This is a genomic window from Psychrobacter sp. Marseille-P5312 (assembly GCF_900291405.1).
In the GTDB taxonomy this organism is placed as follows: domain Bacteria; phylum Pseudomonadota; class Gammaproteobacteria; order Pseudomonadales; family Moraxellaceae; genus Psychrobacter; species Psychrobacter celer.
On record NZ_OLML01000001.1, the window covers coordinates 1,959,069 to 2,016,739 of the forward strand.

General features: G+C 42.5%; 48 protein-coding genes, 2 tRNA genes and 4 pseudogenes (2 of these 54 cut by a window edge). 48 read left to right on the forward strand and 6 right to left on the reverse strand.

Features of this window, described 5'->3' with window-relative positions; genetic code table 11:
• The 24 genes and pseudogenes from C6W44_RS08485 to C6W44_RS08600 form a co-directional block, all read left to right on the forward strand.
• Nucleotides 1-931: the 3' portion of an ABC transporter ATP-binding protein gene (locus tag C6W44_RS08485; protein WP_105244996.1), read on the forward strand. Its footprint begins 869 nt before the window's first position; only the last 931 of its 1,800 coding nucleotides appear in the window; the start codon falls outside the window, past its left edge; it ends in the stop codon at nucleotides 929-931.
• 34 nt (nucleotides 932-965) lie between these two features.
• Nucleotides 966-2,013, forward strand: a pseudogene (rfbB, locus tag C6W44_RS08490) (dTDP-glucose 4,6-dehydratase).
• Nucleotides 2,014-2,892 carry a glucose-1-phosphate thymidylyltransferase RfbA gene (gene rfbA / locus C6W44_RS08495; protein ID WP_105244998.1) on the forward strand — a complete coding sequence of 293 codons (879 nt, stop codon included), beginning with the start codon at nucleotides 2,014-2,016 and terminating at the stop codon, nucleotides 2,890-2,892.
• A 2-nt stretch (nucleotides 2,893-2,894) separates the two neighbouring features.
• The gene (locus C6W44_RS08500; RefSeq protein WP_158676707.1) at nucleotides 2,895-4,415 is read left to right on the forward strand and encodes a GNAT family N-acetyltransferase; all 1,521 of its coding nucleotides are present in this window, start codon (nucleotides 2,895-2,897) and stop codon (nucleotides 4,413-4,415) included.
• Nucleotides 4,412-5,308 (forward strand): 1-aminocyclopropane-1-carboxylate deaminase/D-cysteine desulfhydrase, encoded by an 897-nt coding sequence (locus C6W44_RS08505; RefSeq protein ID WP_105244999.1) that lies wholly within the window; start codon nucleotides 4,412-4,414, stop codon nucleotides 5,306-5,308. The genes C6W44_RS08500 and C6W44_RS08505 overlap by 4 nt, the downstream gene beginning before the upstream one ends.
• The gene (locus tag C6W44_RS08510) at nucleotides 5,305-6,321 is read left to right on the forward strand and encodes an ATP-grasp domain-containing protein (protein ID WP_105245000.1); all 1,017 of its coding nucleotides are present in this window, start codon (nucleotides 5,305-5,307) and stop codon (nucleotides 6,319-6,321) included. The genes C6W44_RS08505 and C6W44_RS08510 overlap by 4 nt, the downstream gene beginning before the upstream one ends.
• Before the next feature lie 61 nt (nucleotides 6,322-6,382).
• Nucleotides 6,383-7,552: a hypothetical protein gene (locus tag C6W44_RS08515; RefSeq protein ID WP_105245001.1), complete on the forward strand. Its 1,170-nt coding sequence runs from the start codon at nucleotides 6,383-6,385 to the stop codon at nucleotides 7,550-7,552.
• Nucleotides 7,553-7,579: 27 nt separating this feature from the next.
• Entirely contained in the window at nucleotides 7,580-8,578 is a 999-nt protein-coding gene (pseB, locus tag C6W44_RS08520; protein WP_105245002.1) for a UDP-N-acetylglucosamine 4,6-dehydratase (inverting), read from the forward strand.
• Nucleotides 8,579-9,736, forward strand: a complete 1,158-nt coding sequence (gene pseC / locus C6W44_RS08525; RefSeq protein WP_105245003.1) for a UDP-4-amino-4,6-dideoxy-N-acetyl-beta-L-altrosamine transaminase — start codon at nucleotides 8,579-8,581, stop codon at nucleotides 9,734-9,736.
• Nucleotides 9,733-10,419: a pseudaminic acid cytidylyltransferase gene (gene pseF / locus C6W44_RS08530; protein WP_105245004.1), complete on the forward strand. Its 687-nt coding sequence runs from the start codon at nucleotides 9,733-9,735 to the stop codon at nucleotides 10,417-10,419. Before pseC ends, pseF begins: the two co-directional genes overlap by 4 nt.
• The gene (gene pseG, locus C6W44_RS08535) at nucleotides 10,416-11,522 is read left to right on the forward strand and encodes a UDP-2,4-diacetamido-2,4,6-trideoxy-beta-L-altropyranose hydrolase (protein WP_105245005.1); all 1,107 of its coding nucleotides are present in this window, start codon (nucleotides 10,416-10,418) and stop codon (nucleotides 11,520-11,522) included. The genes pseF and pseG overlap by 4 nt, the downstream gene beginning before the upstream one ends.
• Complete coding sequence (pseH, locus tag C6W44_RS08540; protein WP_227526395.1) at nucleotides 11,512-12,024, forward strand: UDP-4-amino-4,6-dideoxy-N-acetyl-beta-L-altrosamine N-acetyltransferase; 513 nt, start codon at nucleotides 11,512-11,514, stop codon at nucleotides 12,022-12,024. Before pseG ends, pseH begins: the two co-directional genes overlap by 11 nt.
• A gap of 7 nt (nucleotides 12,025-12,031) precedes the next feature.
• Nucleotides 12,032-13,102 carry a pseudaminic acid synthase gene (gene pseI, locus C6W44_RS08545; protein WP_105245006.1) on the forward strand — a complete coding sequence of 357 codons (1,071 nt, stop codon included), beginning with the start codon at nucleotides 12,032-12,034 and terminating at the stop codon, nucleotides 13,100-13,102.
• A gap of 163 nt (nucleotides 13,103-13,265) precedes the next feature.
• Complete coding sequence (locus tag C6W44_RS08550; RefSeq protein ID WP_105245007.1) at nucleotides 13,266-14,267, forward strand: glycosyltransferase family 52; 1,002 nt, start codon at nucleotides 13,266-13,268, stop codon at nucleotides 14,265-14,267.
• A gap of 55 nt (nucleotides 14,268-14,322) precedes the next feature.
• A complete protein-coding gene (locus C6W44_RS08555; RefSeq protein WP_105245008.1) occupies nucleotides 14,323-15,372 on the forward strand; it encodes a glycosyltransferase in 1,050 nt (349 codons plus the stop codon).
• Entirely contained in the window at nucleotides 15,369-16,475 is a 1,107-nt protein-coding gene (locus C6W44_RS08560; RefSeq protein WP_199774470.1) for a glycosyltransferase, read from the forward strand. The genes C6W44_RS08555 and C6W44_RS08560 overlap by 4 nt, the downstream gene beginning before the upstream one ends.
• A gap of 21 nt (nucleotides 16,476-16,496) precedes the next feature.
• Complete coding sequence (locus C6W44_RS08565) at nucleotides 16,497-17,534, forward strand: EpsG family protein (RefSeq protein WP_105245009.1); 1,038 nt, start codon at nucleotides 16,497-16,499, stop codon at nucleotides 17,532-17,534.
• Nucleotides 17,535-18,416, forward strand: a complete 882-nt coding sequence (locus tag C6W44_RS08570) for a glycosyltransferase family 2 protein (RefSeq protein WP_105245010.1) — start codon at nucleotides 17,535-17,537, stop codon at nucleotides 18,414-18,416.
• A gap of 6 nt (nucleotides 18,417-18,422) precedes the next feature.
• The gene (locus C6W44_RS08575) at nucleotides 18,423-19,799 is read left to right on the forward strand and encodes a phenylacetate--CoA ligase family protein (RefSeq protein WP_105245011.1); all 1,377 of its coding nucleotides are present in this window, start codon (nucleotides 18,423-18,425) and stop codon (nucleotides 19,797-19,799) included.
• 62 nt (nucleotides 19,800-19,861) lie between these two features.
• Nucleotides 19,862-20,968: a glycosyltransferase gene (locus C6W44_RS08580; RefSeq protein WP_105245012.1), complete on the forward strand. Its 1,107-nt coding sequence runs from the start codon at nucleotides 19,862-19,864 to the stop codon at nucleotides 20,966-20,968.
• Between the two features lie 65 nt (nucleotides 20,969-21,033).
• The gene (locus tag C6W44_RS13710; RefSeq protein ID WP_105245013.1) at nucleotides 21,034-22,554 is read left to right on the forward strand and encodes a sugar transferase; all 1,521 of its coding nucleotides are present in this window, start codon (nucleotides 21,034-21,036) and stop codon (nucleotides 22,552-22,554) included.
• Nucleotides 22,555-22,790: 236 nt separating this feature from the next.
• Nucleotides 22,791-24,260 carry a capsule assembly Wzi family protein gene (locus tag C6W44_RS08590; protein WP_105245014.1) on the forward strand — a complete coding sequence of 490 codons (1,470 nt, stop codon included), beginning with the start codon at nucleotides 22,791-22,793 and terminating at the stop codon, nucleotides 24,258-24,260.
• A gap of 271 nt (nucleotides 24,261-24,531) precedes the next feature.
• Nucleotides 24,532-25,428 (forward strand): bifunctional methylenetetrahydrofolate dehydrogenase/methenyltetrahydrofolate cyclohydrolase FolD, encoded by an 897-nt coding sequence (folD, locus tag C6W44_RS08595; protein WP_105245015.1) that lies wholly within the window; start codon nucleotides 24,532-24,534, stop codon nucleotides 25,426-25,428.
• A 95-nt stretch (nucleotides 25,429-25,523) separates the two neighbouring features.
• Nucleotides 25,524-26,042, forward strand: a complete 519-nt coding sequence (locus C6W44_RS08600; RefSeq protein ID WP_105245016.1) for a phosphate-starvation-inducible protein PsiE — start codon at nucleotides 25,524-25,526, stop codon at nucleotides 26,040-26,042.
• 64 nt (nucleotides 26,043-26,106) lie between these two features.
• On the opposite strand, the gene corA is transcribed toward C6W44_RS08600, so the two are convergent.
• Together corA and C6W44_RS08610 are read right to left on the reverse strand one after the other, a co-directional pair.
• Nucleotides 26,107-27,321 carry a magnesium/cobalt transporter CorA gene (corA, locus tag C6W44_RS08605; RefSeq protein WP_105245017.1) on the reverse strand — a complete coding sequence of 405 codons (1,215 nt, stop codon included), beginning with the start codon at nucleotides 27,319-27,321 and terminating at the stop codon, nucleotides 26,107-26,109.
• Nucleotides 27,322-27,376: 55 nt separating this feature from the next.
• A complete protein-coding gene (locus tag C6W44_RS08610; protein ID WP_105245018.1) occupies nucleotides 27,377-27,766 on the reverse strand; it encodes a DUF2237 family protein in 390 nt (129 codons plus the stop codon).
• A gap of 499 nt (nucleotides 27,767-28,265) precedes the next feature.
• Here C6W44_RS08610 and C6W44_RS08615 point away from each other — a divergent pair, with 499 nt between their 5' ends.
• From C6W44_RS08615 to C6W44_RS08670, 12 genes are all read left to right on the forward strand, one after another.
• Nucleotides 28,266-29,573 (forward strand): ATP phosphoribosyltransferase regulatory subunit, encoded by a 1,308-nt coding sequence (locus C6W44_RS08615; protein ID WP_105245019.1) that lies wholly within the window; start codon nucleotides 28,266-28,268, stop codon nucleotides 29,571-29,573.
• 201 nt (nucleotides 29,574-29,774) lie between these two features.
• Entirely contained in the window at nucleotides 29,775-31,064 is a 1,290-nt protein-coding gene (locus C6W44_RS08620) for an adenylosuccinate synthase (RefSeq protein WP_075101505.1), read from the forward strand.
• A gap of 350 nt (nucleotides 31,065-31,414) precedes the next feature.
• A complete protein-coding gene (ndk, locus tag C6W44_RS08625; protein ID WP_100749128.1) occupies nucleotides 31,415-31,846 on the forward strand; it encodes a nucleoside-diphosphate kinase in 432 nt (143 codons plus the stop codon).
• A gap of 372 nt (nucleotides 31,847-32,218) precedes the next feature.
• Entirely contained in the window at nucleotides 32,219-33,454 is a 1,236-nt protein-coding gene (gene rlmN / locus C6W44_RS08630) for a 23S rRNA (adenine(2503)-C(2))-methyltransferase RlmN (RefSeq protein WP_192994768.1), read from the forward strand.
• Nucleotides 33,455-33,611: 157 nt separating this feature from the next.
• Entirely contained in the window at nucleotides 33,612-34,511 is a 900-nt protein-coding gene (pilW, locus tag C6W44_RS08635; RefSeq protein ID WP_413772320.1) for a type IV pilus biogenesis/stability protein PilW, read from the forward strand.
• Nucleotides 34,508-35,317 carry a helix-turn-helix domain-containing protein gene (locus tag C6W44_RS08640; RefSeq protein ID WP_105245021.1) on the forward strand — a complete coding sequence of 270 codons (810 nt, stop codon included), beginning with the start codon at nucleotides 34,508-34,510 and terminating at the stop codon, nucleotides 35,315-35,317. Before pilW ends, C6W44_RS08640 begins: the two co-directional genes overlap by 4 nt.
• A 91-nt stretch (nucleotides 35,318-35,408) precedes the next feature.
• Nucleotides 35,409-36,524, forward strand: coding sequence for a flavodoxin-dependent (E)-4-hydroxy-3-methylbut-2-enyl-diphosphate synthase (ispG, locus tag C6W44_RS08645; protein ID WP_105245022.1), 1,116 nt, complete (start codon nucleotides 35,409-35,411; stop codon nucleotides 36,522-36,524).
• Nucleotides 36,525-36,622: 98 nt separating this feature from the next.
• A complete protein-coding gene (gene hisS / locus C6W44_RS08650; protein WP_105245023.1) occupies nucleotides 36,623-37,912 on the forward strand; it encodes a histidine--tRNA ligase in 1,290 nt (429 codons plus the stop codon).
• 99 nt (nucleotides 37,913-38,011) lie between these two features.
• The gene (locus C6W44_RS08655; RefSeq protein WP_105245024.1) at nucleotides 38,012-38,812 is read left to right on the forward strand and encodes a YfgM family protein; all 801 of its coding nucleotides are present in this window, start codon (nucleotides 38,012-38,014) and stop codon (nucleotides 38,810-38,812) included.
• A 274-nt stretch (nucleotides 38,813-39,086) separates the two neighbouring features.
• Nucleotides 39,087-40,295, forward strand: coding sequence for an outer membrane protein assembly factor BamB (gene bamB, locus C6W44_RS08660; RefSeq protein WP_105246591.1), 1,209 nt, complete (start codon nucleotides 39,087-39,089; stop codon nucleotides 40,293-40,295).
• Nucleotides 40,296-40,713: 418 nt separating this feature from the next.
• A complete protein-coding gene (gene der, locus C6W44_RS08665) occupies nucleotides 40,714-42,135 on the forward strand; it encodes a ribosome biogenesis GTPase Der (RefSeq protein WP_105245025.1) in 1,422 nt (473 codons plus the stop codon).
• Nucleotides 42,136-42,398: 263 nt separating this feature from the next.
• Complete coding sequence (locus C6W44_RS08670) at nucleotides 42,399-44,345, forward strand: sensor histidine kinase (RefSeq protein ID WP_105245026.1); 1,947 nt, start codon at nucleotides 42,399-42,401, stop codon at nucleotides 44,343-44,345.
• 126 nt (nucleotides 44,346-44,471) lie between these two features.
• Here the strand turns inward: C6W44_RS08670 and C6W44_RS08675 are convergent, their stop codons facing one another.
• Nucleotides 44,472-45,638: a D-alanyl-D-alanine carboxypeptidase family protein gene (locus C6W44_RS08675; RefSeq protein WP_105245027.1), complete on the reverse strand. Its 1,167-nt coding sequence runs from the start codon at nucleotides 45,636-45,638 to the stop codon at nucleotides 44,472-44,474.
• Nucleotides 45,639-46,226: 588 nt separating this feature from the next.
• On the opposite strand from C6W44_RS08675, the pseudogene C6W44_RS08680 reads away from it, so the two are divergent.
• Nucleotides 46,227-47,323: pseudogene (locus tag C6W44_RS08680) on the forward strand (RNA-guided endonuclease InsQ/TnpB family protein).
• Between the two features lie 129 nt (nucleotides 47,324-47,452).
• Here the strand turns inward: C6W44_RS08680 and C6W44_RS08685 are convergent.
• A complete protein-coding gene (locus tag C6W44_RS08685; RefSeq protein WP_075101516.1) occupies nucleotides 47,453-47,887 on the reverse strand; it encodes an MCR_0457 family protein in 435 nt (144 codons plus the stop codon).
• A 757-nt stretch (nucleotides 47,888-48,644) separates the two neighbouring features.
• On the opposite strand from C6W44_RS08685, the gene surE reads away from it, so the two are divergent.
• From surE to modB, 10 genes and pseudogenes are all read left to right on the forward strand, one after another.
• Nucleotides 48,645-49,541, forward strand: a complete 897-nt coding sequence (gene surE / locus C6W44_RS08690; RefSeq protein WP_105245029.1) for a 5'/3'-nucleotidase SurE — start codon at nucleotides 48,645-48,647, stop codon at nucleotides 49,539-49,541.
• A gap of 163 nt (nucleotides 49,542-49,704) precedes the next feature.
• Nucleotides 49,705-50,505 (forward strand): M23 family metallopeptidase, encoded by an 801-nt coding sequence (locus C6W44_RS08695; RefSeq protein WP_105245030.1) that lies wholly within the window; start codon nucleotides 49,705-49,707, stop codon nucleotides 50,503-50,505.
• A gap of 204 nt (nucleotides 50,506-50,709) precedes the next feature.
• A complete protein-coding gene (locus C6W44_RS08700) occupies nucleotides 50,710-52,014 on the forward strand; it encodes a lytic murein transglycosylase (RefSeq protein ID WP_105245031.1) in 1,305 nt (434 codons plus the stop codon).
• Between the two features lie 250 nt (nucleotides 52,015-52,264).
• Nucleotides 52,265-53,569: a gephyrin-like molybdotransferase Glp gene (gene glp, locus C6W44_RS08705; protein ID WP_105245032.1), complete on the forward strand. Its 1,305-nt coding sequence runs from the start codon at nucleotides 52,265-52,267 to the stop codon at nucleotides 53,567-53,569.
• 67 nt (nucleotides 53,570-53,636) lie between these two features.
• Nucleotides 53,637-53,765: pseudogene (locus tag C6W44_RS13730) on the forward strand (GTP 3',8-cyclase MoaA); the annotation flags it as partial.
• Between the two features lie 52 nt (nucleotides 53,766-53,817).
• Nucleotides 53,818-54,357 (forward strand): molybdenum cofactor biosynthesis protein B, encoded by a 540-nt coding sequence (gene moaB / locus C6W44_RS08710; protein ID WP_105245033.1) that lies wholly within the window; start codon nucleotides 53,818-53,820, stop codon nucleotides 54,355-54,357.
• On the forward strand, nucleotides 54,350-55,126 hold the full coding sequence (locus tag C6W44_RS08715) for a molybdenum cofactor guanylyltransferase (protein ID WP_105245034.1): 777 nt from the start codon (nucleotides 54,350-54,352) through the stop codon (nucleotides 55,124-55,126). Before moaB ends, C6W44_RS08715 begins: the two co-directional genes overlap by 8 nt.
• 145 nt (nucleotides 55,127-55,271) lie before the next feature.
• A pseudogene (locus C6W44_RS08720) lies at nucleotides 55,272-55,394 on the forward strand (molybdenum cofactor biosynthesis protein MoaE); the annotation flags it as partial.
• Nucleotides 55,387-56,202 (forward strand): molybdate ABC transporter substrate-binding protein, encoded by an 816-nt coding sequence (gene modA, locus C6W44_RS08725; protein ID WP_105245036.1) that lies wholly within the window; start codon nucleotides 55,387-55,389, stop codon nucleotides 56,200-56,202. The pseudogene C6W44_RS08720 and the gene modA, both read left to right, overlap by 8 nt.
• Before the next feature lie 57 nt (nucleotides 56,203-56,259).
• Entirely contained in the window at nucleotides 56,260-56,961 is a 702-nt protein-coding gene (gene modB / locus C6W44_RS08730; protein ID WP_105246594.1) for a molybdate ABC transporter permease subunit, read from the forward strand.
• Between the two features lie 183 nt (nucleotides 56,962-57,144).
• Here modB and C6W44_RS08735 read toward each other — a convergent pair.
• A tRNA-Asp gene (locus C6W44_RS08735) sits at nucleotides 57,145-57,221 on the reverse strand.
• 50 nt (nucleotides 57,222-57,271) lie between these two features.
• A tRNA-Val gene (locus tag C6W44_RS08740) sits at nucleotides 57,272-57,347 on the reverse strand.
• Nucleotides 57,348-57,558: 211 nt separating this feature from the next.
• Between C6W44_RS08740 and C6W44_RS08745 the strand changes: the two genes are divergently transcribed.
• On the forward strand, nucleotides 57,559-57,671 hold the start of the coding sequence (locus C6W44_RS08745) for a cardiolipin synthase (protein WP_227526397.1). The gene runs 1,543 nt beyond the window's last position; 113 of the gene's 1,656 nt are visible here — the first part of the coding sequence; its start codon is at nucleotides 57,559-57,561; its stop codon lies off the right edge, out of view.

Sequence of the window (57,671 nt, forward strand, 5' to 3'; positions counted from 1 at the left end):
TTTAGGGCAGGTGCTTCCGGTATTAGCTATTTATGCATTAGCTTGTTTTAAACTACTGCCTGCTTTACAGCAAATTTACTCTAGTATTACGCAGATTAAAGGGAACTCAGCAGCTTTTGAAGCTGTCAAAGAGGATTTACAGCAATCGAAAATAACTCAGAATAAACTCAATGAAAAAACAGTATCTCCAAAACTAAAGTTTGAGCAGCAAATTAAGCTTGATAATATTACTTTTGCTTATCCCAACAAAGAGAATTACGCTCTCAATAATGTCAGTATCTCTATTCCTATTAATCATGTCATAGGCATCGTGGGCTCTTCCGGCTCAGGTAAATCTACTTTAATCGATATCATTCTGGGTCTGCTGCCCCCTCAATCTGGTCACATTTATATTGATGACACGCTTATCACTGAAGATAATATAAGAGGCTGGCAAAATAACTTAGGTTTTGTGCCCCAAAGTATATTTTTGAGTGAAGGTAGTATTGCTGAAAATATTGCTTTTGGGATATCCGCTAATGAGATTGATTATAATCAAGTGCTGAAGGCTATTGAGCTGGCACATTTAACTGAACTGGTTGAAGAGTTACCTAAAGGACTTCATACCAAAGTGGGTGAGCGTGGAGTACAACTTTCTGGCGGTCAGCGCCAGCGCATTGGTATTGCTCGAGCCCTTTATAATCAAGCAGATGTTTTAATATTTGATGAAGCGACCAGTGCGCTTGATGGTATCACTGAGAAAATAATCATGGATGCTATTCATGATTTTAGTGGCCAAAAAACTATTATTATGATTGCTCATCGCTTAAAAACGGTAGAAAAATGTGACATCATCTATCTTATGGAAAAGGGAAGTATTATTGACCAAGGTACTTATAAAGAGCTTGTAGATAATAGTCCTAAATTTAGAGAGATGGCTAAGCATTCTTAGCTTCCTATAATAGGGCATATATAAAGGTTTAATCATGAAAATACTCGTTACAGGTGGCGCAGGCTTTATCGGCTCTGCTGTTATCCGTCATATTATCCATAATACGGAAGACGAAGTCTTAAATATTGATAAGTTAACCTATGCGGGTAACTTGGAATCCCTTAAAGAGATTGATCAAAATCCAAGATATACGTTTCAACAGATTGATATTTGTGACAAAGAAGCGTTAGAAAAAGCATTTAATAGCTTTAAACCCAATCTTGTGATGCATTTAGCAGCAGAGTCACATGTAGATCGCTCTATCGATGGGCCTGCTGAATTTATTAATACCAATATCGTCGGCACTTATCATTTATTAGAGGTTGCTCGTCAATACTGGCAAAATCTTGACGACCTAGATAAACAACAGTTTAAGTTTCATCATATCTCTACCGATGAGGTTTATGGCGATCTAGAAGGCACGACGGATTTATTTACTGAAACTACCCCTTATGCGCCAAGCTCACCTTACTCTGCGTCTAAAGCAAGTTCTGACCATCTAGTCCGTGCCTGGCATCGTACCTATGGTTTGCCTATTTTAGTCACTAACTGCTCTAACAATTATGGTCCTTATCATTTCCCTGAGAAGCTTATTCCGTTAGTCATTTTAAATGCTCTAGATGGCAAAGCTTTGCCTATTTATGGTAGAGGCAATCAAATACGTGATTGGTTATTTGTAGAAGATCATGCACGTGCGTTATATAAAGTAGTCACTGAAGGCAAGGTTGGCGAAACTTATAATATCGGCGGACATAACGAAAAGCAAAATATTGAAGTAGTCAAAACGATTTGCCATATTTTAGATGAGTTAAAACCACAGGTGAATGGTCAGCTGTACGAATCTTTAATTACCTTTGTAACAGACCGTCCAGGGCATGATTTACGCTATGCTATTGATGCTAGCAAAATTGCCAATGAGTTAAATTGGACGCCGGCAGAGACTTTTGACAGCGGTATCAGAAAAACGGTTGAATAATATGGAATGGTGCAGCCGCGTCCAAGATGGCAGCTATCAACGTGAAAGACTAGGAGCAGGTGAATAAATGAATACTAAAGGTATAGTCTTAGCAGGTGGTTCAGGTACGCGTCTTTATCCAATTACTAAGGGTGTCTCTAAGCAGCTTCTGCCTATCTATGATAAGCCTATGGTTTATTATCCTCTATCAGTGCTAATGCTTGCTGGCATTAAAGACATATTAATTATTAGTACGCCTGATGACATAGATGGCTTTAAACGCCTACTAGATGACGGTAGTCAGCTACTAGGTATCAATATTAGTTATGCGGTACAACCGAGCCCTGATGGTTTAGCACAAGCTTTTATTATCGGTGAAGAATTCATAGGCGATAGCAATGTGTGCTTGGTGCTTGGTGATAATATCTTCTATGGCCCAGGTTTCTCTCCCTTACTACGTAAAGCGGCCAGTCAAGCTTCTGGCGCTACTGTATTCGGCTATCAAGTTAAGGATCCAGAGCGCTTTGGGGTGGTTGAATTTGATAAAAACAAGAAAGCCATTTCAATAGAGGAAAAACCGTCCAAGCCAAAATCTAATTATGTAGTGACTGGACTTTATTTCTATGATAACGATGTCATAGAGATTGCTAAACAAGTTAAACCTTCTGATCGAGGTGAGCTTGAGATTACCACGGTCAATCAAATGTACATGGAGCGTGGTGACTTAAACGTTGAGCTATTAGGCCGTGGATTTGCTTGGTTAGATACAGGTACTCATGAGAGCTTACTAGAAGCTGCGCAGTTTGTTGAGACTATTGAAAAGCGTCAAGGGTATAAAGTTGCCTGCTTAGAAGAAATTGCTTACAACAATGGTTGGCTGAATAATGATGACTTAAAACGTGTTGGTAAAGAATTAAGTAAAAACAGCTATGGCCAATATTTGCTTCATCTAGCGGGAGAGCTTTAATTATGATTCCTGTCACCAAGCCTTACCTTCCGAATAGAGAAAAGCTTAATCAATATATTGATGGCATATACGAGCGTAACTGGCTAACAAATAATGGCCCATTAGTACAAGAATTGACTCAACGCTTAGAGAGCTATTTAGGTGTGGAAAACCTTCTACTGGTTTCCAATGGCACACTTGCTCTTCAGGTAGCTTATCACGCTTTAGGTATAACAGCTGCTGATAAGCCTGAAGCCCTCACTACTCCCTTTACGTTTATTGCCACAGCAAGCTCATTAAAGTGGCAAGGTGTTGAACCTATTTTTGCAGATATTGATGCTGATACTTGGTGTTTAGATCCGGCTAAGATTGAAGACAAAATAACTGTAAATACTAAAGCAATAGTACCGGTACACGTTTTTGGTAATGCTTGCGATGTAGAAGCTATTGATACTATTGCACAGAAATATAACCTAAAAGTTATCTATGATGCAGCACATGCATTTGGTGTTACTTTCAAAGATAAAAGCCTACTCAGCTATGGCGATGCAGCCACTTTAAGCTTTCATGCTACCAAACTCTTTCACTCTATTGAGGGGGGTGCGATTGTATTTAAGCATAAAGAAGACTTAGAACGTGCAAAGAAAGCAATCAACTTTGGTATTGTCGGCCCAGAAGAAATTGACAGCTTAGGTATCAATGCTAAGATGAATGAGTTCCAGGCAGCGATGGGCCTATGTGTCTTAGATGAGCTAGAGAGCAATCTTAATTCTAGATCTAAGGTCTGGAATACTTATGCAGAGGCATTGGGCAGTCACTATCAGTTGCAAAAGCTACATCCTGAAATCCAGTATAACTACGCCTATTTTCCAATTGTTTTTGATACAGATGAAAAAGCGACACAAGTTCTGAATGTGTTAAAAGAAAATGACGTTATTGCAAGGCGATATTTCTTTCCTTCTTTAGATACTATTGAATACTTCCAACTAAGAACCTATCAGCCAATATCTAAAGATATTGCAAGTAGAATTTTATGTTTGCCTATTTACTCAGGGATTAATAAAGAACAATTAAATAAAATTATATATTTGGTTAATAGCTCTACGATTGATGTAAAAACTAATAAGATATCTACAGAGAAATTATATAACTATCTAAATACTATTGATGCTGATTTTTCTCCTAAATTATCATCACGTATTGAGTTATATGAGCTTGCCGAAAAGATAAATAAGCTAGGTCATTATCACTACATCTATGATGACAATAACAACATTTCTGCTTTTCTTTCTTATTATCTAAACGATGAATATGCTTATATTAATATCGTGCATGTAGATCCTATTTCTAGGGGTAAGGGTTTAGGAAATAAAATTTTAGAGTCTATGATTCTATCAACTAAAAACTCGAAGTGTAAGTTAATTAAACTGGAAGTTTCTAAAAGTAATACTGCTGCTCTAAAACTCTATAAATCATTTGGTTTTATAGAATCCGAAATTAAGAACGCCCATAAAACGAAAGTTTACTTGGAAAAACACTTATGATAACTAGTATTTACAATCATATAAAAGTGTTTAGTGACTCAAGCTATCCATATTTGTTCGGTGGTTCTAAAGCAAGAAAGCTTAAATTCATATTAAATAATGCTAAGAGCAAAAATGCTAATGCTGTCGTTTCGGCTGGTTCAGCTAGTTCTAACCACGCTCGTGATTGTGCTCTAGCATGTGCACAGCTTGGATGGCCATGTACCCTTATTATCCATGATAGAGAAGACTATACAAAAGATAATTTGTTCCTGATGAAGCTAAGTGGAGCTCATCTTATATTCTGTGAGTTAAAGGACGTTTCACATTTAATGGATCAAGCCATGCTTGACTATCAAGAACGAGGACTTAATCCATATTATATTTGGGGAGGCGGCCACTCAGTTCATGGCAGCTTAGCTTTGAAAGACGCTGTCAATGATTTTGTTAAATACTCTAATGGTTGGGTGCCTGATTTTGTTGTGGTGGCTAGCGGAACTGGGGGCACACAAGCGGGTCTACATGTCGGCTTCGAGCAGCTTTTTCCAGAAGTACAAGTTATTGGCATCTCAATAGCTCGTGAGAAAGAACGGGGACTTGAGGCAGTAACTAATGCTGTTAACGAATTAACTGATTTTTGCTCATTACCATCAACAAAGAATCATATTGAGTTCATTGATGAGTTTGTTACAGGCGGCTATGCTAAAAGCTCGAAAGATATAAATGAGACTATAAAACAATGTGCTAAAAGAGGGTTATTATTAGACTCGACTTACACTGGCAAAGCCTTTTACGGAATGAAAAAGCTAATTAATACTCAGAAAATCCCTTTAGGATCAAACGTTTTATTCTGGCACACCGGCGGCATATTTAATTTACTAACTAATAAAAATCGACTTTTAGAGGATTTATGAATATTTTACTCACAAGTGTAGGTAGACGAAGCTATTTAGTTGAGTATTTTAAAAAAGCTTTAAATGGCAATGGGTTAGTCATTGGAGCTAACTCTGATATCAATACTTCTGCTATGAAAGTTGTTGATAAAGCATTTGAAGTGCCAAACGTTAATTCTGATAGTTATATACCAACCCTTTTAAATATATGTAAATCAGAAAATATCAGTCTGGTTTTATCGCTATTCGATATTGACCTACCTTATCTGGCAAAGAATAAAGATAAGTTTGATGAGCTTGGTATATGTCTTGTAGTTAGCGATAAAAATGTTATAGATATCGCTAATGACAAATGGTCTACTTATAATTTCCTAGTTAAAAACAACTTACCAACTCCACAAACATACAAATCGTTATTAAGCTTTAAGGATGCCGTAGCTAAAAAAGAGATTGGCTTTCCTGTAATTATAAAGCCTAGATGGGGAATGGGATCTTTATCCGTTTATAAAGCAGATAATATGGAGGATGTTACGTTTTTCATCTCCTATTGCCAACGTGCCATTCAATCAAGCTATTTAAATATTTTAAGCACTCAATTGGATGAGTCTGTTCTTATACAACAATATATTACAGAAAAAGAGTTTGGTGTTGATGTATTTAATGATTTAGATTCAAATAGGTTGGTTACGGTTGCTAAAGAAAAAGTTGCTATGCGTTCTGGTGAGACTGATGCAGCGACTGTTGTAGATAATTCATTAATTCAGGATTTAGCTAATAATTTAGGAAGTAAATTAGGTCATATTGGTAATTTAGATATCGATATTTTATTAGATCACCTAGGAAACCCTTATATTCTAGAGTTCAATGCACGATTTGGAGGTGGCTATCCATTTTCACATTTGGCTGGAGTTAACTTTCCTGCTCTCCTTATCCAAATGGCTAAAGGTGATAAATTAGAACCTAAGTATCTAAAGTATGAAGTTGGAACAAAAGGAATGAAGTTTATTGAGCCAACTAAAGTAAGTAATAGTTAATAATTTTATAAGCTATTACTTCTAGCTCCGATAACTACTTTTCACAAATGAGTTTTTATATATGCACCTGTTTATCTTATCCGCAAAAAACATGCACTCCTATACACTAGTATATAATTTAGTAAATACATATGGCATAGATTCAACTAAGCTAAAGTTTATATTTTATGATGCTCAGTCAGAAAATGATTTAGAGTCAAATCTAGGTAATTTTAATATCTTGTTTGCTGATGATTTAACAAACCCTGATATATATAGGGATATCCAGACTGTCACAATTACCTCATTACACTCTTTTAATGCAAAGGTCATATACGACCTTATTCATTTAAAACTAATTACCTATAATCAACTAATCATTAGAATTACTGATGATGAGGTAGAGCGTTGGCATAATCTTTATCAAGCAAATGGAAGATTAACTGTAGACAATAAGTCACTTGTTGATAAGTACACATTAGATATATTAGCTAAAGTTTCTAAGTTTATATGTCTATACGATCCTTGGGGAAGACTTCTTGAAGAAACCTTAGGCAGAAGACTGACTATCTATAATATTAATATGATAACTAATAAGTACTTAAATAATAATATTCAGGATTGCTTTAAAAATGAAATCAGTACAAGTATATTAAGACAATTGCAACTGCAAAATACTGTTAGGATTTTAGTTTTCACCAAACCAAAGCCTTTCGAGTTGTTTCAAGAAGGCATATTACCTGACTTAAAAAACTTTATACTAAATAATTCAGAATCTTTGAACTCTAGGACTCTGGAGATTGCTTTTTTCGCACCATTAGGTGTACGTGTTATACCTAAACTATTTTCGACTATCTTAGTTTTAAATATGCTAGCAAGGTATAAGAAAGTTAGATTAAAAACAACCCTTTTGAATGATATGCCTAGAGAAGTGTATTTTTCTTATCTATATTCTACTCATATTATTATTGCACAAGATCGGGGAGGCTTAGGGGGTATTTATGAGGCTGCAGTAGGTGGAAGCTTAATAGTCGTCAAAAAGGACTCCCTAAATTCAAATGTGCTTTCTAATTTAGATGGGTTAAAGTATATAGAATACGATAATAAAGTAGGTCCTATAAGTGAGTCAATACAGCTACTTTCAGATAGGAGATTCGAAGACTTGAAAAAAGAACTATCAGAAAAAATGGAAGTCACCTTAAAAGAAAACTTAGGAAAATCAAACGAAACTTTTTCACTAATTTATAGTTAATTGCTCATAGTAATATAGGACAAAATTATGCTAACAAACAAAACAATTTTAATCACAGGTGGTACAGGATCATTCGGCAACACCTTTGTACCAATGACCTTGGCTAAGTATAACCCTAAAAAAGTTATCATTTTTTCTCGAGATGAAATGAAACAATGGGATATGGCAAAGAAGTTTGAAGGCGATGACAGAGTTCGCTTCTTTATCGGTGATGTACGTGATAAAGAACGTCTATATCGTGCTCTAGATGGCGTTGATTATGTCGTGCATGCCGCAGCCACCAAAATTGTGCCTACAGCAGAATACAATCCTTTTGAATGCGTGAAAACTAATATTAATGGTGCAATGAACCTTATTGATGCCTGTATCGATAAAGGCGTTAAAGGCGTGGTTGCGCTATCTACTGACAAAGCCAGTAGCCCTATTAACCTTTATGGTGCTACTAAACTTGCCTCTGATAAGTTGTTTGTAGCAGCTAACTCTTATTCTGGAGAGCATGGTACTAAGTTCTCAGTCGTACGTTATGGAAATGTAATGGGCTCTCGTGGTTCAGTTATTCCATTCTTTATGTCTATTAAAGACAAAGGTGTGTTGCCAATTACAGACGACCGTATGACCCGCTTTATGATTTCTTTAGAAGATGGCGTTGAGTTAGTATGGCATGCCTTTGAAGATATGGTAGGCGGTGAAATTTATGTAAAAAAAATCCCGTCTATGAAGATGACTGATTTGGCTAGAGTGGTTGCTCCTGAAGCGAAGCAAGAAGTCATTGGTATTCGCCCAGGTGAAAAATTACATGAGCAAATGATTAGTGTTGAAGATGCTTATTATACTTACGAGTATCCAGAGCACTTCAAAATTTTACCTACTATCAATAAGTGGGCAACAGATCCAGCACGAATAAAAGACGGCAAACGTGTCCCTGAAGGGTTCGAATATGCCAGTGATAATAATAGCGAATGGATGAGTGATGCTGATTTGCAAGCGTGGATAGACACCAACCGTGAAAATATTGGGAGTATCTAAATGATTCCTTATGGCCGCCAAGATATTAATCAACAAGATATTGATGCTGTTGTTGAAGTCCTTAAATCGGATTTTCTAACTCAAGGACCTAAAGTTCCTGCATTTGAGCAGTCAGTAAAGGATGCTTGTGACGTAAAATATGCCTTGGCAGTCAATAGTGCCACATCTGCACTGCATATTGCTTGTCTTTCATTAGGCTTAAAAGAAGGTGATTGGCTTTGGACGACGCCCAATACTTTTGTTGCTTCAGCAAATTGTGGACTGTACTGCGGTGCGCAGGTTGATTTTGTAGATATTGACCCTAATACCTATAATCTATGTGCGAAAGAGTTAGAGAAGAAACTGATTGATGCCGAAAAATCGGGAAAATTACCCAAAGTAGTGGTTCCGGTACACTTCAGTGGTCAGCCTTGCGATATGGAAGCGATTTATAATTTATCCAAAAAGTACGGCTTCAAAATTATTGAAGATGCTTCGCATGCCATCGGTGGTAAATATAAAGGCGAGCCTATTGGTAATTGTCGATATAGTGATATTACTGTATTTAGCTTCCATCCTGTAAAAATAGTGACTACCGCTGAAGGTGGCATGGCAGTGACTAATAATGCTGAGTTGGCAGAAAAATTAGACCTATTTCGTAGTCATGGTATTACGCGTAACTCTAGCCTCATGACCAAACCTATGGATGGTCCTTGGTATTATGAACAAATAGAGTTAGGTTTTAATTATCGCATGACAGAATTGCAAGCAGCGTTGGGCGTCTCTCAGATGCAGCGCTTAGATGATTTCGTTGCTAAGCGTCATGAGCTAGCTGAACGTTATAATGAATTACTGAAAGACTTACCTGTAACGTTACCTTGGCAGCATGAAGATGGTTATTCAGGTTTACATTTATATGTCATTCGCTTGCAATTAGATAAGATTACTAAAACGCATCTAGAAGTTTTTGAAGGAATGCGTGAAGCGGGTATCTTAGTTAATTTGCATTATATTCCTGTACATTTGCAGCCTTATTATCAAGAAATGGGTTTTGAAAAAGGTCAGTTTCCTCAAGCTGAACAATACTATAAAGAAGCAATGAGTATTCCGATGTTTCCGACAATGACAGAAGAACAGCAGGATAAAATAATTGCCACCCTGAAAGAGTTATTATTATGAAGGTTGCCGTGATTCCGGCTCGTGGTGGTAGTAAACGTATACCGCGCAAGAATATCAAAGAATTTTGTGGTAAACCAATGATTGTTTATTCAATCGAAGCTGCCTTACAATCTGGTTGTTTCGATAAAATCATTGTATCTACAGATGATAGTGAAATTGCCCAAGTTGCTAAAAGTTATGGCGCTGAAGTACCGTTCATACGACCAAAAGAGCTGTCTAATGACTATACTGGTACCATTCCCGTGATACGTCATGCCATTGAGTGGCTTGTAGAGCATGGAGTTGATACCAATCTAGTATGCTGCTTATATGCCACGGCTCCCTTTGTTACCGCCGAATACTTACAGCAAGGCTTGCAGCAACTAGAGGATAATAATGCAGCTTATGCTTTTACAGTGACAAGTTATGCTTTTCCTATTCAAAGAGCTATTAAGCTTAATCCTGAGTTAGGAGTAGAGATGTTCGATGCGAATAACTTTAATACTCGCTCTCAAGATTTAGAAGAAGCTTGGCATGATGCTGGTCAATTCTATTGGGGTAGGGTAGATGCTTGGGTAAATGAAAAAACAATCTTTGGCGCTGAATCTACTCCCGTTATTTTACCAAGACACCGTGTACAAGATATTGATACTCCTGAAGATTGGGAGCGCGCAGAATGGCTATTTAAGGCGTTACAAGGATGAGAGTCGTTTTCCGTTGCGATGCTTCGATACAGATAGGTACTGGTCATGTGATGCGCTGTCTCACATTAGCGGATGCTTTGGCTAAAAAAGGTGCAGAGTGCTGCTTCATTTGCCGTGAGCATGAAGGTCATTTGCTTGAAGTGATCAGAAAGCGTGGTCATCAAGTTTATAGCCTACCATTTAAAGCTGATGTAGAAAAGACTGATAGAAATGGTGCAAAGCTTTCACACGCTAATTGGCTAGGAGCTACACAGCAAGAAGATGCGCAGCAGTGCATTGATATAATTAAACTTATAGAGCCGGATTGGCTAATCGTTGATCATTATGCTATCGATATAGTATGGGAAAAAACGCTGCGACCATATTGTAAAAAACTTATGGTCATAGATGATTTAGCTGATCGTGCTCATGATTGTGATATATTGCTTGATCAAACATTTGGGCGGCATATAAAAGATTATCTTGATTGGATTCCTGATAACTGTCAAGTCTTATGTGGTTCAAAATATGCATTGCTGCGCCCTGAATTTGCTAAGTGGCGAGATTACAGTCTCGAACGTCGAAAAGATGGTATGCTTAAGCATTTGCTTATAAATTTAGGCGGTGTTGACAAAGACAATATAACGTCAAAAATACTCAAAGGCCTTCAAAATAGTTTTTTACCGGAATGTTGTAAAATAACGGTAGTTATGGGTTCAACAGCACCGTGGATTGAAAGTGTAAAAGCTCAGGCAAAAGTACTGCCTTGGAAAACTCAAGTAAAGAGAGGTGTAAACAATATGGCTGAATTAATGGCTAATAGTGATTTAGCCATTGGTGCTGCTGGTTCAACATCGTGGGAACGTTGTTGTTTAGGACTACCTACTATAATGTTCGTTTTGGCTGAAAATCAGCAGCAAATAGCCTTGAATTTACGAAATGCAAATTCAGTATTTGCTATCAGTTTAGAGTCTGACTTAGAGTCTATGATAGTAAAAGCAATAAAATATTTTACCGATACACAAAGCGTGCTTGAAGAAATGAGTGTGAACGCTTCACGAATTCTTGATGGTCGTGGTTCAGCCCTAGTAATAGAGAATATGGAAAACCGATATGATGACTGATTGGAATTGTCAAGTGCGACTAATGGTAGAGTCTGATCTTGAGCAGGTACTGGAATGGCGTAATCATCCTGATATAAGCCGTTATATGTATACTCAACACAAGATAACATTTGCCGAACATGCTAATTGGTATAAAAGAGCTAATAATAACCCAGATCATTACGTGCTTATTTTTGAACTGAGTGGCAAACCTACTGGCTTTGTCAATATCAACAAGCTGACGCATACTAGCATTGCTGATTGGGGTTTTTATATTGCGCCAAACTCAGAGAAGGGCACTGGAAGAAAATTGGGTGTGACGGTATTAAATTATGCTTTTGAAAACCTCAAATTACATAAAATTTGTGGTCAGGCGCTAGCTTATAATATACCCTCAATCAAATTCCATACTAACCTTGGGTTTACTCAAGAAGGAGTATTAAGAGACCAGCACTTTGATGGACAATCTTATAACGATGTAGTGCATTTTGGGCTGCTAGCAAACGAATGGAAAATGGAATAGTAAATCTATGACTAAAAAAAATATTTCAATAGCTGGACGTAATATTGGTGCAGAGTATCCTCCATATATCATTGCTGAGCTATCAGCCAATCATAATGGATCTATAGAAACTGCATTAGAAATCATTAAACAAGCTAAGCGGTGCGGTGCTGATGCTGTAAAACTACAAACCTATAAAGCGGATACCATCACTTTAAATAGCCGAAATGAAGAATTTATGATTCGTGGCGGATTGTGGGATGGTCAGTCTTTATATGAGTTATATGAAAAAGCACATATGCCTTGGGGTTGGCATAAACCTTTATTTGACTATGCACGAGAATTAGATATTACTATTTTTAGTTCACCGTTTGATAATACAGCAGTAGATTTATTAGAGGACTTGAATGCGCCTGCATACAAGATTGCCTCTTTTGAAGCGGTAGATTTGCCCCTTATTAAATATGTGGCAAGTACTGGTAAACCCATGATTATTTCCACTGGTATGGCTGATGCTGAAGAGATTCAAGAAGCAATCGATGCTGCACGTTCAGGAGGCTGTAAAGAACTCGCTATTTTGCATTGTGTCAGCGGTTATCCTGCCCCTAGCGAGGACTACAATCTACTTACGATTCCAGATATGATAAATCGTTTTGGTTTGGTGACAGGCTTATCAGATCATACGCTTGATAATACAACAGCGATCACTAGTGTGGCACTAGGTGCTTCTATTATAGAGAAGCATTTTACACTCGATCGTAATGCTGGTGGTCCTGATGATAGCTTTTCACTAGAGCCTGCAGACTTAACTGCTCTTTGCCGTGATAGTAAGACCGCTTGGGCAGCTCTTGGTAAAGTAGATTATGGTCGTAAGGCTAGTGAACAAGCAAATGTGAAGTTCCGTCGCTCGTTATACTTTGTTAAAGACTTGAAGGCAGGTGATGTCATTACTGAAGATGCTATTCGTAGTGTACGCCCCGGCTTCGGGCTTGCGCCTAAATTTTATGATGAGGTTGTTGGGAAGCAGGTTTCGGTGGATGTGAAGAAACATACCGCTGTTAGCTCAGACTTAATAAGTAATAAATTACAAGCCTTGTAGTTTAGGATTACTAAAAACAAGCTCAGTAACGAAGCAATAAATAGACTTAGAATAGAACATTTAAATGTACTAATTACTAACTTTGTAAATATCTATAAAGGTTAAAATTAATTCAGCTGTATCAACACCATTTGAAATTTTTAAATTAAATAGAACCCAATATATGAATAAAAAAAATAAAAGCTTGTTACTGTGCACAACCCCCCTTCAAATGCTAATTGCTGAAAAAATTATCAAGATTAATTCACATGAGGAATTTGACTTATTAGTAATCAATCCTACACGAAATGACAAATACAATTACTACTTTAATAGGGTTAGTAAACTATGTAATAGTAGTCTGTATTATGAAGGAGATATTGATACTAGTAGAGACTCGTTGTATATAAAAAAATTTCATCATTTAATTTCATTTATGAGATTCAACCAACTGCTTAAATCTCATAACATACACAAACAGTACTCCAAAATATATGTTGCAAGCATCGATGACTTGTACTTTAGATATATTATTTCTAAAAATAAGGATACACAAATATATACATTCGACGATGGAACAGCAAATATTATTGATTCTAGTGTATATTACACAAAAAAAAGACCCAAACTTGCTCAAAGAATAAAGTGGAGAATATTGGGGCTTAAATTTTATGAGCAAGATTTGCGTAAGCTAACTACGCTTCATTATACTATTTATAAAGATGTTCCTAATATTACTACAAAGACGAAATATATAGAGCTATTTAATGAGCCTATGTATAATGCTATAGGTGTTCGTAATACTATTAGAATATTTTTAGGTCAGCCTTTGAAAAAGATATCAGATAAATATAATGGGTCTTATATCGATAAAATAATGAGAGAGTTGAAAGTAGATCTGTATTTTCCTCATCCAAGAGAAACCGACTATCCTAAAGGTAAATACAAAATACTGAATAGCCCTCTAATTTTCGAAGACTATTTAATTCAATATCTAACTGATAACCCAACAACTTATATTTATGTATATAGTTTTGTTAGTGGGAGTCTATTAAATATTGCTCATTTTGATAGAGTTAAGGCTATATATATTCATGATAAAGACTTATACTTTAAATTCAAAGGTTTCTACAAATTTTCACAAGAGAAGCTAAACATTAAAAGCTTATTTATAGAAGAAGAGTAATTAACTTAGTTATAAACTTAGATTTAGATAGTCACTACTAAAGGTCAAGCTATTTATGACACAGAACGTTTGCTTTCTTATATCAGATTTAGAGAAGTCTGGAGGTACTCAACGTATACTAACTTTACTATGTAATTTATTGGCTGATCACTATAATGTATACATAATAATTACTCATGAAGGTGAGCCCTTCTTCACTCTTGATAATAGAGTCAATATTATCAGCCTTCCTTCCATGAGGTTTAGCCATCTCCAAAGAAGTTGGGATATTTATAATATATTAAAAAAATTTAATATAGACGTTTATGTAAATTTAGATTCTAACTCAATACTTTTTTATAGCCTATTACTCCCCAAGAATACTAAACTAGTCTTATGGGAGCACTTTTCTCTCGCTAATAACTCTAACAAACCGCATTTTATTGCCTCACGTCATTATGCTACTTTACGCTGCTCAAGCTTAGTTTTAATATCTAAGTACGAAATTTCTGAATGGAGTAAATACAACCCTTTAGCAGAGAGAAAAAGTAAACTCATATATAACCCACTAAGTATTGATGAAAGCAAGATAGATACTTCAAATAAATATCAGATGAAATCTTTCCTTGCTATCGGTAATAATATTGATGTTAAAGGTTTCGATATTTTAGTGAAAATTTGGCACAGAATTAAAGAACCTAGCTTACTGAGAATTATTGGTCTAGAGGAAGATCAAATCGTTTTTCTACAGAACATAATTGACCAAACTAATATTAAAAATATTGAGCTTTACGGTAGAGTTAAGAATATAAGTAACTACTATAGCACCTCTTCTGTACTTCTATTACCATCCAGAAAAGAAGCGACGCCTCTCGTCTTAATTGAAAGTCAAGCTTATGGTATCCCAGCTATAGTATTTAATCATCTTCCTGGGGTACTAGAGCTTATAAACAAATCAGCTACTATTGTAGACTATGACGAAAGCGGAGAGTCGTTTCTAGATGCTATCAATACTATTAATGAGAATGAAGATTTATATACTACATTACATCTAAACGCTATTGAAAATGCTCAGAGATTTAAAATTAAAGAGTTTCGAGATCAATGGATTAGGGTCTTATCATGAAAAGAGTGCTACATATAGTTGGAAAAATGGACCGAGCTGGTGCTGAAACTATGCTTATGAATCTATATCGTCAAATTAATCGAGATCAGTTTCAGTTTGATTTCATCACCTTTACTAATGATAAAGGTGATTATGATGATGAGATTACTAAGCTAGGGGGTAGAATAATACCAATTATTGCTAAAGACCCTATTAGCCGTACACTGAAGCTAACTAGCTTTTTAAAAAAGAACCCTGAATATAAAATAGTACATGCTCATATGCTATTAAGTAATGCTTTTCACTTATTAGCTGCAAAAAATGCAGGAGTAAGGCATCGTATATCTCACTCACACAATACTAGCAATGGTAAAGGTGGCGTTCTTAATAAAGCATATGAAAGATGGTCTCTATTAATGAACCGTAACCTCGCTACTTTTAGGGTAGCTTGTGGCATAGAAGCCGCAGAGTATTTATTTGGTAATAATAGTAATGTACTTATACTTAAGAATGCTGTTGATGTTGATAATTTAAATCACATCGCAGATAACTCACGTAGCTATATACAAGAGCAAATTAAAGGCTATAAACCAGACTCTTACTTAAATATCCTACAAGTGGGTAGACTGAGTGATGTAAAAAATCATAAATTCTCTTTGGAAGTTATGAAAGAGCTTAAAAGCTTAAGAGTTAAATTTAACTTCTTGATAGCAGGCAAAGGACCTTTAGAATCATACCTAAAGGAACTAGTTTCAGAAATGGGCTTAGATGATTGTGTCAGTTTTTTAGGAGTTCGAACTGATATAACCCAGCTAATGGCTAGTGCCGACTTGATGATTATGCCATCTAAACATGAAGGATTCCCTGTAGTTTTAGTTGAAAGTCAGTGTACTGGACTGAAATCTCTTGTCTCAGATCAGGTTTCTACAGAGGTAGATTTAGGGTTAAACTTAGTAAAGTTCCTTCCAATTAAAGATCCTAAAATATGGGCACAAAATATAATTAAATCGAAGACAATTTCTTCTCCACCTGCATCAATTATTAAAAATAAATTACAACTCGCAGGTTTCGACGTTAAAGCTAATGCTATTAAGTTAGCTCAAACTTACAACAGCTTCCAATGAAAACTAGGCTTATAACTTAAAATGCTTCCATATTTTATCGTCTTAGTGCTCGTAATATTTTGGGTAGCTCTAGAGAACGCATCTTTAAAGAGAAAATCCTTTTGGTTTCCACTCTTAATACTATCGATATTCTCAGGTATAAGAAATTATAGCGTTGGAACAGACTCGCCTGGTTATACAAGGATGTTTAGAGATAACTTTCCTATTAGCGATTACACCTTTTCTGAACATGTAGAACCAGGTTATCAGTTATTAAGATATTTTCTATTATCTTTAACACATAATTACTTTTGGTTGTTTTTTACCACAACTCTAATTATTGTCGGTAGTTATTTATTTACTATAAAACGCTTAAGTACAAACTATACACTTTCCGTCTTTTTTTTTATCACACTTGGAGCCTATACGTTTTCCTTTAATGGGTTAAGGCAGGGAATAGCTGTGGCTATAATGGCACTTGCAGCCCCCTACCTTATTCAAAAAAACTTTAGAGTTTTTTTATTAATAGCTTTAATAGCCTCAGCTTTTCACTCTACGGCATTAATTTTACTACCTTTTTATTTTCTATTGCACTGGAAAATTAAACTGCCTTTTAAAGCTACTGGTATATTCTTAACTACTCTCTTAATAAGTAGTACGGTTATCTCTTATCTAGCAGCAAATAATCCTCGTTATGAAGTTTACACTGAAGAAACTAAAGCTGGGGGACTAGTAGTTTTAAGTTTTAATATTTTTATAGTTATAGCTTTATACTTAGTTAATTATTTATATAAAATAAGAGATAACAACTTTCATCTATTACTTCAATTTTATTCTTTAGGAGTTGTGTTTGTAATACCTTTTGCCATACTGGGTACAAATCCTTCAGGTCCTCAAAGGATGCTTAATTATTTTTCTTGGCTAATAGTAATTTTATTACCTATAGCTCTTAAGAAGGTAAATAATATTATCATCTACTTAATTGCGATTATGCTTAGCTTAGTCTATTTTGGCTTAACTACATCAACGTTTAGTCATTTAACGCCCTACACTCTTAACCCTATATTCGAGATCTTATAAATGAATAATAAAGATTATATTTCAATAGGAATATCTATTTATAATGCTGAGCAATATTTAGGTTACGCTATTTCTTCTGTTTTAGCTCAGACTCATAAATACTGGGAGCTCATACTGGTTGATGACGGCTCTACTGATAGATCATTAGAAATAGCTAAAGATTTCGCAAAGCTTGACGATAGGATTAGAGTCATTTCAGACGGAAACAATCGGAAGCTTCCATATAGATTGAACCAAATTATTGATGAAGCTAAGTATTCTTATATAGCTAGGATGGATGCTGATGATTTAATACATCCGGAACGATTAGAAAGACAACTTAAATTCTTAATAGAAAACCCTAACTATGATTTAGTGTCAACTGGTTTAGTATCCATTGATAATAATAACAAAGTTTATGGATATCGCTCCCCTAGCAGTCTAGATGTCGACTTTAATATTGTTAATTCAACCTACCCAATTAACCATGCGACAATATTGGTAAGAAAAGAATGGTACCAACGTAATAAATATAATGTTGATTTTCCAAGATCTCAGGATTATGAACTATGGTGTAGAACTTCCTCAAATAAGGATTTAGCTGTAGCTATAATACCGGACTTGCTTTACTACTATAGAGAAGAGGGCGTTATTAGCTCAAAAAAATTAATCAAATCATACAAAGCAGGATATGAAGCTTATAGCAAATATTCAGGTAGGAATAATCTCAAGAAGTTTGCCACCATGCGACTAAAGATAGCTACTGTAAAACTACTTGATCGTCTAGGACAATTGCAACTATTAGCTCGTAAGCGAAATCGTTCTGAACTAGACTTATCTATTGTCAAAGAACATCAGAAAGTTATTGATACACTTTTAGAAAATGCTAGCTTAGGAAAATAATATCAAATGTCTATTTTATTTAAAGCTTTTAAGGTTGCACCAATTCAGGTACAAAACCTTGCTATTACAATTGTTTCTACTAACCTTTATCGTGTCCGTCATGGGAGAAAATACAAAAAATATAAAAAATATCATAAAAAATGGGAACAATCTAATGCTTCTCAACTTAAAAAGGAAGTTGATAAACGATTTTACGAGTTTCTAAAGTACTCTCGTAAAAACTCTAAGTGGTTTAATAAAGCACTTACTAGTGATATGGTTGATAATCTTGATATATACTCTCTCCCTATTTTAGAAAAAAGTGACTTAATCAATCATTTTAATGAAATCATAACAGTTAAAAAAAGAAGTAGTATCGTCAACCAAACTAGTGGCACAACAGGCAGTTCTTTAACAACTTATATGACTAAAGAAGATATGCAAGAGCGTTGGGCTATTGTTGACGCGCACAAAGAAATGCATGGCTTTAAATTTGGCAAAAAAACGGCATGGTTTTCAGGAAAAAACCTTATAACTGATCGAGATATATCTAAAGGTATATGCTCTCATTATGACTTCGTTAATAAAATTCGTTATTACTCAACCTTCCATATTAATAGTAAAAACTTCGACGTTTACTGGGAGTCATTGAACTCTTATCAACCTGAATTTATCGTTGGCTTCCCTTCAAGTATTTTTACTATTTGTGAAATTGCTGATTCCAAAGGCTTAAAAATTAATAAGCCTGTCAAGGTGTTTTTCTCAACATCTGAAAACCTAACACCAGAGTATAGAGAAGTAATCAGCAAAGTCTTAGGATGTAGAGTTGCTGACCACTATTCAGCTTCAGAAGGCGCCCCAATCATTATTGAATGTATTGCTGGATCTCTACATTTAAACCCTCTTTCTGGAATTATAGAAGTTTTAGATAGCGACCTTCTTCCTACTACAGAAGGTGAGCTCATCGTTACATCCTTCACCTCTCACGGTACACCACTAATAAGATACAGAGTCGGAGATATAATCCGAGTAGCACCTAAAGACGCGACCTGCACATGTGGCTCTAATTTCCCATTAATTGATAGTATAGAAGGTAGATCTAGTGATTACATTTATTCCCCTGAAAAGGGCAGAATCAATCAAGTTAACATTGGAAACTCTGCAAAGGGAGTTAGTGGCATTATCTGTTTCCAAATTATCCAAAATCAAATTGATTCACTCAAGGTTATGATAGTTAAGAATGATAGTTTTACACCTGACTCAGAGAAAGTCTTTTTACAAGCACTACAACAAAGAGTGGGAAATAAAATGCGTATAGAACTTAGCTATGTAAAGGACATTCCTCGTGATGAAAGTGGAAAGTTTCGAATTATTAAAAACAATCTTAACCACGATGATTTATAGCTTTCTTAAATTATTACTTCAAACTTTTCGTCTACTTCTAATTAATATAAGTGATATCATTTATGCAGAAGCCTAACGTATGTTTTATCCTAACTGACGCTATTTCTTTCCAAATGCTTTGTCGAGGTCAGTTTGAATATTTTAAAGAGAACTCTGATTTCGATATGACCTTTGTCTCAGGGGGGGATGAACACGATTTTGCTAAGTTAATTAAGCGAAAAGTGGGTAACGTTTTTGATGCTAAGTTAGTACGTAAGCCTTCAGTAATTCGAGACTTTAAGTCTTTGATCACTCTTATCTCATACTTTTCAACTAATCGCTTTGATTTAGTCGTTTACTCGACACCAAAAGCACTTTTACTTGGCAGTATAGCGACCTCAATAACACGACATAATAATACAATCGCTATTATTAGGGGGAGAGCTTATGAGAACTATTCTGGAACAAAAAGAAAAATTTATCAATTACTAGATAAAATATCGCTACTAAGCTCAAAAAAGGTCATTTTTATCTCTGATTCTTTACGAGAATCTTATCTAGAAGAAGGTCTTACAAGTCGAAGCAAATCATATTTGCTGGGCTCTGGTTCCTCGAATGGTGTCGATACTACTAGGTTCCAACCTAATAAAGCTACTAAGAACGACTCCTTTACGGTTTTAGTAGCCGGACGTATTTGTATCGATAAAGGCATTCAAGATTTGGTAGAAGTTATTGCGAATATCAAGAGTAAAAATATCACTTTCAAACTTGTAGGTCCAGTTGAGAACCCTACTTCTGAAGCAATACTATCTTCCTTAACATCTAATTATCCTAATATTGTACATGTTCCTTATACTGACAATATTGAACAACACTTTATGGAAGCCGATCTACATTTATTCCTAACTCATAGAGAAGGATTTGGTAATGTCGCCATTGAAGCTGCCAGCTGCGGTATTCCAACTTTTGCTTATGATGTCATTGGCGTCAAAGATAGTGTAAAAGAAGGTATCAGCGGCAAAAAATTTAATTTCAAGGATACAGCCTCTATCGCACAGGCTATCGATGAAGCTTCTACTGATCCTAGTTTTGACCAAAGATATCGTTTAGCAAGAGAATGGGCTATTGAACACTTTTCTCAAGAAAAAGTTTGGAATGATTTACTGAAGTTCTATAAAGATAATTTATAATATATTGATTCTCTCTATATTATCCCCTATGAGATTAGAGAATCATTACTACTAAAGAGATGCGAATGAATATTTTAGTAACTGGTGCCAATGGCTTTATTGGCGGAGCCTTAGTTTCAAGTCTACTTCAAACATCACATACGCCTATAGCTTGTGTAAGGCAGTCTGTTGAGACTACTCTAGACTGTGAGTATCGCTTCATAGATACACTCGACTCTATGACGGACTGGGGTGATATTCTAAAAGATATCGATGTTGTCATTCACTGTGCAGCCAAGGCAAGTATTGCAAAAAAAGATGCAGACAGCCGTAGATCATCATTAAAAGAAGTTAATACCTTGGCAACGCTGAACTTAGCGCAACAAGCAGCAAAAGCTGGTGTGAAAAGATTCATATATCTAAGCTCGATTAAGGTAAATGGAGAGTTTAGCCTGCCTAACCAGCCGTTTACACCAGAGGTGACGCAGCCTCCAACTGACCCCTATGGTTTAAGTAAGTATGAGGCAGAAGTTGGACTACAAGATATTGCCAATAATAGTGCTATGGACTATGTCATAGTACGCCCGACTCTAGTTTATGGTAATAAAGTAAAAGGCAATTTCCGCTCCTTAATGAAATGGACTTATAAAGGTATCCCCTTACCTTTAGACGGTATTAAAAATAACTTACGTAGTTTAGTCTTTGTTGAAAACTTAACTGACTTTATCATTAGTAGTATAGAAAATCCAAATGCTAAGAATGAGGTATTTTTGGTTTCTGATGGGACAGATCTCTCAACAGCAGCCCTATTAAATAATATTGCTACAGGATTAGGTGTCGAAAATCGAGCACTACCTATCCCTCCACTACTCATTAAAACCGGTGCACGTTTGTTAGGTAAAGAACATATTGCTCAAAGGCTTTGTGGCTCATTACAGGTTGATATATCAAAAACAAGAAACACGCTAAACTGGCAGCCTAAAATCTCTACTGAAGAGGCTATACAACAAACGGCTCAATACTATGCTTCAAGCCTTTTTAACTCAAAAAAAAATACTTGGCAAAGACCTTTAGACTTAGCACTCTCTGCAACAGGCTTAGTTGCTGCCTCACCTCTATTGCTAGGTACAACTATCATAGGCTACTTTGATACTGGTTCTCCATTATTTATTCAAGAACGAGTTGGTAAAGACAAAAAACCGTTTAAATTAGTTAAGTTTCGTACCATGTCTTTAGACACAGCATCAGTTGCTAGTCACTTAGCAGATAATAGCTCAATTACCAAGCTGGGACGCATCTTACGCAAAACAAAACTAGATGAGCTACCTCAGTTAGTAAATGTATTAAAGGGTGAAATGAGCCTCGTTGGCCCTAGACCTAATCTATATAATCAGCAAGAGTTAATCGAAGCACGAGACGCTCAAGGTGTGTATGATGTTTTGCCTGGTATTACTGGATTAGCGCAACTGAGTGGCATAGATATGTCTACTCCAGAGTTGCTAGCAAAAACTGACAAAGAAATGATCGATAATTTAACGTTAAATAAATACTTCAGCTATATCATTCGTACTGCCTTGGGTAAAGGTAGTGGCGATGCTGTTAAGTGATTTAACCTACCTAAGTATAACTAGGCTCTTGATGACTTAATCCTAGTTTTATTTAGCCTCTTTTTGTTATGAAAAAAGAGGCTTTTTATACAGCACTTCACCCTGTGAATACTCTTAATATTCAAGTACTATACTCATACTTAACGCTTAAGTTAATAAGTCACTATCAAAAAGATTACATAGATTCTATATCCCGTTATTTTCTGTCGCCCTTTTTACTTTAGAGTACTCCTATTATGAAACTCTCAAAACTTTCATTTAAAACCAAAAAGTTAGCCAGCTTATTACTAACAGCTGGTTTATTAAGCAACCTAGCCAGTGCCCAAAATCTACACTTGAATGACATGAGCTTAAAATCAGAGCTAGATTGGTTAAGAGCACAAGGTGTGATTCAAATCAGCACCAGTACTTGGCCGTTGACAGCCAATGAGATTAATAGAGCCTTATCTAAAGCTGATATTCGCACTGCTGAACAACAGCAAATTGTGCAATCTATTCGCTATACACTGAGTAAAGAACCAAAGTCTTTAGTTAATACTAAATTCTCAGCGTACGCCCAAACCGATAGAGAGCAGCTACCTCAAAGCTTCGCTGATGATAAAACAGCCAATTTCCAAGCCACTGCCCAAGCAAGCTTAAGTGAAGAAGATTGGGAAGTTAACCTTCGCGCCAATGTCAAAGACAAAGACATGATTGATGACGAGGATTTAAGCTTTGAAGGCTCATACTTAGCAGGTAAATATGCCAACCAGTGGCTTATTGCGGGCCAGATCCCTACTTGGTGGGGACCAGGTCATGACGGCAGTCTTATCCGTGGTGACGCTAGCAAGCCTGTCATTGGTGTCACTATGCAGCGTGACACACAGGGTGCACCAAGCCATCCTTATCTAAACTGGATCGGTCCTTGGCAGTATCAGCTTTTCGCTGGTCAATTAGACGACTATGAGGCAGCCAAAGATGCCAAACTGATTGGTATGCGTCTAACAGCAAGCCCAACAGACTGGTTAGAAGTCGGTGCTTCACGTACCTTTATGTGGGGCGGTGAAGGTCGACCCCAGAGTTTTAGCTCTTTTACTGATGCTTTATTAGGAACCAAAGATAACGAAGCAACTAATAGTATAGAGGCGGCTGATGACCCAGCTAATCAACTGGGTGGTTTTGATGCGCGCTTAAATTTAGCACCATTGGTGAATATTCCTGCAGGTGTTTATGCTCAATATGTGGGTGAAGATGAAGCAGGCGGCTTGCCTGCTAAAAACATGTATTTAGCTGGTGTTGATTATGCGTCTGCTGCTTATGGTAAACCTTACCAGCTGTATGCAGAGTATACAGACACTCGTTCTAGTGGTGAGGTAAAAGGCGTTTCTTATGACCACTTTATCTATACAGACGGCTATTATCAGCAAGGCTTTCCATTAGGCTATGCGCTAGGCGGCGATGCGGAAAGTATCGCGCTTGGAGGTCGCTTATGGCTCGATAACCGTAATTTTATTAATGCAAAAGTACAGCATGCTAAGGTGAATCAAGCCGATGAAGCCATTAATCAAGCCTTCCCAACGATTGATAAGCTGACTGGTATTGATGTGGCTTGGGAGCATCAATACAATCCAAAGACGCTGATATCTAGTAGACTTTGGGCAGTTGACTCTGATACCCAGTCCACTGATGTTGGGGTAGGCGTAGGTATAGAATTTAATACTTATTAAATGACTGTTTCATCAGTTTAAGGAAGTTTTCGAACATAAAAAGTCGGTCTAATATAATTAATAGGCCGATTTTTTATAGTGAGTTTACAGATTTTAAAGTAAGGACTGTTAATAGGGCGCTAGGATTTCTTAGCTCAGACAGGTACAATATAGTCTCGATCAACGGTCAAAAAGAATTGACCGAGCATAAGACAGGCATGCAAAAACTTGCAGGCGCTGTCTTTATTTTTATCGCACCCTATTTTTTATCGCACCCTTTATTGGAGTTACTATGTCAACTGCGTCTATTACGTCAACTGCCCAAGGATCTGCTACCGTTTTGGACGGTAAAGCACTTGCTAAACAAATAGAACAGCAACTGAGTGCGCGTGTAGACGCTATTAAAGCGAAAACAGGCCGTACTCCAAGCCTCGCGACGATATTGGTCGGTGACGATCCTGCTTCTGCGACTTATGTACGTATGAAAGGCAATGCGTGTAAGCGTGTCGGCATGGACTCTATACGCGTTGAAATGCCAAGTGCGACGACGACTGCAGAGCTGATGGCAAAAATAGACGAGCTAAATAGCAATCCAGACGTGCATGGTATTTTGCTGCAGCACCCAGTACCGGCTCATATCGATGAGCGTGCTTGCTTTGAGCAGATTGACTTGGCAAAAGACGTCGATGGTGTGACCTGCCTTGGCTTTGGTCGTATGGCGATGCAGCAGTCTGCGTATGGCTCTTGCACGCCGCAGGGCATCATGCACTTATTGGCGCATCATGATATCGAGTTATCAGGTAAAGAAGCCGTGGTCGTTGGCCGTAGTGCTATCTTGGGTAAGCCAATGGCAATGATGCTATTAAATGCCAACTGCACAGTGACGATGTGTCACTCAAAAACACAAGATTTGGCCGCTCATATCAAGCGTGCTGATATCGTGGTCGGGGCAGTGGGTGTGCCTGAGTTGATTAAAGCTGAGTGGATCAAAAAAGGGGCTGTGGTAGTCGATGCAGGTTTTCATCCCACCGACAATGGCGGTGTTGGCGATATCGAGCTGACAGGCGTTGAGAGCATTGCTAGTGCTTATACACCTGTGCCAGGCGGCGTAGGCCCGATGACGATTAATACTCTCATTCGCCAGACGGTAGAAGCCGCTGAAAAATCAGCAGGCTTGGATATTAGCTAAAAAATAGCTATGTGAGTGCTGATTGCCGATAGATAAAGGGGCCTGATTGATAGAGTCAGGCAAATCAACCACCTCTTCGTTGATAGGATCTAAAAATGGCTAAAAAAGACGTAGGTATTCATGAGCGACTACAAGGTATTGGTAGAGAGTTTGTCGATGTCTGTCATTACGTTATTTTATTTTTAATCAGTGTGGTGGTGGTCTGGACGGCAGGTAAAGAGTTCATTTATATTGTCCAAAAAGGCTCAGCGGATCTAAAAGATATTTTGATGCTGTTCATTTATCTTGAGCTACTCGCTATGATAGGGATTTATTTCAAAACCCATCGATTGCCCGTACAGTTTTTGATATTTATCGCCATCACCGCATTGTCGCGACATCTGGTCGTTGATGTGCAGGCAGTGTCAGATTATTTTCATCTATGGCTATTGGCAACGATCTCTGTGGCAATCATGCTATTGAGTGGTGCTATTGTCATATTGACTTGGACGGCAAAAACCTTTGGTCGTCCAGAGGACAATCTTGATAGACAGTATGCAAATTTGACAGTCAATGCCATGCTGCCTGACAATGCGCAAGCCCCAGACAGCCATACCAAGCACCGCCGTGAGTAATGAGGCACAATCAGCATAAAAAAGGGCTACCAGTGGTAGCCCTTTTTTATGTATGAATGAGTTATCACAACCATTTGAGTTTCTTAAAGTTGTAATACAAGAAGCTACACAACGCGATGATGATAATCATAATAACGAAGTAAGCGTATTTCCAATGCAGCTCTGGCATAAAATCAAAGTTCATTCCATAAATGCCAGCAATAGCGGTTGGGACGGCAAGGATACCCGCCCAGGCGGCAAGTTTACGTACCACCTCGTTTTGTCCCATATTGACCATGGCCATATAGGTATTCATCACCACACTTAGCATCTCATTCAGACCGTTAATGGCATCCAATGAGTGTAAGAGGTGATCATTGACATCACGAAAGTAGGGCTTGGCTGCTTGAGAGAAGCCAGAGACCAGCTCGCTTTTTTTGTGATTGATAAAAAAACTACAGATGTCTTGCACCGGTAAAATAATCGCCCGCATATGTACCAGCTGTGACTTGAGCTGATATAGGTTTTTTAATGTGCCTTTATCGAACTCATAGGTAAATACGTAACGCTCTTGCTCCCGCAAATATCGACCCAATCGATCGGTAATCGGCATATAGTTATCCACGATAAAATCGAGAATAGCGTGCAAGACAAATATCGGTCCCATTCTGAGCTTTTCTGGGCGGCGATGGCAGTGCTCGCGGACAGGTGCGTAGGAGTTGGATGGACCATTGCGAATGGTGATTAAGTAGTTTTTGCCCATAAATATCGCCGTGGTGCCGTAGCGAATGACGTTGTCTTCAAGCTTGGCGGTACGTAATACCACAAACACCATGTCGTTGTCGTAATTTTCGACTTTGGCACGCTGATGGTCGGCAAAGGCATCCTCGATGGCAAGTTCGTGCAGACCAAAGGCTTCTTTGACTTTAACCATGGTCTGGAGGCTGGGGTCATACAAACCCAGCCAGATAAACTGGCCATTGTTACTCAGCGCCCGACTGACATCATTTAGCGCCACTTTATCGAGGTTTTCGCCGGTCTTACGAGAGTAGGCGTAGCAATTGACGACCTCATCTTCACTGGATAGATCGATATCTTCATAGCGCTCAGAATCAGGGTCATAGACCGTCATGGTCTCGATGGTGTCTTCTCTGGTGGCATCGGCATCGCCGTAAATATAGCTATCATCATTATCGAGATACAAATGCTCATCATTCATGTCCGCATAAAGACGGTTGATGTCGGAGTTAGGTTCAATACGCGCGGTTTTTTTGAGCAATTGATCGTTATTGTGGTCCATACCCCCTCCCGTGATAAAGTAAAAAATGTCTCACAAATAAAACGCGGCGCCGTCATTAAAGCGCGTGGCTTTTTAAAGTCTCAATATCGACCAAGCTCAGCAGGCTTTCGTGACAGGCTTCGAGCTTGATTGGCGGGGCGATATCGAAGTCCAAGGCCTCGACCCAGCGTAGCGCACAGATGCACCAGTAGTCGCCAGGTTTTAATCCAGCAAAACCATACTCAGGCAGAGGCGTGATTAAGTCATTGCCGCGACTGGCAGAAAAATTCAAAAACTCGCTGGTCATCTTGGCGCAGACGGTATGCTGGCCGACATCATGACTGCCAGTATGACAAAAACCATTGCGATAATAGCCGGTAATCGGGTCAAAACAGCAGCTGGCAAGCGCCGTCCCTAAGACGTTGGTTTGGTTGATGGCTGGGTTTGGGTGGTAATCAGATGACATAAGGCTTCCGAGATAAAAATATGTGTTAGTGTAACATGAGTCTGTCTGCATGGCGCTGTTCTTGCTGGGGCAATTCGCGCACGTTTTTGTCAAGTAATGCAAGCGCATAGCGGCTATTTCACGGGCGCTATTTGTTCAATACGAGCAGATAGCCGTCGCCGTAGCTACTGATGCTCATGATGCCATGGACGATAATTAGATAGTAATTGTGCCCAATTGTCACTAGGCGAACCTTGAGTGCTATGCTAAACTAAAGCATAAAGTGCCTTGATTATTTATCTCTGTTTATTAGCGCATAAAGATACTCGTCTTATCATCCTAAATTATACTTATTACTCACCCTGTTGCGGTTACCTAGTTTGTTTATAAATAATTGGGTCAATGATGTTGTGTGTTAAAAACACAACGATACGATGTCAATGCCCTTATAAATACAACCTTTTAGTACCGCATCAGTACCGCGTTTTTTGGTAAGCGATACGCCAAACAAGGATTTATTGTGTCTGTCAGTTCTGATTCTGCAAAACCTGCCCAGTTAAATGCAACAAAAAATGCGGCCACTCAGCCTGCCGATAGCGTTGCTAAACCCAATAGCATGCCCTACCTAAACCATTTTGCCAGCGATGTGGCCAACAGTTGGCTGTTGCCTGATGGCGTGGTGGATGTGTTGTTTGAAGACGCACATAAGCAAGAGGTGCTTAGGTACCAATTGACGCAGCAGCTGATCACTCATGGCTATCAGTTGGTCAATCCGCCGATGATTGAGTTTACTGAGTCACTGTTAAGTGACGCCTCAGAAGATTTGAAACGTCAGACGTTCAAGATCATCGATCAGCTGACGGGTCGTTTGATGGGCTTGCGTGCCGATATTACCCCGCAGATTTTGCGTATTGATGCGCATCACGGCGGTACAGGTATTGCGCGTTATTGCTATGCAGGCGATGTGATTCACACCTTGCCATCAGGACTGTTTGGTTCACGTACGCCCTTGCAGTTAGGCGCTGAGATATTTGGCTGCGCCGATTTGGCAGCCGATATCGAGCTGATTGATGTCTTGTTTGGGATGGTCAATACACTAGATATGAGCGCGGCACTGCATATTGACTTGGGTCATGTGGCGATATTTAAGCGTTTGGCTGAGATGGCTGCGCTATCTGACAGCGACGCTGAGCAATTGATGCATTTATATGCCAATAAAAACCTACCAGAGCTCAAACGCATTTGCCAAGCATTGCCGATGGGCGATGACTTTTATGCCTTAGCGCGTTTTGGTCACGATATCGATAATTTGCTGACCAAGCTCTCTACTGCCGCGCAGCAAGATAAACAGATATCTACGGCTATCGATGAGCTACAGCGCCTAAAAACGCACCTAAAAACGCAGTGGCAGTGTCCGGTGAGTATCGATGTGACTGAGCTATCAGGCTATCACTATCATACTGGCATTGTCTTTAATGGCTATATCAATAGCGAGACGCAGCCGCTGGTACGCGGCGGGCGTTTTGATGGTATGCAAAGCGGTGGCCATCTGTCCGCCAGCCAGCCACGTGAAGCCACAGGATTTAGTATGGATGTCAGCCGCTTGCTGGCGCACACGCAGCTTGAAGCGCCAAGTATCGTGCTGATCGATTATCAAGCCGCCATTCAAGCAAGCCCTGAGCAGCGACAAACCTTGCTCCAGCAGGCCACCAGCTTACGCGAGCAGGGCTACCGTGTCACCATGCCACTAAACGCGGACGATCGTCCCGATGGCGTGACACATCGTTTGGGTTTTGCTGACAATCAATGGCAACTACAAACTATCTAGCTTAACTAGATTCAGTTTGGCTGACTTATAGGTATAGTTACAGTGGCATCTCCGTTTGGATAAAGACTTTAAGATAAAACATACTTGGTTTGGCGCGGCAATGATAAGCGCGCTGAGCACAAGCATCAAACACTGCTAACATCACGTTAGTTTTGCAACCGTTATTGCACACATCTCAATACATAAAGGTAAGGATTGATCATGGGTAAGAATGTCGTAGTTTTGGGTAGCCAATGGGGCGATGAAGGTAAGGGTAAAATCGTTGATTTACTTACCGAAAAAGCCTCAGCCGTTGCTCGTTTTCAAGGCGGTCACAACGCTGGGCACACACTGGTTGTCGATGGCAAAACCACCGTCCTACATTTGATCCCATCTGGTATCTTGCGCGAAGGCGTCACCTGCTTCATCGGTAACGGTGTGGTACTAGCGCCAGATGCCCTACTAAAAGAGATAAAAGATCTAGAAGCCAACAACGTACCAGTACGCGAGCGTCTACGTATCTCGCCAAACTGCCCACTCATCATGCCATATCACGTGGCACTTGACCAAGCACGCGAAGCCAAACGCGGTACAGGAAAAATCGGTACCACAGGTCGCGGCATTGGCCCTGCGTATGAGGACAAAGTGGCGCGCCGTGCCATCAAGCTTGCTGACTTGTTCCGTGATGATTTAGAAGAAAAACTACGTAACCTAATCGAATATCACAACTTCCAACTGACACAGTATTATAAAGTCGATGCCATCGATTTTGATGAGACCTTTAAGCTGTGCCAAGAGTGGCGCGAAGAGATCAAAGGCATGGTTACTGATGTGACCGAAGACCTCAATCAATTGCGCCTTTCTGGCAAAAACCTAATGTTTGAGGGTGCACAAGGCACGCTACTTGATATCGACCACGGTACCTATCCGTTTGTGACCAGCTCTAGCGTCACTGCGGGCGGTGTATCGACTGGTACAGGTATCGGTCCCTTGTATTTAGACTATGTATTGGGTATTACTAAAGCTTACACTACGCGTGTTGGTAGTGGTCCATTCCCAACTGAATTGTTTGATGATGTTGGTGCTCATTTGGCCAAAGTCGGTCATGAGTTTGGTGCAACCACCGGCCGCGCGCGTCGCTGTGGTTGGTTTGATGCTGAGGCATTACGCCGTGCGGTGGTATTGAACTCTATGTCAGGTATCTGCTTGACCAAGCTTGACGTCTTAGACGGTCTTGAAGAATTGCTAATCGGTGTGGGTTACAACCTCCCTGAGACAGAATGTGCTGGCGCGCACGACGCAGAGTTTTATGAGTCTGTCACACCGAAGTACGAAACGATGGAAGGTTGGAGCGAGTCTACCGTTGGTATTACCAACTATGACGACCTACCAGAAAACGCCAAAAAATACATCAAACGTATCGAAGCATTGATTGGCTGCCCAGTAGATATCATCTCAACCGGCCCTGACCGCGAAGAGACCATCGTACTTCGTGACCCGTATGATGCTTAGTGCTTACTATAAGTCTTGGTGTTATAAGCATTAACTGGCTTGTAGTATTCATCAAGTAGTATCAATTAAACGAACCCCAGTGCTGAGCATTGGGGTTCTTTTTGGTCAATATGATGACCGTATTAACAATTAGCGGATCATAAATTTACTTTTATGCAAGGTATGGTCATAAATTAATCCTATCATTTATAGCCTCAATCATTATAATAGGCAACAATCCTATGTTGACGCTCGTGTTTTGCTATCGATAAATCATGAGTTATCCGCTTCGTCGACATGGCGGCCAACGTTAAAACAAAGCATTTACCCCTTTATTTTTACCAAACTGACCCCCTATTAGGAGTTTTTTTATGGCTAACGAACGTACTTTATCTATCATCAAGCCTGATGCCGTCGCTGGCAACAACATCGGCGCTATTTATAGCCGTTTTGAAGAAGCGGGTTTAAAAATCGTTGCTGCAAAAATGTTGCATCTTGATGACAAAAAAGCAGGCGGTTTTTACGCTGAGCATGCCGAGCGTCCATTTTATAATGCTTTGGTCTCATTCATGACTTCAGGCCCTGTCGTCGTTTCTGTATTAGAAGGCGAAAACGCCATTGCTAAGCACCGTGAAATCATGGGCGCAACCAACCCAGCCGACGCTGCCGAAGGCACTATCCGTGCTGACTTTGCTAGCAGCATCGACGAAAACGCGGTTCATGGTTCAGATTCAGCTGAGTCAGCAGCACGTGAAATCAGCTACTTCTTTAATGATGATGAAGTATGTGCACGTACGCGCTAAGAGCAGCCAGTTATTGATAGCAGCCGAGAGGTTGGTTATGAATAATTTGTGTCGCAAGACGGCTTATATCTGATGGGTATAAGCCGTTTTAGCTATTTTGGTTTGTCTGTTTTTTCGCCGTCTTTGTGTTATTGAAATTTTTTACTATTTGCCTCATTATTGTCTTTATCTAGCATTATCAATCCTTTATCAGTATAGCTACTCATTTTTTGTGCTTGTCGCTATGTATGATTGGCATAAGTACAAGAGACGCTGCGCTCATAGTGGATTGCTAATGGCCATATTTGCCATAAGGCGTATGGAGAGCAACACTCATCGCTTATATCAACAATTGCCACGCTTAATTTAGCTGATGCAAAAAGGTTTCCTATTATGTCCACTGTTCAATCTCCGATCCAGCATGTCCCTGCCACCTCCAAAGCCAGCATCAAGCTGGTCGATGAAGCGCAGGCCAAGACCAATCTTTTGGGGATGACCCAAGCACAATTGGCTGACTATTTTAAAAGCCTCGGCGAAAAGCCCTTTCGCGCGACGCAGGTGATTAAATGGATATATCAGCACGGGGTGACAGATTTTGAGCAGATGACCAATCTGAGCAAGTCACTGCGCGATAAATTGTCGCTGAATGCCTGCGTGACTCCGCCTAAGGTTATTCATCGTCAGTACAGTGATGATGGTACGCGTAAATGGGTGTTTGAAGTGACGGGCGGCTCGCTGGTGGAGACGGTATTGATTCCGGCGGATGATAATAAATCAAATGGCCGCAAAACTTTGTGTATCTCTTCGCAAGTCGGCTGCGCGCTCGACTGTAGTTTTTGTAGTACCGGTAAGCAGGGTTTTGAGCGCGATCTGACGGCGGCTGAGATCATCGGGCAGCTGTGGGTGGCCAATGCTTCCTACATGAGCGATGATAATGACAGCTTAGAGGCTGTCGATCATAGTGCTTGGGAAAACCATGTCACCAACGTGGTGATGATGGGTATGGGTGAGCCTTTATTAAACTACAAGCCTGTAATCGGCTCGATGGAGATTATGCTCAGCGACCATGCTTATGGCCTCTCAAAACGCCGTGTGACATTGTCGACCTCAGGCGTGGTACCCAAGATGTATCAGCTGGCACAAGATCTCGATGTGGCTTTGGCGATATCCTTGCACGCGCCCAATGATGAGTTGCGTGATGAGCTGGTGCCTATCAATAAGAAATACCCGTTAAGTGAGCTGATCGCCGCGGCAAAAAACTATGTGTATGATGTCAATCCACGCCACAAAAAACACGTCACCATTGAGTATGTCATGCTTGATGGCGTCAATGACAGCGATGAGCATGCGCGGCAGTTGGTGGCGTTGTTGGATGGTCTACCAAGTAAGATTAATTTGATACCGTTTAATCCGTTTCCGCATGCACCATATGACAAATCAAGCAACAACCGCATCCATGCGTTTAGCAATATCTTAAGTGAAGCTGGGTTTGTGTGTACCATTCGTCAAACGCGCGGCGACGATATCGATGCGGCTTGCGGCCAGCTGGTCGGGCAAGTCGCCGACCGCACTCGTCGTTCAGCGGCATGGCAGCAAAGCATCAAAGCGCGTGAAAACGCTGAGTTGTGATTCATCATACAATTAATCACAACTAAATTGTACTTATGGGGGCTAAATCTATTAAACTGATGCTTCGATTATCGAACGCATTGAATCCAGTTTTATGATGGCGGCTATGATGACTTCTAAAAATTCTTGTCAAAATAAGTATCAAAGCGTGTGTTTTTTGACTGACAAACCATGGATGACAGCCACGTTGCCAGTCGTGGCACAGACGGCAGTGACGTCCAAACGGCTACTGCTTGGTATGGCGATGGTGGGGCTGTTTTTGACGGGGTGTCAAAGCACGCCAACCGATGATTTATTGGGGGATACCCCTTATCAGACGTCGACGCGGCCGAGCAATGATCGCAACTTGGATCAACAAGAAATTGCGCGCGTACGCACCTCGCTTGCCGCGCAATATATCCGCAAAAACGAGCTTGATACCGCCCAACGCCAGCTTGAAAAAGCCTTCGCTGCCGATAGCCGTTACGCGCCAGCCTATGATATGATGGGCGTTTTGCTGCAGCAAGAGGGCAGCCGTATTAATCTGCAAAAAGCCGATCAGTACTTTAAAAAAGCCATCGCGCTTGATAAAGACTTTGAGCAAGCTCACAATAACTATGGCGTGTATTTGTCGCAGATGAAACGCTATAAAGAAGCGGCTGAGCAGTTTGAGATTGCAGGGGCAGCGCTTGGCTACGAAGGTCGTATCGGCGCGCTGGAAAACCTAGGCCGAACCTACCTACAGATGGGCGACCGTACTGCTGCGGCCAAAGCGTTTTTGCGCGCGCTAGATGGCAACCGCAATAGCATCATCGCCCATATCGAATTGGTAGATTTATTGCTTGAGCAGCAGCGGGTGGCCCAAGCGCAAAAACTTTATGACGAGACACTGATCTTGGTACAAGGGCAAGGTATCAGCCCGCGTTTGCTATTACAAGGCATCAAACTTGCGGCGGCTCAAAACAACATAACCACACGCCAGCAATTGGCACAGCAGCTTTTATCCGCTTATCCACTAAGTGATGAAGCAAAACAACTGAAGACTTGGCTTAACAATCCAGAGGCACCATGGAAATGACCACCCCATCATCAAACACTCAATCAAACACTCAGGGATCATTTGGTGCCATGTTGCAGCAAGCCCGCAAAACAAAGCAAGTCAGTCTAGAAGAGGCCGCCGCCGAGCTGTTTATTTTAAAGCGTCACCTAAAAGCCTTAGAAGACGAGAATTTTGCAGATTTGCCGCAAGCCGCGTTTGCTCGCGGTTTTGCTATCAACTATGCCAAGTTTTTGGGGTTGGACCCTGTAAAGATCGCCAGCAGCTTTGATGCCGCCTATCCCAATGAGCTAAAACCGTATTCAGTCAACAACATTGATACACCGCTGCGCCCGATGGGCACCTTGCAGCGCGACACTCATAACCGTATTCGTTTCAATCCGTTACTGATTATCGCGGTCATTGGCGTTATTATCTTAGCGGTTTTTTTATTTCGCATGGTCAGTAATGCCAGCAAAGAAAACACCCAAGCACCGACCAACGCTGTCGAAGACATCTCGGCACTCGAGCAGGCTCAAGGCGCTGCTATCGATAGCGAGACAGGCGTGGGTGCCGCAGGCTCTGCGCTTAATATAGGCGCGGCGAGCAGCACCGCGACGCTAGAGGTGATGTTGAGCGACGAGGCGGTGGTGGTGATTACTGATGCGTCAGGGAGCAATCTGATGAATGGCGCTCAAAGCACGGGTAGCTATAAGCTATCTGGCATGCCGCCATTTAATGTACAGATCGATAATGTCGATAATGTCAGCTTAATGCTCAACCAAGAGGCGGTGGCATTAGAGGCGTACGCCACTGATAAGCAAGCCAGTTTTGAGCTTGCGCCATAAGTGATAAGTGGGCAAAAGCATAATGCCGTATCGTTAGGTATCATTGTCAGGGTTTGTTTTTATTTTTTTGCTTTAACCAAAGGGTTTGTCTATGTCAACGTCAGCGCCTATTAACCGTCGTTTTACCAAAAAAATATATGTCGGTGATGTCGCGATTGGGGGTGATGCACCGATTAGTGTGCAAAGCATGACCAATACCGAGACTTGTGATGTGGCCGCGACGGTCGCACAAATCGAGCGCTGCGTAGAAGCAGGCGCTGATCTGATGCGCGTCTCGACCCCGACGATGGATACGGTCAACGCCTTTGCCGAAATCCGTAAACAGGTCAGCGTGCCGCTCATCGCCGATGTGCATTTTGATCATAAGATTGCTTTGGCAGTGGCCGAAGCAGGCGCTGATTGTTTGCGTATCAACCCAGGTAATATCGGTAGTGATGCCAAAGTACGTGAAGTGGTTGCCTGCGCCAAGCATCACAATATCCCGATTCGTATCGGTGTCAACGCAGGCTCGCTAGAAAAAGACATCCAGCGAAAGTATAAAGAGCCGACGGGTGAGGCGATGCTAGAGTCCGCGATGCGCCATATCGATATTTTGGAGCGTCTCAACTTTGATCAGTATAAAGTCTCAGTCAAAGCCAGTAATGTGTTTTTGACATTAGAGGCGTATCGTCTGCTCTCAGCCCAAATTGACAACCCGCTACATCTGGGCGTGACCGAAGCTGGTGTCTATCGCACCGGCGCGGTCAAATCTGCCATTGCATTAGGGGGGCTGCTTCTAGACGGCATCGGCGATACCATTCGTATCTCCCTTGCGGCAGAGCCTGAAGAAGAAATCAAAATTGGCTTTGATATTTTAAAATCGCTAAATATCCGCTCTAACGGTGTCAATTTTATCGCTTGTCCTAGCTGCTCGCGCCAAGAGTTTGATGTGATCAAAGTGATGACAATGTTAGAGTCGCGTCTCGAGGATATTCGTGAGCCGATGGATCTGTCAGTGATTGGCTGTAAAGTAAATGGCCCAGGGGAAGCCAAAGAAGCCGATATCGGTATCGTCGGTGCTGCGCCAAAGTCATTGGTCTACCGTATGGGCGAAAAAAGCCATTTGATCAATACCGAAAACCTAGTCGATGAGATTGAAAGTATGGTGCGCGCCCATGCTGAAGACTTGGCAAAAAAGCGCGAAAATGAGATTATTCGCGTTAAATAAATACCAGTAGCGCTAACGGATACCAGTAGTGCTGTCGCTGTTTTTAGGTTAACTATATAAAAAAGAACTTGTGATAATTGTAAGGATATGACCGTACCATGATCAAAGCTATCAAAGGGTTTAATGATATTTTGCCTACCCAATCGGCAAAATGGCTACAATTAGAGGCGATATTGGCGGATGTGCTGGGTAGGTACGGTTATGAGCATATTCGCCTGCCTATCGTTGAGCAGACTGATTTGTTTGCCCGTGCTATTGGCGGGGCCACCGACATCGTCGAAAAAGAGATGTATAGCTTTGCCGATAAATCTGAGCCGCCCACTCCTTTGACCTTGCGCCCAGAGGGCACCGCAGGCGCGGTAAGGGCTGTAATCGAGCACAATCTACTGCGCGGTGATACGCCCAAACTATGGTACATCGGCCCCATGTTTCGCTATGAGCGTCCGCAAAAAGGCCGCTATCGTCAGTTTCATCAATTAGGAGTCGAAAGCTTCGGTAGTGCGCTGCCCGATGCCGATGCTGAGCTGATCGCGATGACGCATCTGATGTGGCAAGCGCTGGGTCTCAAAGACGAGATGCGCTTGCAACTAAACAGCTTGGGTGAAATCGACGAGCGCCATGCTTATCGTGAGGCCCTAGTCGCTTATCTAACCGACAAACAAGATCAGCTTGACGAGGATAGCAAGCGCCGTCTGACGACCAACCCGCTACGTATCTTAGACAGCAAAGAGGCGAGTACGCAGGCGTTATTGAATGATGCGCCAAAGCTGGCTGAGTTTTTGGGTACGGAGAGTATGGCGCACTTTGAGCAAGTGCAGGCATACTTGACCGCGCTTGGTATCGATTTTGAGATCAATCCGCATCTGGTACGCGGTCTGGATTATTACAATAAGACCGTCTTTGAATGGGTGACAGACAAGCTAGGTAGCCAAGCCACCGTCTGTGCAGGTGGTCGTTATGATGGTTTGATTGGCCAGCTAAAGTCTGTAGGTACCGACGGCAGTAAACCTGCCAAATCTGAGCCTGCCGTTGGATTTGCCATGGGGCTTGAGCGTTTATTATTGTTACTAGAGGCGGTCGCGCCGATGGCAGACGTTTCGGCCTGCGATGTCTTTGTGGTCGCTCATCCAGAAGTCTATAGCGCAGGTATCAAGTATGCCCAAAACCTACGTTATGAGCGTCCAGATATCCGAGTCAAGATGGCAAGTGCCACCAGTCTAAAAGCGCAAATGAAAAAGGCGGATAAATCAGGGGCTGCGCTCACGGTGATTATTGCTCAGCAAGAGCTCGATGACAATTTGGTGAGTATCAAAGATATGCAGACAGGCGAGCAGCGTAGTGTCTCGCAAGACTGGCTATCGAATGCAGACAATTTTTCGCGCCAGTGATGAATGGGTCGATCGATTAGTCAATCAATTAATAGGTTAATCATTTGATATCGGCTTTCGCCTCAGCATTTTTATAACACTTTTATTAGGTAACCCTTTATGGCTTTGACACCCAATTCGCCAAATCCAGACAATTCAATGGACGCGTTAAAGCAGTATGGCAGTTATATCGTCACTGCGATTTTGTTGGCGTTGGCCGCTTATTTTGGTTGGACATACTGGCAAAATAACCATGCGCGCGTTGATACAGTCGCAGCAGATCACTACGCGGATATCCAGCGGCTTAATGAAGAAATCAGTCTGGCGGCGCAAAACCCAGATTTGGAAGCTGAGGCGCAAGAAGCGCTGGCACAAAGCCGCACACAACTGGATAAAGATATCGATGCATTGGTTGCCGCCCACGGCGATTCAGTCTATGCGTGGCAAGCGCTGATGATAAAAGCCCGTCACCAAGTGGATAGTGATGATTTTACCGCCGCGGCAAATACCCTGAAGCAGGCATTGGCAATTGACTTGAACGACGCTGGCCTAAGCGCCATTACCCGTCTACGTTATGCCAACACGCTACTGGCAGCAGGTGATACTGAGGGCGCACTGGCAGAAGCCAAACAAGACATGCCAAGCTCATTTGAAGCCAGTCAGCAAGAGTTGCTAGGCGATATCTATCTAGCACAAAACGATAAAGATTTGGCCATCAACGCTTACAATAATGCGTGGGAGCTGTTACGTGAGCGTCAAGAAATGCGTGCAGTATTGGCACTGAAGATGGAGAGCTTGGGGGTAATGCCTGAGCCCATCGAGGCGCAAGCCAGTCTGATTCAAGAGCCTGCTGTACCAGGGCCTGCGATATCTGAGCCGCCACCAGTGGTAGAGGGCGCATCGGCCGAAGTTACACAGTAGTGGTATTGTATTAGGCGCTATTAACGAATAATAGCGCTGATGTTTTATCAGCACCCTAGGCAGTACCAACAGAATTCTATATGCTAGATTGGCGGCCAGTGGGCTGATCGTGAGAGTAGAGTTGATAAGTGGCTGTTATCTATTTAAAAAAATTTATAACCGTCACCAAGACAATTAAAACCAGGCAGCACTGTGAGCAGATCATTGATGGATGAGCCACAGACTGACCGCCCAATCCACTAATCCATAATAATTTTTGTAGTGAGAACCTATGATGACTCAATCCATTCGCTCGAGCAACATGTCAACAGCCAATATTATCAAAAAGACAGTCATGCATGTGGCCGTACTGGCAGTAATGAGCACTGCAGTGATTGGGTGTAATCGCGGTATCAAGCCTGTCGTCAATGATCCTGTCGATTTGGTACAAATTGCAGAGCCGGTCACTGTGCTACAGCCTGTCTTTAGCGCAGATGTTGGCAATAAAAAAGCCAGTAAAAAAGATCCTTTGGCGCTGCAAGTTGGCTATGCCAATGGTCAAATGGTCACAGCCTCACGCGGTGGCGACTTGATAGGGTTTGATAATGCAGGTGAGCGTCTGTGGTCAGTCAATGTCGGTGATCAAATCACCGGCGGCGTGACAGTAGATGCCTTAAGCCAAACAGCAATCATTAGCACACGTGGCGGTCAGGTGATGGCGTTTGATAGTACAACGGGTGCCAAACGCTGGCAGCAGCAGCTATCAGGGTCGGTATTGACGCCAGCTTTGGTCAGTAATAATCGCGTGATTTTGTCAGCGAATGATGGGTTTTTGCACGGCTTATCTCTACAAACCGGCCAGTCCGTATGGCAGTTTGCCACTCAAGTGCCTGCCATCAGTGTACGCGGTAGCGCTGCGCCAACCCTACTAGACAGCAAGACCGCGTTGCTGGCGACCGCAGATGGCCGTTTGCATGCGGTGACGGTTGATAGTGGTCTGCCGCAGTGGTCGAGACGCGTCGGTGTCGGTATGGGCAGCAGCGAAGTTGAGCGTATGAGCGATGTCGATGGCACGCCTACTGTTGATCAAAACCAGCTGTTTGCAATCAGCTATAGTGGTCAGTTATTGGGTATTGATTTGGCCTCGCGTCAGGTTTTATTTGTCAATGAGCTTGCCAGTCTCAAATCCCTTGCTGTCAATAATCAGCAAGTCATCGCCACCAGCCTAGATGGTAAAGTGGTTGCGTATGATCGCAGCAATGGCGAGATGCTCTGGGAGAGCGATGAGCTGGCGTATCGTCACTTGACCAACCCTGTGATGATTGGTGATTATATCGCGGTCGGTGATTTAGAAGGTGTGGTGCATTTGTTCAACCCTGCCAATGGTCAAATCATCAGCCGTGTACAGACCAAGGGGGCGTTGACCAACTTGCAAGTACAAGGAAGTCGTTTGCTAACGCAGAGCACCTCAGGTCAAGTGGCTATCTGGCAGCTGATACGTTAAGTATTATAGACTGTGTCACGCGGCAGCTGATGAGTCGTGATATTGTTATCAGCCAGCCATTAGACTTGCGGATTGATATCACGATCACTGCTATTATCACTCACGCTGCTAGGTCAGCGTTTTGTGCTTGGTTGTAAACTGCTTGTTTAAACGCAGGCTTTCGCGTACTCTATGCGACCGATATGCGGTAGGTTTACCATATAGACGACATCATTTGATAGATCCGATAAAATGGTGTCTGAGAGATACAATCATCACTGTAGGCTTGCTTATTATAGAGTTTATGTCATAGGGTCGATGATTGTATCTGCTGTCGTTTTATCATTTATATTAATTTGCGGTCACGTACAACAATATTTGCGACTATGATTTTAGTCGCTGTACGGTCTGCCATTGTGCCTTTCACTGAGAGTAACCCATGAGTATCAAGCCTGTGGTCGCCTTAATTGGTCGTCCAAACGTCGGTAAATCCACCTTATTTAACCAGTTTACAAAAAGTCGGCAGGCATTGGTTGCTGATATGTCGGGGCTGACGCGTGACCGTCAGTACGGCGATGCTACCTACGAAAACAAATCGTTTATCGTTGTCGATACGGGTGGTATTGGTGAGGCAGATGATGGCAGTGGCAATATCGATGATTATATGTCTGAGCAATCGCACACAGCGATTCATGAGGCAGATATCATCGTGTTTGTGGTGGATGCGCGGTCTGGGATGATTGGCGCTGATGCTGAGATTGGTAAGTTTTTGCATACATTGGGCAAGCCTGTCTATGTGGTCGCCAACAAAGTCGATGGCGTCCATGATGCCGCGCCTGCGGAGTTTTATGCGCTTGGTTTGGGCGAGCCGTATCCGATGGCCGCCAGCCACGGCCGCGGTGTCGGTAACTTGCTAGAAGTGCTGACCGCTGATATGCCTGAGCAAGAAAACGTCGTCGAACCAAATGGCTTAAAACTTGCCATTGTCGGTCGTCCAAATGTCGGCAAATCTACCTTAGTCAACCGTTTGCTTGGCGAAGATAGGGTGGTGGTGTTTGATATGCCAGGCACCACGCGCGACAGTATTTATATTCCTTATAAACGGGATGGTAAGGACTATGTCCTCATCGACACCGCAGGCGTGCGCCGCCGCGGCAAAATTGATGAAAAAGTAGAAAAATTCTCCGTTATCAAAACCCTACAAGCCATCGAAGACTCCAATGTGACAGTGATTGTCATCGATGCGCAAGAAGGCATCGTCGATCAAGACTTGCATATGATAGGCTATGCGCTCGATGCAGGTCGGGCGCTGGTGGTCGCGATAAACAAATGGGATGGTCTCAGCCAAGACCAAAAAGACTATATCAAGCTTGAGATGGATCGCCGCTTTAGCTTTATTCCTTTTGTGAAAGTGCACCTGATCTCAGCGCTACATGGTACCGGCGTGGGCAACTTATACCCGTCGATTTTGCGCGCTTATCAGTCATCTATGTTTGAGGTATCGACCAATCGCTTGACGCAGATATTGCAAGACGCTGTGACAGCCAACCCACCACCGACCGTCGCAGGTCGCCGTATCAAGCTGCGTTATGCGCATATCGGTGGTCACAACCCACCGGTCATCGTCATTCACGGTAACCAAACCAGTGCGCTACCGAAGAGCTATCAGCGTTACCTCGAAAACCAATTTCGTCAAGTCTTTAAGCTTGAAGGCACACCGCTGAATGTCATCTTTCGACAAAATGACAACCCCTATGCCAATAAAAGCGACACGCCGACGAAAGCAAAAGCGCAGCAGTTACGCCAACGTGAGCGCAATCGGGCAAAAAAATTCACCACCAAAGATAAAAAACCTCGCTAACTTGCTAATGGCTAATTTGCCAGTGGCGAGTGTACGAACCAGTCGCTTTATGATGTCGCCTGTATCGTTGTCACGATAAGGCGGCATAGTCCTGCGCCGCTGTTTTTATTCTCACCTCGTTGTGTATAGTCATCCAATATGAAATTGGCACATCTGATGCCAGTAGGACGGTACTTGCCCAAAAATATCTGCATGTTTTTCTTATCACTTCTGCAAAATACCTGTAGTATGAATAAAAAGTTGTCTTGGCTTCGTTGAGTGATATGAACAGCCCTCGATCTCGCACCATTCCTATGCTTATCTGGCGCTCTGTCGTACAGGTCATTACGCTGGCTGTGTTGGCAGGATTTATATTGTCTTTTGTCTATGGTCTGACTTATCATTACAAAGAAACGCATCGGCATATAGATCAGCTTGCCGCGGTATTGACCGCCAGCGCCTCGACAGCAGAAGGGGCAGATATCGTAGCGGAGCAAGTTGCCTTTTTATTAGAAAATGAGCCAAGTATTCAGAGTATTTTATTTTACTCAACCCCTCAGCCTATCAGTGATACCAGTCAATCTAGAGGCGACTGGAAAAACGCCCTGTTTGCCGATACGGTCAGCTTTAATTACCCAGTCGTCAGTAATGACTTGCAACCAGATAGTCTCAAGATTGCCGCTACGCTCTCTGATGCTGATGGTTTACCGCGCCAGTCATCAGACCTAGCGGCGTCCTCAAGCACCACAAAAAATGCCAAGAGTACGCTGGTCGGTTATATTAATATCACCTTAGATGTCAATAAACTGCGCGCAAGCTGGTTTCAAAGCAATGCTTTATTGTGGCTGGTTACGATTTTGCTGGTTGTGATCTGGGCGCTGTATATCTTACGCAAGCTCAACTGGCCGGTTAGGGATTTGGACGCACTCACTGAAGGATGCGACATCATCATTAGGACGCCTGAGCTTGAAAAACTGCCCGTTATTGCTCAGCATTTTAATTTTCAGGAGCTGGTGCAAATCAAGCAGGCTTTGATTGTACTGTTTAAACGCTTGCAAGACGTCAAACAAGACTATGAAGCGGTGGCGATCTTTGAGCAGCAGCTACACAGCAAAGATGTATCGCTCGATGTGCAGCTGCATAATTTTCAGAGCATGATAACCCACGAGCTAAAAACCTCATTAAATGCCATTGTCGGCGGCTTACAACTGCTAGATTATGAAACCTTGAGCCGAGAGCAAAAAGACGCGGTCGATATTATCAGTAGTGGCAGTGACAAGCTGGTGTCTTCGCTTGAGCATATCATTCAGTTGAATCAGATACAAAAAGGTCAGATGACCATTCATCTTAGTGAGTTCAACCCACTACAGCTGATCGCTGATCTGTTGGCAGAGTTTGAGCCTGTCGCTAAACGTAAGGGCTTAGAGCTGATTAGCCAAGTGCATCATATAGATTATGGCCTACAAGGTGATGTAAAAAAGATACAGCAAATACTCTCGATTTTGCTAAGTAATGCCATTAAGTTTACCTCAGCGGGGCAGGTTACCATTACCTCGCAGCTCACGCATTTTGATAAAAGTAATCGCTGGCAGATTAGCGTAAAAGACACGGGCATCGGCATCGATAATAATCACATCGACGATATTTTTAATCCGTTTTTTCAGGTGGATTCGTCACAAACGCGGCAATACGAAGGCTCAGGAATAGGCTTGCCCGTCGTCAAACAAATGGCCCAGCTGATGGGAGCGAGTATCGATGTCCATAGTGAGCTGGGCGTTGGTACAGAGTTTGTCTTGACCATTCCTCTGCCCAACCAGCAGCAAGTCCATCAGCAGCAAGTGCTGGCGGGGCTGAGTATTATTTACTATTATTATCACGAAGTGGGGTTTTTGGTGGAAGAGCTTGAGCGGTTAGGCGCGCAGGTGATCTGCCATCAGCATGAGCAGCTGGCGCTAGATGAGATATGCCACAAAAAAATCGACATAGTGATGTTTGCAGAAGACGTGTATCCTGCGAGGGCAGAGGCATTGGCCACTCGTATTCGTCAGATAGAAAACGCTGATATCACCCATCGGGCGCTATTGATATACTGGTATCCAAAACACCACGTGCGCAGCTTAGAGAGCTTTGAGCATGGGCTAAAAGCCGCTGGTGTCGACTATTGCCACATGGTGATATATAGTGATAAAGGGTTGAGCGATTTGATAAAACGCTGGCTCGTTTGGACATGATATGGTGGGATTAACTACAGACATGGCGAGATGAGTGTGATGCTACAAGCCTTGATTTTATGCAAACAAAAAAAGACGCTCCGATAGATGAGCGTCTTTTTTTTGTATATAAGTTATGCCAAATGCTTAAAAAAAGCTTTGTACCCAGCGAACCACATGCTGCCACGTGCGGCTCAAAAATCCTGATTGTTCGATATCACTGGTGGCAATAATAGGCACAGATGCCACTGCCTTGCCGTCGATGACCGCCATCATTTTACCGATGTTTTGTCCTTTTTTGATGGGGGCTTCTAAGCTTTCGGGGATGTCGACCACGGTGGTTATTTTGTTTTTTTGCGTCTTACTGGTCAGTATTTGCAGGTTATCGCCTGTGACCAGCTCAATTTCGTCGGTCTCGCCAAACCAGACAGGTACTTTACTGACAAACTGCCCAGCAGGTGCTTTGGTGACGGTGGTGAAGTGACCAAAACCCCAGTTAAGCAGCGCGCGCGACTGGTCGGCACGGGCTTGCGGGCTTTCGGTGCCCATGATCACAGAAATCAGACGCATGCCATCACGTTTGCTCGAGGCGGCCAAGCAGTAGCCTGCAGCATCTGTATGCCCGGTTTTTAGACCGTCGACCGTGGGGTCAGTCGCTAGTAGGGCGTTGCGGTTGCCTTGTGTGATGCCATTGTAGGTAAACTCTTTTTCGGCATACAAGCCATAGTAGTCGCCGCTGTTTTTGATGATAGCGCGCGATAGCTTGGCCAAGTCCAGCGCTGAAGCTCTATGGCCTTCGTCAGGCATACCTGTCGAGTTGACAAAATGGGTGTTTTCCATGCCCAGCTTTTCTGCTTGCTCATTCATCAAGATGGCAAACGAAGCTTCGCTACCAGCGATATGCTCTGCCATAGCTTTTGAAGCATCATTACCAGATTGAATGATGATGCCGCGCAGCATGTCGAGGACACTGGCGGTTTTATTGACAGGGACGTACATACAAGACTGACTGCTACTGCCGCGGCACCACGCATTTGGGCTCATCAGTACTTGATCGTCTTCTTTTAGGTCACCTGAGGCGAGGCGCTGCTCGATGATGTAGCTGGTCATCATTTTTGTCAAAGATGCTGGCGGTAGCGCTTCATTGGCGTTTTTTTGTGCCAAGATTTCACCAGTGTTGTAGTCCATTAATACATAGGCGGTATTGTCCATCTCGGGTGGCTGAATGGCGGCATTTGCCATCATCGCACTCATAGAAACACTTACACCAACGAGCAGCTGTACCAGCTGATTTTTTACACGCTTTACTGTCATATATCGTTACACCGCATCATAAAACCAAATGTATCTGCCGCTTGCGACTCGCCCCAAACCTCGGTCATTTTTTTCGTATGTCTTAAATATTATATTCAAAAACAAGGGATTAATGATGGCAGTGACGATGGTGCGACAGACATAAAATTAACGCCTTATCTTAGCAAAATGATAACCGATGGGGAATCGATAACTGCAAAAAATAAGGCACCACCAAAAATAAAAAGCCCTGCTTGTATCTATGTTCGCTTATTGCGTTTATCACGTAACTCAGGCTATCTTCACCTATCTATAAGGTATCTTAGAAAACAAACCCAGCGCGATATTCGGTTGCAAAAAAGCCTGCTGCATGGCCCATCTTCTGGCAATACAGCAAGCTTTTATGTCATCTATCACTCGTCAGAAAAATATTAAAGACATTAAAAATCTTGACGCTTTGTCTCGCTCTGGACGCCCGCTTGTGTCGTTTTTTATCATCTAACGCCGTAAAACCACATCCTTCTAGGGCGTGGATATCAGGCGTCAGCCGTTGTCACCTAAGATTTAGATTGCCTTGATAACCAAACCCATTGAGATCATAATGATTCCATGAAAACGCTCAAGCTACGCATCAAAGACAAACACGCCACTCAGCTCAATATCTTGGCTGGGTCGGTTAATTTTGTCTGGAATTACGTCAATGAGCTAAGTTTTAAACATCTTAAGTGTACAGGAAAATTCTTTTCAGCCTATGATTTGGCCGCTTATACCAAAGGCAGTGGCGAGTATTTAAACTTGCACAGCCAAACCCTACAAGCCATCTCTGAAACCCATGCCAAGGCTCGTAAACAGTTTAAAAAAGCCAAACTCAACTGGCGTACCAACAACCCAAAGGCCAAGAGAAGAAGTTTGGGCTGGATTCCTTTTAAAAAGACAGCCGTAAAACACCTTTCAACCCGTCAATCAGGCAATAAAAGCCTTAAATCTACTATTCAGCTAAGCCTCGCTAAGGGTGAAAAACTGACCATTGATCTGTGGGATAGCTATAACCTCTCGCTCTACCGCATCAATACTTGTGAGTTGGTGCAAGACGCACGGGGTCACTGGTACGCCTGTATCACCGTTAAAGATTTTCCAAAGATTAAATGTGGCACTGGCCAAGTCGGTATTGATTTAGGCTGCAAGGATTCAGCAGTCAGTAGTGAGGGTGATCAGCTACAAATCAAAGTCACCCATCAATATGCTGAAAAACTGGCAATTGCTGGGCGTGCTAAAAACAAAAAGCGGGTCAAAGCCATTCACGCCAAGATCAAAAATACCCGCCAAGACTTGATCCATAAATTCACATCAAAGCTTGTTAAAGCCAACAACTTAATCGTTGTTGGTAAGATTAAATCAACATCATTCACTTCATCCAAACTGGCCAAATCCGTCTATGATGCTGGTTGGTTTGAGATTAAGCGGCAACTGGATTATAAATGCGCGAACGCAGGTTGCCACTATATCGAAGTCAATGAAGCGTACACCACCCAAACCTGCTCGTGTTGCGGCTCCCGCCAAGACAGTCCGAAAGGTAGAGAAGGGCTTGGTATAAGAGAGTGGTTTTGTCGTTCTTGTAAAACGACCCATAACAGAGATGTTAATGGAGCAAAAAACATTCTCGCGGTCGGGCTTGGCCGTCTTTAGTAGGAATCCCCTCCGTTTAGGGAGGGGAGGAAGTCAATGTCGTTGATGATCAATGTTATTTTGGCGTCAAAAGCACAGTGGCACGTTTTTGTTTATTTTTTTAAATCGTCTGTCTTATCATGCTTATCGTAAGTGGTGATGAGAGGGTACTAGTATTCAGCATTGGCCAAATCTTCGCACAGCGCTCGGTTGTCTTGCTTAGAAAACCCCATCGTCCAGCTACGGATGCCTTGGAGAATTTGGCGATAGTCTTGCTGCGTTGATAGGTATTGAATCGCCGCTTTGGGGTCTTCTAGTGACGGCATCAGCTCGTGCAACTGCACGTTATAAGACTTATAAAAACGCTGTTTTTGCTTACCGTTTAGCATCGGCGGACAAATCTCTGAAAGCACTTGCATCACAGCGATTTCATGCTTGGTGATGTTGATGCCAGACATGTCTAAAGGAATGGTCGTTGCAGCATTGTTTGCCGCATAGGAGGCTTGAGACAGCATGGCAACAGACGTTATCAGTCCTGCAAGACCTACCTTGGATGCGGTCTTCGCTAGCACAGAAGCTATAGATAATATCGATTGATTTTTCATTCTGTATTACACTCGCTTATCTTTATTTGATGGTCATATGTTAATGGGTAAAAAAACAAAAGTCACATAAAATATTGATTTATGTGTAGATATATTGTGAGCCAAAGCCATCTTGCAGCAACATATCAGTAGCATCGTCAGCTAAGTTACGTCCGCCTAAAAGTATAAGTTTGTATTGTAGTGCGTTGTTGCCTATTGTAACCTAATGGCAAGTTTTTGCTTATCATTTAATCTGTACTGTCGGTATGACGCTCTGCCATAAATAGTTCAGGATAATTCTGCTAAAGCTGTAAAGTCTTGAATACTGTAGGCTGTGAGCCTTCATATTTGTATCTATTGCATCTATGGTTTGGTCTGCTATGTGTGCGTCAGTGTATGATTGGGGTATAATCGCCATTTATTTTTGCCCTTTTGCTTTTTTGCGCTTTTACTTACGATACCAGCAGGGCGCGCTGATGATCTTTACCATGGGTAGTGAGTTAGCACAATTTATAAGTATAAGGAAGAAGGTATCCTTGGGCGATAAATTTTACCAATCAACCGTTTGCGCTGTCGCTCTTTACTCTGTAGGCTAAGGCACCCCGCCGTAGGGGTCGGGGCCAAACTGAGCAAATAAGCAGATTTGCCAAGGGAAACCACGTGTTTATCATCTTCATGATGGCCTATCATCTAGGCAATGCTGCGCCGAGTATAGCAATATTATGACAAAAAGGCTGAAAAGCAGACAAACGGTTAAAGACAAAAACAACGAGCAAATATGAGATTTTTACTTAGCAATGATGATGGCGTACACGCGCCAGGACTATTGGCATTGGCTCAGGCACTATCGACCATCGGTGAGGTCGTCGTCGTCGCCCCAAGCGAAGAGCAAAGTGGCTGCGCAAGCTCGCTTAGTGTCTCAAAGCCGCTGTATGCTCATCAGTTGCCGTCAGGTTTTGTTGCTGTCAATGGCTCTCCTGCCGACTGTATTTATCTGGCATTGCACGAGCTGTACCGTGATACGGACTTTGATTGTATCGTCACCGGTATCAATTCAGGCGCCAATTTGGGACAAGATGTCTTGTTTTCTGGTACCTTTGGTGCAGCATTGACCGCTCAGATTTTTGGTATACCCGCGATTGCCACTTCTTTGGTAGGCGGCGGTGTCAAAGGAAAAAAGGCAGGCAAACGACGAGGGCAAGAGGATGCCTGTCACTATAAAGTGGCTGCTGAGGAGATTGCCAAGCTCATTCGTGAGACCGCCATTTTGTCGATGTGTAAAAGTTTGCCCTATCACGTATTAAACGTTAATATTCCTGATGTGCACAGTAGTGCTGAGATAAAAGGCCGAAAAATCACCACGCTTGGCCATGCTCAGATTGCGCGCCCCGTCCATCACATGGTGGATCCGCGCGGGCGAGATGCGTATTGGCTGTCGTTACGCAAACGCAAAAACGCCCACGCCGCATCAGTGCGAAATGATGAGGAGGGTGACGAAACGACCCGATTACCAGATCGTCAGGCGCTTAACCCCTTATACCAGCAAACCTATGAGGTGGCAGGTGTGATGACCGACGATAAAGCTGTGGCCGAAAACTATGTCAGCCTATCGCCTGTGCGATTGCACCATGCGCCAAAAGCAGCGTTAGAGACGTTGTCGAGTTTGGCCTTATGAAGATAATTGAGGCGATAAAGGCAGGAGTAATAGCACAAATCATAGACAGCTGAGGTCTGTGGCCATATGATAGATAACCCAAAAAGCATAATACGTATGAGTGGCACACAAACCACTCAATGAGACAAAAACTGATGAGTGAGAGAAAGAATAGGAACCTTGTATGAAAAAGCTTAACACAGGATCGCACCTTGCAACGTCGGTGTTGATTGGTAGCATGGCCGCCGCTGCGCTAACGATGGTAGGCTGTGCCACCAAACCTACTTATCAGACAGCAAACCAAGCTGCGCCCAAGATCGTCACCAACGCACAAGGGGTTCCTAACTACCATTTGGTCCAGCGCGGTGATACCGTCAGCCAAATCGCCGCCCGTTATCGCCTAAATTATCGTCAAATTGGTGCAATCAATGGCTTAGATAGCAAATACACCATCTATAGTGGCCAATGGCTAAAGCTCTGGCAAGGACAGCCAAATGCTGCCAATAACAATCGCTATAACGCGCCTGCTCAGACACGGCCACAGCCTACTTACAACCCGCCTGTTACCAGCACACCTAATAACACCAGCCCTGTCTATGAAGTCACGGCAAACGCCACGTCAGGCTATGAGTACCCGAGCCGCAACCAAGTGACACGTAACTTTGATGCGGCGGCTGGCACGATGGGCATGTGGTTTGCTGGCAACATCGGCGACCCTGTACTGGCGAGCCAATCAGGGACAGTGCTATATGCAGGTAACGGTCTGCCTGAATATGGCAATCTGATCATGATTCGTCATAGTGACAACTATATCACCGCCTACGCTCACAATAGCCAGCTTTTGGTTAAAGAAGGGGACGCGGTGCAGCGAGGCCAACGTATTGCCAATATGGGGAGTAGTGGCCAAACCAATCAAGTGGGCCTGGAGTTTCAAGTACGCTTAAATGGCAACCCTATTGATCCACGGGCAGTATTGGGACGCTAGTCTTTGTCAGTGCCATGATTGATTGTGCAGCACGGCCTAGCATTGCTGCTCTACCGCTGCTGGTTTTTATTTGCTAAGTTATCCCAAGCCCTAAAAAGATGATAAACGACTGATGAGTGATATATAGTTACTCTATGCTCATTACTCTGATTTTTGGCAACGGTATGGCTTACCGATAGTACTTATTCACACCTGAGACTTCTTATGATTTTAAAAAAACACTATATTGCTCTTTTCCCAGCGCTAGTCATGGTGGGCTGTACCAGCCAGCAAGCGATGCAAAAACCTAGCAAACCTGTGCGTCAGGCTAACGTGCAGATTACTCAAACTCAGACCATTCAGGTCAAGCCGACCCCCAAGCCTGCTGTCAAACCCCAGCCAGTCGCAAAACCAAGCTATGGCAGTTTTTCTGACTGGAAGTCGGATTTTTCTATGCGCGCCATAGCGTCAGGTCATGATGCACAGACCATCCGCCGCCTGCTAGATTTGGCGTATCTCAATCAGCAAGTCATCTCTTTAGACTCAGGGCAGCCTGAGTTTTCTAAAATGCCGTGGGAGTATGTGGATTCGGCGGTATCAGACGGCAGAGTCAGCACAGGTAAGCGTAAGTTTGCAGAGCAGCGGGCGTTTTTGTCCCAGTTACAGTCGCAGTATGGCGTCAATGCCGAAATCATCGCGGCAATATGGGGGATGGAGTCTTCGTATGGCGCGGTGACGGGCAACAGTAGCATTCCAAGCTCGCTTGCCAGCCTTGCCTATGACGGTCGTCGCCAAGAGTTTGCCGAAACTCAGTTGTTGTCGCTTGCTTCGTTATTGCAGCGCGGTGATGTGTCATGGTCACAGCTTGATGGCTCTTGGGCGGGCGGCATGGGGCAAACCCAATTCATCCCTGATACTTGGCTCAAACAAGGGGTAGATGGCGATGGTGATGGTCACCGCAACCCTTGGGCAACGGGAGATGCATTGGCGTCTACTGCCAATTATCTGAGTAACTCAGGCTGGGTACGCGGCTTAGCGCCTTTTTATGAAGTGAGAATTCCTGCATCTTTTGATTATGCCGTTGTTGGCAGCAAACAGTCGGCGGCCAAATGGGCGGCGCTTGGTATCGATACCATCGATGATGTGTCTTTGGATGCCAATACCCAGATGGAGTTGTGGCTACCGGCTGGCAAAGATGGTCCTGCACTGCTGCTCAGTCCCAATTTTGATGTGATCAAAGTCTATAATAATTCATCAAGCTATGCCCTAGGGGTCAGCTTGTTGGGCAAAGCGCTGGCAGGGCAAGGCGGTCTATATAAATCATGGCCACGTTATGAGCGCCCATTATCGACTGTGCAAGTACGCAATCTCCAGCAGCGCCTGACCAGCATGGGTTACGATACCAAAGGTGCTGACGGTATCGTAGGCACCAATACGCGTAGGGCGTTTCAGCGTTGGCAAGCAGATAATGGCCAGACGCCAGATGGCTTTATTACTCAGCGCAGTGCTGCAAGCCTAGCCTCATGGTGAGCTAGGCTGTTAAACTGGCTGTGTCATCTGGTTGGCTACTAAGGTTAAGCTGTTAAAGAAGGTATTTTGCCCACGTTTTTGCTAGGCTCTACAGTAAGCCGTTAACAACTACAACAAAAAGCACCTTATTAGGTGCTTTTTTTGCGCTAATCTAGGATTGCTATATCAGCTATAGTCAATCTGATACGCGAGAAAAATAGCTGCTCATTGAGCGATTTAATAGCCGTCAAAAAAAGAAGAGTACCCTTTTATGATTACCATGGAAGCCTTGCAATTAGCGATAAAAGCGCGCGTAGAAGATTACAATAATAATGATTTTTCTCTAAGGCAAAGAGCTATTAGGACGTGCGCTTTGCAAGACAGCGGCAATCAGATACTGGCGCAAGATATCGCCTCGCCTTTTGATATACCTAGACAAAACCTATCGGCGATGGATGGTTATGCTATCGCGCAAGGCAGCGAACTATCGGCAGATAGCACTATCGAGATCATCGGCGAGTCACAAGCGGGCAGCGCTTATACAGATCGGCTTGTAGCAGGGCAGGGCGTACGGATTTTTACAGGGGCGGTGGTGCCTGATAGTTGCGACACCGTCATCATGCAAGAAAACACCAACTTTGCAAAAATAAAAGACACAATCGACAAATCAAAGCCTTATCGGGTAACACTGACCCAAGCGGCCAAAGTGGATAGCAATATTCGCCGGCAAGGCGAAGAGATAGAGGCAGGTGAAGCGGTATTGACAGTCGGTAAGCGCATAAACCCTGCTGATATTAGCCTACTTGCAAGCTTAGGTATCAGCCAAGTCAGCGTCTTTGCGCCGCTTATCGTCGGGCTACTGGCAACGGGCGATGAGCTGGTGGCTGTCGGTGATGAGCTGACAAGTCTAGCGCAAATATACAACTCCAACACCCCAACGTTAAAGACTTTGCTGGCTGGTTTGCCGATTACCATTCGCGACTACGGCATTATCCCTGATGATTTGGATAAGACCACGACTGCTATTAATGAGGCTATGCAAGACTGTGATGTGCTAATCTCGACCGCTGGCGTGTCGGTGGGTGATTATGATTTTTTGACTACCGTCATCGAGCAGCTCGGGCAAATTAACCATTACAAAGTGGCAATGAAGCCTGGTAAGCCTTTTGTGTTTGGGGAGCTTGCTAAAGATTTGGATAAACCAGTACTGTACTTTGGCTTACCTGGTAACCCTTTATCGACAGTCGTTGGTACGCTACAGTTTGTGCTACCGGCACTATGGCAATTATCAGGCGCGCGCGTATCTGAGCAGCCGATGCAAATACATATCAAGGCTAAACTAACAAACGACATCAAAAAATCAGTCGGTCGCAAAGATTTTCAGCGCGGCGTATTGACGCAAAACGCTGCAGGCGAGTATGAAGTGGAGTGTTTTGCCAGGCAGCAGTCGCATAGAATCAAACAGCTTAGCCTCTCCAACTGCTTTGTCGTGTTGGACAAAGACAGTGGTGATGTCGTAGCAGGTAGTAGAGTCACGGTGCAACCTTTTCCTTGGCTCCATCAGACGGATAGATGAGACGTATAAATCGCAATTGGCAGTAAATTATGAATGATGACAAGCTTAGCATCGGCCGTGCTCAACCGACTATATCAAAGACCGACCCATCACTTATCGCTTTATAGAGTTTATGCAGACAAGCGACAACAGCGATCTGTTTTTTGCCCAGCATGCGCATTCGGATAGTATTATCGATTATCGATTATCGGTGGGTAGGTCAGTTGTCACTTTTTTGATTATTTAAATCTGTATGTGAAGGAGTTTTTATGAGTAAGCCTGCCGCCCATCTTATACCGCTTAATATTGCTATTTTAACGGTTCCTGATAGTCGTACGCTGGCAGAAGATACTTCGGGTCAGTACTTAGCAGACAGCCTGACCGAGGCAGGTCATAACTTGGCTGATCGCAAGCTCATTAGCGATGATATTTATCAGATACGAGCAGTGATTAGCGGCTGGATTGCCGATCCAAACGTGCATGCGGTGATTACCACGGGCGGTACGGGGTTTTTTATCAGAGATAGCATGCCAGAGGCGGTGAAGGTCTTATTTGATAAATCGATCGATGGTTTTGGTGAGATGTTCCGCCTGATCTCAAAAGAGGAGATTGGCATGTCAACCGTGCAGTCGCGCGCCGTTGCAGGCATGGCAAATCATACCGGTATTTTTTGTTTGCCAGGCTCATCGGGCGCGTGCCGTACAGGGTGGGAGAGTATCTTGAAAGAGCAGCTCGATAGCTGTACGCGTCCGTGCAACTTTGTACCGCATTTTATGGCACAAAACCCGACTCATAATTCACATGACTGACGTTATAAAAGACTCGGCTCATTTGGCAGGTGTGGTCATTTTAGCAGGCGGCGCGTCCACACGGATGGGCGCGGCAAAAGCCCAGCTTAGATTGCCGACAGGTGAGCGTCTGCTGAATTATCACGTCAGACACACGCTGAATTTGGCTACGTTTGATACTGGCAATAATAAAGATATCCCTATTATGATTGCTGATAATGGTCGCGGGTTTGACGTTGATTCAGCTTTAAAGAATAGCAACCCGCAAGCCGCTATCATGCACATTGCTGATTATACTAGTGCTGATAGTCAAGATAAAAACCAAGATGAGAAGGTTAATAAAAGGATTGATGATAAGATCAAGACGGGCGGGGCATTGGTCGCTATTGAGTCGGCTTTGCAAACGGTAATAAAGTCTCAATCATTAAATGCGTTAACAGAAAACCAGTCATTATGGTTGTTGGTGATTAGCTGTGACAGCTTGATACCAGCCACCGACTTATGGCAAAAGCTGCAGCCGATAGCGACTCAAATAACCAAAAACCAAGCAGCTGATAAAAAGGTGATTTGTTTAGCTGATGACAGTCACTTATATCCGCTGTTAGGGCTTTATCCATTAAGCCTTGAGCCTGACTTAAAGGCCTATATCGATAATGGCGCGCGGCGAATTATGCCCTTTATCACACCTTATTTACAAGCGGTATCCTTTCCAAACAGTTGGCAGTATTTGACCAACTTTAATACGCCTACAGACTTTGAGCGCGCCTGCCACTCGCTAAGCACTCTATAGCGTGGTATTTATCACCCCAGTCGCAGGCGGCTAGGCAAGGGGGGGAGAGATAGTAAGTAGAAACCATGAGTAGAGATAACATATGATAGACAACGTCCACAGCCATTCTATGACCATCAAACGCAGCGTTGATGAGGTCTATGCCCATCGTTATCCCGCGTTTGATGCCTGCCGCTGGATACTCGATGTCATTAAGGCCGATATTCCTGTGTGGAAGCAAGGGTATTACGAGGGTGCGCCCTTTAAATGGCTGAGCAACAATGGTTAAAGTAGCCGTTTTATGTGGTGCGCTATTGGCCTTAAGTGCTTGTACGTCAAAGAGTGCTACCGATACCTCTACTGATAATGAATCTAAGCAATTGCAGACGCTACGTATTGCCGCCGCTGCCAATTTATCGGATGTACTGCCTAAGGTTATTGATGGCTATCAAACCGCTAATAAGATGTCCAAGGACAATATAGAAGTCACGTATGCCTCATCTGGCAAGTTGTATGCGCAAATAATAGCAGGCGCGCCTTATGATATGTTTTTATCAGCCAATCAAGAGTTCCCTGCTAAGCTTGCTGATAAGATTCCCAAAGATAGTACGACGCATCAACCTTTTACCTATACGCAAGGTCAGCTGGCGCTATATAGCGTCAACAAACCTTTGGATGAATTCAGTCCAAAAGTGCTGAGTGATATGTTGATAAGCGCCAGCAGTAGCAAGATTGCTATTGCCAGTCCTGAGCTTGCACCTTATGGCGTGTCGGCACAGTCTTACTTGCAGGCGCAAAAGTTATATGACCCTTTAGTGCAGCAAAAACGCATAATACAAGCAGAAAACATCGGGCAAGCCTTTCAATATGCGCATACAGGCAGTGTCGATTATGGCTTTGTCGCGCAATCACAAATTAGCGCTATCAATGCGAAACCTGAGCAATTTATTACCTTAGCGCCTGAGTCTTATCCGGCTATTTTGCAAGATGGTATTATCATTAGTGATAAACCTGCTAACATAGATTTTACGAACTATTTGCGTTCAGCCGAGGGGCAGCGATACTTCTTACAAGCAGGGTATTTAACCGTGCAATAGCAATCTCTTAGATACAATAAACCTTTGTGAATACAATGAGCCATGAGAAATGACATCATGATAGATTCATCGCTAATGTCAGACATGCTCGCGCCTTTCTTAGTCAGTCTTAAGCTCGCCACCGCCACCACTTTGTGTCTACTGTTTTTTGCCACTCCTGTGGCCTATTGGCTAGCCAAGCCCAGTCGTGGACGTATCATTGCACGGGTAAAGGTAGTGCTGATGGGTCTTATCGCTATGCCGCTGGTCTTACCGCCCACTGTGATTGGGTTTTACTTACTGCTTTTGCTCAGTCCTAGCGCTGGTATCGGTCACTATCTTCGTGAGCACAATATTAGTCCGCTTATTTTTACTTTTGAAGGTCTAGTGGTTGGGTCTATTATTTACTCACTGCCTTTTTATATACAGCCGGTTTATGCGCAGTTTTTGCGTATTCCGCAAAGTGTCACGGAAGTCGCGCATCTGTTAGAACCCAGTCGTCTGCGCCGCTTCGTCAAGGTAGCCTTACCGCAAGCGCGCGTGGGTATTATTTTGGGTGGTTTAATCAGCTTTGCTCATACCATTGGTGAATTTGGTGTGGTTTTAATGATAGGGGGGAGTATCTCAGGTGAGACCAAGGTAGTGTCGATTGCGATATATGAGCAAGTTGAAGCGCTCAACTATGAGGCAGCGCATATGATGTCTGGTATTTTGATTATCATGGGCGTAGTGATGGTGGCGTTGATTGCTAGTGTGAGTCGCATGAGTCAGCGTCCATAGTATTAAAATACCTGCACGCCCGTTGGATGATTATAACTATTGCGAATACAAAATAGATGCTTATCGAGAGGTAATTATATTAGAAGGAACATAGACAAAAAACGCAGACAAAAAAAACCTCAAACAATCTAATGTTTGAGGCGAAACTTGATTAAACTTAATTGTTTAAATTCGTTTTAAATATGGCGCAGCGGACGGGACTCGAACCCGCGACCCCCGGCGTGACAGGCCGGTATTCTAACCAACTGAACTACCGCTGCTTAGGTCGTCTTAGCATCTTGCCTTTATAAAAGGCCCACTTGCTAATAAGTGGTGGGTGATGACGGATTCGAACCGCCGACATTCTGCGTGTAAGGCAGACGCTCTACCAACTGAGCTAATCACCCGCTCTGTGGGTGTGTATTATATAGATTTAGATATGGCTGTCAAACGATATTTTGATTATTTTAGCAAATAATCGAAAATATATTTTTAAGCCGTTGATTTATTGTCATAAAATCTAAAAAAACAACAGTGTTTTCTGTAAAACACTTATGATAGTTATCTGTTGTTTGAAGATTAAAAGCTACTATACTACTGAATGTTTTATAAAGGTCATTGATTTTATCTGAATGGTTGGAGGCGAGCATAGATACTTTTGCTATTGAACAGTACTTTACGACTTGGTCTTGGGGCGATTTTGCCGGATTGGGTCTGGTATTGCATATTGT

Coding starts and splice junctions, on each gene's coding strand:
- ndk (WP_100749128.1), top strand. CDS start 31,415: ATGGCTAACGAACGTACTTTATCTATCATCAAGCCTGATGCCGTCGCT.
- C6W44_RS08715 (WP_105245034.1), top strand. CDS start 54,350: ATGACTGACGTTATAAAAGACTCGGCTCATTTGGCAGGTGTGGTCATT.
- C6W44_RS08550 (WP_105245007.1), top strand. CDS start 13,266: ATGAATAAAAAAAATAAAAGCTTGTTACTGTGCACAACCCCCCTTCAA.
- bamB (WP_105246591.1), top strand. CDS start 39,087: ATGACTCAATCCATTCGCTCGAGCAACATGTCAACAGCCAATATTATC.
- C6W44_RS08675 (WP_105245027.1), bottom strand. CDS start 45,638: ATGACAGTAAAGCGTGTAAAAAATCAGCTGGTACAGCTGCTCGTTGGT.
- rlmN (WP_192994768.1), top strand. CDS start 32,219: ATGTCCACTGTTCAATCTCCGATCCAGCATGTCCCTGCCACCTCCAAA.
- pseC (WP_105245003.1), top strand. CDS start 8,579: ATGATTCCTTATGGCCGCCAAGATATTAATCAACAAGATATTGATGCT.
- pseB (WP_105245002.1), top strand. CDS start 7,580: ATGCTAACAAACAAAACAATTTTAATCACAGGTGGTACAGGATCATTC.
- C6W44_RS08560 (WP_199774470.1), top strand. CDS start 15,369: ATGAAAAGAGTGCTACATATAGTTGGAAAAATGGACCGAGCTGGTGCT.
- C6W44_RS08505 (WP_105244999.1), top strand. CDS start 4,412: ATGATAACTAGTATTTACAATCATATAAAAGTGTTTAGTGACTCAAGC.
- modB (WP_105246594.1), top strand. CDS start 56,260: ATGATAGATTCATCGCTAATGTCAGACATGCTCGCGCCTTTCTTAGTC.
- der (WP_105245025.1), top strand. CDS start 40,714: ATGAGTATCAAGCCTGTGGTCGCCTTAATTGGTCGTCCAAACGTCGGT.
- C6W44_RS08555 (WP_105245008.1), top strand. CDS start 14,323: ATGACACAGAACGTTTGCTTTCTTATATCAGATTTAGAGAAGTCTGGA.
- C6W44_RS08590 (WP_105245014.1), top strand. CDS start 22,791: ATGAAACTCTCAAAACTTTCATTTAAAACCAAAAAGTTAGCCAGCTTA.
- C6W44_RS08685 (WP_075101516.1), bottom strand. CDS start 47,887: ATGAAAAATCAATCGATATTATCTATAGCTTCTGTGCTAGCGAAGACC.
- C6W44_RS08500 (WP_158676707.1), top strand. CDS start 2,895: ATGATTCCTGTCACCAAGCCTTACCTTCCGAATAGAGAAAAGCTTAAT.
- rfbA (WP_105244998.1), top strand. CDS start 2,014: ATGAATACTAAAGGTATAGTCTTAGCAGGTGGTTCAGGTACGCGTCTT.
- C6W44_RS08600 (WP_105245016.1), top strand. CDS start 25,524: ATGGCTAAAAAAGACGTAGGTATTCATGAGCGACTACAAGGTATTGGT.
- C6W44_RS08565 (WP_105245009.1), top strand. CDS start 16,497: ATGCTTCCATATTTTATCGTCTTAGTGCTCGTAATATTTTGGGTAGCT.
- C6W44_RS08610 (WP_105245018.1), bottom strand. CDS start 27,766: ATGTCATCTGATTACCACCCAAACCCAGCCATCAACCAAACCAACGTC.
- pseG (WP_105245005.1), top strand. CDS start 10,416: ATGAGAGTCGTTTTCCGTTGCGATGCTTCGATACAGATAGGTACTGGT.
- C6W44_RS08620 (WP_075101505.1), top strand. CDS start 29,775: ATGGGTAAGAATGTCGTAGTTTTGGGTAGCCAATGGGGCGATGAAGGT.
- C6W44_RS08655 (WP_105245024.1), top strand. CDS start 38,012: ATGGCTTTGACACCCAATTCGCCAAATCCAGACAATTCAATGGACGCG.
- pseF (WP_105245004.1), top strand. CDS start 9,733: ATGAAGGTTGCCGTGATTCCGGCTCGTGGTGGTAGTAAACGTATACCG.
- C6W44_RS08575 (WP_105245011.1), top strand. CDS start 18,423: ATGTCTATTTTATTTAAAGCTTTTAAGGTTGCACCAATTCAGGTACAA.
- moaB (WP_105245033.1), top strand. CDS start 53,818: ATGAGTAAGCCTGCCGCCCATCTTATACCGCTTAATATTGCTATTTTA.
- C6W44_RS08570 (WP_105245010.1), top strand. CDS start 17,535: ATGAATAATAAAGATTATATTTCAATAGGAATATCTATTTATAATGCT.
- modA (WP_105245036.1), top strand. CDS start 55,387: ATGGTTAAAGTAGCCGTTTTATGTGGTGCGCTATTGGCCTTAAGTGCT.
- corA (WP_105245017.1), bottom strand. CDS start 27,321: ATGGACCACAATAACGATCAATTGCTCAAAAAAACCGCGCGTATTGAA.
- C6W44_RS08700 (WP_105245031.1), top strand. CDS start 50,710: ATGATTTTAAAAAAACACTATATTGCTCTTTTCCCAGCGCTAGTCATG.
- C6W44_RS08515 (WP_105245001.1), top strand. CDS start 6,383: ATGCACCTGTTTATCTTATCCGCAAAAAACATGCACTCCTATACACTA.
- glp (WP_105245032.1), top strand. CDS start 52,265: ATGATTACCATGGAAGCCTTGCAATTAGCGATAAAAGCGCGCGTAGAA.
- C6W44_RS08640 (WP_105245021.1), top strand. CDS start 34,508: ATGACCACCCCATCATCAAACACTCAATCAAACACTCAGGGATCATTT.
- C6W44_RS13710 (WP_105245013.1), top strand. CDS start 21,034: ATGAATATTTTAGTAACTGGTGCCAATGGCTTTATTGGCGGAGCCTTA.
- C6W44_RS08580 (WP_105245012.1), top strand. CDS start 19,862: ATGCAGAAGCCTAACGTATGTTTTATCCTAACTGACGCTATTTCTTTC.
- hisS (WP_105245023.1), top strand. CDS start 36,623: ATGATCAAAGCTATCAAAGGGTTTAATGATATTTTGCCTACCCAATCG.
- C6W44_RS08510 (WP_105245000.1), top strand. CDS start 5,305: ATGAATATTTTACTCACAAGTGTAGGTAGACGAAGCTATTTAGTTGAG.
- pseH (WP_227526395.1), top strand. CDS start 11,512: ATGATGACTGATTGGAATTGTCAAGTGCGACTAATGGTAGAGTCTGAT.
- ispG (WP_105245022.1), top strand. CDS start 35,409: ATGTCAACGTCAGCGCCTATTAACCGTCGTTTTACCAAAAAAATATAT.
- folD (WP_105245015.1), top strand. CDS start 24,532: ATGTCAACTGCGTCTATTACGTCAACTGCCCAAGGATCTGCTACCGTT.
- C6W44_RS08695 (WP_105245030.1), top strand. CDS start 49,705: ATGAAAAAGCTTAACACAGGATCGCACCTTGCAACGTCGGTGTTGATT.
- C6W44_RS08670 (WP_105245026.1), top strand. CDS start 42,399: ATGAACAGCCCTCGATCTCGCACCATTCCTATGCTTATCTGGCGCTCT.
- surE (WP_105245029.1), top strand. CDS start 48,645: ATGAGATTTTTACTTAGCAATGATGATGGCGTACACGCGCCAGGACTA.
- pseI (WP_105245006.1), top strand. CDS start 12,032: ATGACTAAAAAAAATATTTCAATAGCTGGACGTAATATTGGTGCAGAG.